The organism is Thermosynechococcus sp. PKX95, from assembly GCF_031583295.1.
Taxonomy (GTDB): Bacteria; Cyanobacteriota; Cyanobacteriia; order Thermosynechococcales; family Thermosynechococcaceae; genus Thermosynechococcus.
Window position 1 is genome coordinate 1706648 of sequence record NZ_CP134171.1, and the last position, 50853, is coordinate 1757500.

50 protein-coding genes, 2 rRNA genes, 1 pseudogene and 1 riboswitch (2 of these 54 only partly in view) are annotated in these 50853 nt (G+C 53.2%); of the genes and pseudogenes, 27 read left to right on the forward strand and 26 right to left on the reverse strand.

Annotated elements, in window-relative coordinates:
• A protein-coding gene (locus RHH81_RS08345) for a polyribonucleotide nucleotidyltransferase (protein ID WP_206199785.1) crosses the window boundary here: on the reverse strand, positions 1–1047 show its start. It extends 1101 nt beyond the left edge of the window; the window shows 1047 of its 2148 coding nt (coding positions 1–1047); its start codon is at positions 1045–1047; its stop codon lies beyond the left edge, outside the window.
• Positions 1048–1117: 70 nt separating this feature from the next.
• Positions 1118–2143, reverse strand: coding sequence for a hypothetical protein (locus RHH81_RS08350; RefSeq protein WP_310742901.1), 1026 nt, complete (start codon positions 2141–2143; stop codon positions 1118–1120).
• Between the two features lie 200 nt (positions 2144–2343).
• Here RHH81_RS08350 and RHH81_RS08355 point away from each other — a divergent pair, with 200 nt between their 5' ends.
• Complete coding sequence (locus RHH81_RS08355) at positions 2344–2733, forward strand: hypothetical protein (RefSeq protein WP_310438220.1); 390 nt, start codon at positions 2344–2346, stop codon at positions 2731–2733.
• A 33-nt stretch (positions 2734–2766) separates the two neighbouring features.
• Entirely contained in the window at positions 2767–3663 is an 897-nt protein-coding gene (gene menA / locus RHH81_RS08360; RefSeq protein WP_206199788.1) for a 2-carboxy-1,4-naphthoquinone phytyltransferase, read from the forward strand.
• Here menA and RHH81_RS08365 read toward each other — a convergent pair.
• The 5 genes from RHH81_RS08365 to metE form a co-directional block, all read right to left on the reverse strand.
• A complete protein-coding gene (locus RHH81_RS08365; RefSeq protein ID WP_206199789.1) occupies positions 3651–3917 on the reverse strand; it encodes a DUF5340 domain-containing protein in 267 nt (88 codons plus the stop codon). The two genes, menA and RHH81_RS08365, sit on opposite strands and share 13 nt — an antisense overlap.
• Positions 3918–3961: 44 nt before the next feature.
• The gene (locus RHH81_RS08370) at positions 3962–4468 is read right to left on the reverse strand and encodes a GNAT family N-acetyltransferase (RefSeq protein WP_225901709.1); all 507 of its coding nucleotides are present in this window, start codon (positions 4466–4468) and stop codon (positions 3962–3964) included.
• A gap of 171 nt (positions 4469–4639) precedes the next feature.
• Complete coding sequence (locus tag RHH81_RS08375; RefSeq protein ID WP_206199791.1) at positions 4640–5296, reverse strand: NAD(P)H-dependent oxidoreductase; 657 nt, start codon at positions 5294–5296, stop codon at positions 4640–4642.
• A 128-nt stretch (positions 5297–5424) separates the two neighbouring features.
• The gene (locus tag RHH81_RS08380) at positions 5425–5577 is read right to left on the reverse strand and encodes a His/Gly/Thr/Pro-type tRNA ligase C-terminal domain-containing protein (RefSeq protein ID WP_255521535.1); all 153 of its coding nucleotides are present in this window, start codon (positions 5575–5577) and stop codon (positions 5425–5427) included.
• A 252-nt stretch (positions 5578–5829) separates the two neighbouring features.
• Positions 5830–8082, reverse strand: a complete 2253-nt coding sequence (gene metE / locus RHH81_RS08385) for a 5-methyltetrahydropteroyltriglutamate--homocysteine S-methyltransferase (RefSeq protein WP_310742902.1) — start codon at positions 8080–8082, stop codon at positions 5830–5832.
• A gap of 291 nt (positions 8083–8373) precedes the next feature.
• Positions 8374–8519: riboswitch (cobalamin riboswitch) on the reverse strand.
• 151 nt (positions 8520–8670) lie between these two features.
• Here metE and RHH81_RS08390 point away from each other — a divergent pair.
• On the forward strand, positions 8671–9120 hold the full coding sequence (locus tag RHH81_RS08390; protein WP_310742903.1) for a SufE family protein: 450 nt from the start codon (positions 8671–8673) through the stop codon (positions 9118–9120).
• A gap of 118 nt (positions 9121–9238) precedes the next feature.
• Here RHH81_RS08390 and RHH81_RS08395 read toward each other — a convergent pair whose 3' ends face one another.
• Both RHH81_RS08395 and thrS read right to left on the reverse strand, forming a co-directional pair.
• Positions 9239–10021, reverse strand: a complete 783-nt coding sequence (locus tag RHH81_RS08395) for a glycosyltransferase (RefSeq protein WP_206199794.1) — start codon at positions 10019–10021, stop codon at positions 9239–9241.
• Between the two features lie 17 nt (positions 10022–10038).
• Positions 10039–11856, reverse strand: a complete 1818-nt coding sequence (gene thrS, locus RHH81_RS08400) for a threonine--tRNA ligase (RefSeq protein WP_310742904.1) — start codon at positions 11854–11856, stop codon at positions 10039–10041.
• 248 nt (positions 11857–12104) lie between these two features.
• Here thrS and RHH81_RS08405 point away from each other — a divergent pair.
• Positions 12105–12644, forward strand: a pseudogene (locus tag RHH81_RS08405) (response regulator); the annotation flags it as partial.
• A 166-nt stretch (positions 12645–12810) separates the two neighbouring features.
• Here RHH81_RS08405 and recR read toward each other — a convergent pair.
• Entirely contained in the window at positions 12811–13419 is a 609-nt protein-coding gene (gene recR, locus RHH81_RS08410) for a recombination mediator RecR (RefSeq protein ID WP_206199797.1), read from the reverse strand.
• 7 nt (positions 13420–13426) lie between these two features.
• A complete protein-coding gene (locus tag RHH81_RS08415) occupies positions 13427–15052 on the reverse strand; it encodes a peptide chain release factor 3 (protein ID WP_310742905.1) in 1626 nt (541 codons plus the stop codon).
• A gap of 44 nt (positions 15053–15096) precedes the next feature.
• On the opposite strand from RHH81_RS08415, the gene galE reads away from it, so the two are divergent.
• Positions 15097–16149 carry a UDP-glucose 4-epimerase GalE gene (gene galE, locus RHH81_RS08420; protein ID WP_310742906.1) on the forward strand — a complete coding sequence of 351 codons (1053 nt, stop codon included), beginning with the start codon at positions 15097–15099 and terminating at the stop codon, positions 16147–16149.
• An 84-nt stretch (positions 16150–16233) separates the two neighbouring features.
• Here galE and RHH81_RS08425 read toward each other — a convergent pair whose 3' ends face one another.
• Positions 16234–16377 (reverse strand): transposase, encoded by a 144-nt coding sequence (locus RHH81_RS08425; protein WP_310742907.1) that lies wholly within the window; start codon positions 16375–16377, stop codon positions 16234–16236.
• A gap of 201 nt (positions 16378–16578) precedes the next feature.
• Complete coding sequence (locus tag RHH81_RS08430; RefSeq protein WP_310742908.1) at positions 16579–16740, reverse strand: IS630 transposase-related protein; 162 nt, start codon at positions 16738–16740, stop codon at positions 16579–16581.
• A gap of 77 nt (positions 16741–16817) precedes the next feature.
• Here RHH81_RS08430 and RHH81_RS08435 point away from each other — a divergent pair, with 77 nt between their 5' ends.
• Positions 16818–18095, forward strand: a complete 1278-nt coding sequence (locus RHH81_RS08435) for a hypothetical protein (protein ID WP_310744281.1) — start codon at positions 16818–16820, stop codon at positions 18093–18095.
• Here RHH81_RS08435 and RHH81_RS08440 read toward each other — a convergent pair.
• The gene (locus tag RHH81_RS08440) at positions 18084–18425 is read right to left on the reverse strand and encodes a hypothetical protein (RefSeq protein ID WP_310744282.1); all 342 of its coding nucleotides are present in this window, start codon (positions 18423–18425) and stop codon (positions 18084–18086) included. The genes RHH81_RS08435 and RHH81_RS08440 overlap by 12 nt on opposite strands.
• A gap of 290 nt (positions 18426–18715) precedes the next feature.
• Positions 18716–18925 (reverse strand): chlorophyll a/b-binding protein, encoded by a 210-nt coding sequence (locus tag RHH81_RS08445; RefSeq protein WP_206199803.1) that lies wholly within the window; start codon positions 18923–18925, stop codon positions 18716–18718.
• A gap of 187 nt (positions 18926–19112) precedes the next feature.
• Between RHH81_RS08445 and RHH81_RS08450 the strand changes: the two genes are divergently transcribed.
• The 3 genes from RHH81_RS08450 to RHH81_RS08460 are packed head-to-tail and all read left to right on the forward strand — an operon-like array spanning position 19113 to position 23543.
• Entirely contained in the window at positions 19113–20093 is a 981-nt protein-coding gene (locus RHH81_RS08450; RefSeq protein WP_206199804.1) for a bestrophin family protein, read from the forward strand.
• 23 nt (positions 20094–20116) lie between these two features.
• Positions 20117–22423: a heavy metal translocating P-type ATPase gene (locus RHH81_RS08455; protein WP_206199805.1), complete on the forward strand. Its 2307-nt coding sequence runs from the start codon at positions 20117–20119 to the stop codon at positions 22421–22423.
• Positions 22398–23543, forward strand: a complete 1146-nt coding sequence (locus RHH81_RS08460) for a tyrosine-type recombinase/integrase (protein WP_206199806.1) — start codon at positions 22398–22400, stop codon at positions 23541–23543. Before RHH81_RS08455 ends, RHH81_RS08460 begins: the two co-directional genes overlap by 26 nt.
• On the opposite strand, the gene RHH81_RS08465 is transcribed toward RHH81_RS08460, so the two are convergent.
• The 3 genes from RHH81_RS08465 to RHH81_RS08475 all read right to left on the reverse strand — a co-directional run bounded on the left by RHH81_RS08465 (position 23521) and on the right by RHH81_RS08475 (position 25658).
• Entirely contained in the window at positions 23521–23724 is a 204-nt protein-coding gene (locus RHH81_RS08465) for a hypothetical protein (RefSeq protein ID WP_011058047.1), read from the reverse strand. The two genes, RHH81_RS08460 and RHH81_RS08465, sit on opposite strands and share 23 nt — an antisense overlap.
• A gap of 65 nt (positions 23725–23789) precedes the next feature.
• The gene (locus RHH81_RS08470; protein ID WP_302678062.1) at positions 23790–24053 is read right to left on the reverse strand and encodes a DUF3146 family protein; all 264 of its coding nucleotides are present in this window, start codon (positions 24051–24053) and stop codon (positions 23790–23792) included.
• Between the two features lie 12 nt (positions 24054–24065).
• On the reverse strand, positions 24066–25658 hold the full coding sequence (locus RHH81_RS08475) for an Hsp70 family protein (protein ID WP_310742911.1): 1593 nt from the start codon (positions 25656–25658) through the stop codon (positions 24066–24068).
• A gap of 120 nt (positions 25659–25778) precedes the next feature.
• On the opposite strand from RHH81_RS08475, the gene hemH reads away from it, so the two are divergent.
• The 3 genes from hemH (at position 25779) to RHH81_RS08490 (ending at position 27493) form a co-directional block, all read left to right on the forward strand.
• The gene (gene hemH / locus RHH81_RS08480) at positions 25779–26945 is read left to right on the forward strand and encodes a ferrochelatase (protein WP_206199809.1); all 1167 of its coding nucleotides are present in this window, start codon (positions 25779–25781) and stop codon (positions 26943–26945) included.
• 80 nt (positions 26946–27025) lie between these two features.
• On the forward strand, positions 27026–27316 hold the full coding sequence (locus RHH81_RS08485; protein WP_206199810.1) for a hypothetical protein: 291 nt from the start codon (positions 27026–27028) through the stop codon (positions 27314–27316).
• A gap of 6 nt (positions 27317–27322) precedes the next feature.
• A complete protein-coding gene (locus RHH81_RS08490; protein WP_206199811.1) occupies positions 27323–27493 on the forward strand; it encodes a hypothetical protein in 171 nt (56 codons plus the stop codon).
• A gap of 3 nt (positions 27494–27496) precedes the next feature.
• Here the strand turns inward: RHH81_RS08490 and argC are convergent, their stop codons facing one another.
• The gene (gene argC / locus RHH81_RS08495) at positions 27497–28549 is read right to left on the reverse strand and encodes an N-acetyl-gamma-glutamyl-phosphate reductase (protein WP_206199812.1); all 1053 of its coding nucleotides are present in this window, start codon (positions 28547–28549) and stop codon (positions 27497–27499) included.
• A gap of 203 nt (positions 28550–28752) precedes the next feature.
• Here argC and RHH81_RS08500 point away from each other — a divergent pair, with 203 nt between their 5' ends.
• Positions 28753–29082: an Hpt domain-containing protein gene (locus RHH81_RS08500; protein ID WP_225901540.1), complete on the forward strand. Its 330-nt coding sequence runs from the start codon at positions 28753–28755 to the stop codon at positions 29080–29082.
• Positions 29083–29087: 5 nt separating this feature from the next.
• Positions 29088–29786 (forward strand): DUF1995 family protein, encoded by a 699-nt coding sequence (locus RHH81_RS08505; RefSeq protein WP_206199814.1) that lies wholly within the window; start codon positions 29088–29090, stop codon positions 29784–29786.
• 7 nt (positions 29787–29793) lie between these two features.
• Here RHH81_RS08505 and RHH81_RS08510 read toward each other — a convergent pair whose 3' ends face one another.
• From RHH81_RS08510 to lpxA, 3 genes are read right to left on the reverse strand one after another with little or no spacing between them, the layout of a single operon-like run.
• Positions 29794–31230 carry a serine/threonine-protein kinase gene (locus tag RHH81_RS08510; RefSeq protein WP_206199815.1) on the reverse strand — a complete coding sequence of 479 codons (1437 nt, stop codon included), beginning with the start codon at positions 31228–31230 and terminating at the stop codon, positions 29794–29796.
• A 7-nt stretch (positions 31231–31237) separates the two neighbouring features.
• The gene (locus tag RHH81_RS08515) at positions 31238–31771 is read right to left on the reverse strand and encodes a hypothetical protein (protein WP_206199816.1); all 534 of its coding nucleotides are present in this window, start codon (positions 31769–31771) and stop codon (positions 31238–31240) included.
• A gap of 54 nt (positions 31772–31825) precedes the next feature.
• Positions 31826–32629 (reverse strand): acyl-ACP--UDP-N-acetylglucosamine O-acyltransferase, encoded by an 804-nt coding sequence (gene lpxA, locus RHH81_RS08520; protein ID WP_206199817.1) that lies wholly within the window; start codon positions 32627–32629, stop codon positions 31826–31828.
• Between the two features lie 64 nt (positions 32630–32693).
• On the opposite strand from lpxA, the gene RHH81_RS08525 reads away from it, so the two are divergent.
• The 13 genes from RHH81_RS08525 to RHH81_RS08585 all read left to right on the forward strand — a co-directional run bounded on the left by RHH81_RS08525 (position 32694) and on the right by RHH81_RS08585 (position 46959).
• Positions 32694–34220 (forward strand): UbiD family decarboxylase, encoded by a 1527-nt coding sequence (locus RHH81_RS08525; RefSeq protein WP_206199818.1) that lies wholly within the window; start codon positions 32694–32696, stop codon positions 34218–34220.
• Positions 34221–34245: 25 nt separating this feature from the next.
• A complete protein-coding gene (locus RHH81_RS08530; protein ID WP_206199819.1) occupies positions 34246–34659 on the forward strand; it encodes an HI0074 family nucleotidyltransferase substrate-binding subunit in 414 nt (137 codons plus the stop codon).
• A complete protein-coding gene (locus tag RHH81_RS08535) occupies positions 34656–34976 on the forward strand; it encodes a nucleotidyltransferase family protein (RefSeq protein WP_206199820.1) in 321 nt (106 codons plus the stop codon). Before RHH81_RS08530 ends, RHH81_RS08535 begins: the two co-directional genes overlap by 4 nt.
• A gap of 64 nt (positions 34977–35040) precedes the next feature.
• Positions 35041–35868: a DNA repair protein RecO gene (recO, locus tag RHH81_RS08540; RefSeq protein ID WP_206199821.1), complete on the forward strand. Its 828-nt coding sequence runs from the start codon at positions 35041–35043 to the stop codon at positions 35866–35868.
• Positions 35865–37166, forward strand: a complete 1302-nt coding sequence (locus RHH81_RS08545; protein WP_206199822.1) for an MFS transporter — start codon at positions 35865–35867, stop codon at positions 37164–37166. The genes recO and RHH81_RS08545 overlap by 4 nt, the downstream gene beginning before the upstream one ends.
• Before the next feature lie 91 nt (positions 37167–37257).
• Complete coding sequence (locus RHH81_RS08550) at positions 37258–38661, forward strand: PP2C family protein-serine/threonine phosphatase (protein ID WP_206199823.1); 1404 nt, start codon at positions 37258–37260, stop codon at positions 38659–38661.
• Between the two features lie 98 nt (positions 38662–38759).
• Entirely contained in the window at positions 38760–39092 is a 333-nt protein-coding gene (locus tag RHH81_RS08555; protein WP_206199824.1) for a hypothetical protein, read from the forward strand.
• Positions 39093–39168: 76 nt separating this feature from the next.
• Positions 39169–41793, forward strand: a complete 2625-nt coding sequence (mutS, locus tag RHH81_RS08560; protein WP_206199825.1) for a DNA mismatch repair protein MutS — start codon at positions 39169–39171, stop codon at positions 41791–41793.
• 49 nt (positions 41794–41842) lie between these two features.
• Entirely contained in the window at positions 41843–43069 is a 1227-nt protein-coding gene (locus RHH81_RS08565) for an MFS transporter (protein WP_310742912.1), read from the forward strand.
• A gap of 68 nt (positions 43070–43137) precedes the next feature.
• Positions 43138–44847, forward strand: a complete 1710-nt coding sequence (locus RHH81_RS08570; protein WP_206199827.1) for an AarF/ABC1/UbiB kinase family protein — start codon at positions 43138–43140, stop codon at positions 44845–44847.
• A 24-nt stretch (positions 44848–44871) separates the two neighbouring features.
• Positions 44872–45594 (forward strand): Stp1/IreP family PP2C-type Ser/Thr phosphatase, encoded by a 723-nt coding sequence (locus tag RHH81_RS08575; RefSeq protein ID WP_206199828.1) that lies wholly within the window; start codon positions 44872–44874, stop codon positions 45592–45594.
• 17 nt (positions 45595–45611) lie between these two features.
• Positions 45612–45791: a hypothetical protein gene (locus RHH81_RS08580; protein ID WP_206199829.1), complete on the forward strand. Its 180-nt coding sequence runs from the start codon at positions 45612–45614 to the stop codon at positions 45789–45791.
• A gap of 34 nt (positions 45792–45825) precedes the next feature.
• A complete protein-coding gene (locus RHH81_RS08585; protein WP_206199830.1) occupies positions 45826–46959 on the forward strand; it encodes a cob(I)yrinic acid a,c-diamide adenosyltransferase in 1134 nt (377 codons plus the stop codon).
• Here the strand turns inward: RHH81_RS08585 and RHH81_RS08590 are convergent.
• The 4 genes from RHH81_RS08590 to RHH81_RS08605 all read right to left on the reverse strand — a co-directional run.
• Entirely contained in the window at positions 46956–47279 is a 324-nt protein-coding gene (locus RHH81_RS08590) for a helix-turn-helix transcriptional regulator (RefSeq protein WP_302678076.1), read from the reverse strand. The genes RHH81_RS08585 and RHH81_RS08590 overlap by 4 nt on opposite strands.
• Positions 47279–48613 (reverse strand): S41 family peptidase, encoded by a 1335-nt coding sequence (locus RHH81_RS08595; protein ID WP_225901541.1) that lies wholly within the window; start codon positions 48611–48613, stop codon positions 47279–47281. Before RHH81_RS08595 ends, RHH81_RS08590 begins: the two co-directional genes overlap by 1 nt.
• 157 nt (positions 48614–48770) lie before the next feature.
• A 5S ribosomal RNA gene (gene rrf, locus RHH81_RS08600) occupies positions 48771–48887 on the reverse strand.
• 129 nt (positions 48888–49016) lie between these two features.
• Positions 49017–50853, reverse strand: a 23S ribosomal RNA gene (locus tag RHH81_RS08605); it runs 1778 nt beyond the window's last position.

Below are 50853 nucleotides of genomic sequence, written 5' to 3' on the forward strand. Positions count from 1 at the left end.
ACTACCATGAACCCGCTCTGGCAGAACCCCCACCTCACACCAAATGGGACGCACTTCATCGAGACGGCGGCCATCCACTCGCACCCCTTCTTCAATAATTTGCTGCCGCATGAGTTTTTTCGTCACGGCCTTAAAGAGGGTAGGCAGGGCTTTCGGGTTTTCCGCTGCCGCCACTGCGACCGGGTGATCCGCTGGCAGGGCAGCAATTTCTTGGGCGATCGCCCCTTGCACCTCATCGAGGGCAGCATCGCGAACATTTTTGTCCTTTTCAAAGCGTTTGAGAATGGCTTTGACCGGTTCAACAGCGCGATCGTAGATGAAGTTTTCCAAGGTGGGGTCGATCGCCGGCGGTTCCGCGTGGACAATGTCAATGCCCAATTCCTTGAGGAGATCCCGCTGCGCTTGAATCAGGTCTTGGATCACCTCATAGCCAAAGTCAATAGCTTCAATCATGTCGGCTTCGGGCAGCTCATTGGCACCGGCCTCCACCATCACCACGCCATCGGGAGAGCCGGCCACGACCAGATCTAAGCCACCGCGCTCAATTTCTTTGTAGGTGGGGTTGATAATAAACTCATCCCCCACAAGGCCCACCCGCACTGCTGCCATTGGACCATTAAAGGGAATTTGCGCCAAAAGAACAGCGATCGAGGCTCCCGTTACCGCCAATACATCGGGGGGAACATTTTCATCCAAGGAAACCGTCGTGGCTACTACTTGCAGATCATCGCGCAACCATTGGGGAAAGAGGGGGCGCAGCGGCCGGTCAATCAGGCGACCAATGAGAATCGCTTTTTCGGGGGGGCGACCCTCACGCCGTAAAAAACCGCCGGGAATCCGCCCAGCGGCATAGAGGCGCTCTTCGTAATCCACCACAAGGGGTAAAAAATCAATGCCTTCGCGAGCGGCGGCACGATTCGCCGTCACGAGTACAGCCGTTTCTCCCGAACTAATGAGAATGGAACCGGCAGCTTGGGGGGCAAATTTTTGCAATACCACCTTAATATCCCGCCCATCTAGGGGGATAATCTTTTCTAGACCCTTCATTGGCGTTCTATTTTTTCCTTCTTCCTATTTCTTTCTCTCTACTAGGATAGCCGCTTCTGCCACTCATCCGCTAAAGTTCAAGGATCAGCCGTGTGCCCCCAAGGACGGCAAGACTGGGGGTCGCTGTCCAGCTTTGGGTTAATAAAATTTGTATCAGTTCTGCCGATCGCCGGCTGCTGGGGCTATCCTGTAACCCCAAATAGAAACTGGCAGAGTGGTGGCTATCTTGACCGAGCACTTTCAACAGATCATCAGCGTAGTGAATGGCTTTTTCCATCTGGGTTTGCAAGTTAGTCCACAGATCGACATTGCGAAGATTGCTCAGGGTTTCGGCCACCACATCTTGACGGTGTTGAATTAGGATGGTTCGCGGCTGTAGCTCTGGCGGTAAATCCGCAAAGAAAATGGCCGGGCCATAGCCAATGAGATGCACCGTCTCCATCCATTTCGTTTGCGGCAGCAGCAATTGCCGCACAATGTGACAGGCAAGGGCAGTAATAATTAACCCTTGGCTATGGGCGACAAGGTACAATTCGGCTCCCGCTTGTAACCCCTTGACGATTTCATAGGCCAACCGCAGGGTGGGACGCGGCGCACCGGCTGGAAAGGCACCGTAGAGATACTGGGCAAAATCCCCCCAGCCTAATTTTTGTAGGAACGAGAGGTCAAGGAGTTTCGTTAAGTCAGCGGTGCTGTTAATATCGAGGGGGCGCTGTTGCAGTTGGCTCGGTTGGGCGATCGCCAGAATATCCGCATCATCGGTCAGATCTTGAGTCATCAGTTGGCCAAGAAGTTTAGCATACTCATAGCGGCGATCCTTGCTGGGGTCTGGGGCTGGGGTCTGGGGCCAAAAACGATAGAGTTCTGCCTTACCGAGGAAACTTTCCAAAAGATCTGCTTGGAAGCCATGGGTCTGATTGTGAATGCCGCGAACTTCTAAAGGGTGAGCCGCTGTGAGTTCGGCAAGGCGGTTCAAATCCCGCCGTTGCTTGGCAGCATCGCTCCCTATCCCATTCACATGGAGTAAACGCCGCCGTAGGGGGACGCTCAGGGGGTTGTCGGGCAAAATAATCGTACCGTCTAGGGGAGAGGTCATAGGGGATTTGGAAAGTCTAATGAGAGAATTTGGTGAAACGCAATAAAAGGCGGCTAAATTGTGATCATCGTCACAGTCATTCTATCGGGGGATGGGTCATACTAAATAGTGACTCAGTACTATCCGAGTCATCAACAGGGAACACACAACGAGCCGACAGACTGTAAGTAAGTTTGTCGGTTTTTTTTTGAATTTCAGTCATGCCCCACAAAAAGATCACGCTTCGTTTAGATGCTGAACTCTATGGCCAACTCCAACGCTGGCAAGTCCAGCAGGGATGCGGTTCCCTTAGTGAGGCAATTCGTAAAATTTTGCAACAATCTCTTCAGCCGACGGAGATGGCCTGTCCCACAGTTTTGCAGCGACTGAGTGCCCTAGAACAGCAAGTGGCCGCCCTTGAACGCCGACTGTGCCCGCCTCAACCCACTATCGAAACGCTGACGATCGCGGAGCTAGAGCGGCTGACTCGCCCACAACTGGTGGCCTTAGCGCGGGACTTGGGCATCTATAGCTATAAGCTGAATAATCCAGCGTTGCGGCAGGCCATTTGGGCAGCGAAACAAGCGATCTATGGACAGGAGCGGCAATGATATGCTGACGAAGGTGACTCAAGTATAGGTGAGATGGCTAGTCCGTCAGAATCGATAGATCGCTCCCGTTTGTGGTGGGCGGCGATTAAACTTCCCATGTACAGTGTGGCAGTGATGCCCATTTGGTTGGGCACAGCGGTGGCGATCGCCGAAACGGGAAGGGTGCACTGGTGGCCTTTTGGGTTGTTTCTGACAGCGGCAGTGCTGATTTTGGTTTGGCTGAATCTCAGTAATGATGTGTTTGATGCCGAAACGGGGATCGATCGCCACAAGTACCATTCAGTCGTCAATCTCACGGGCAAAAAGCAACTCATCTTCTGGCTGAGCAACCTCTGCTTACTCTTGGGGCTACTGGGGATTGCGGCCATTAGTTGGTTGCAACAGGATGCAACGGTTTTAGGGTTGGTATTGCTCTGCTGTGCCCTAGGCTATAGCTACCAAGGCCCGCCCTTTCGTTTGGGCTATTTGGGCTTGGGGGAGCCGATTTGTTTTATCTGCTTTGGACCTTTGGCGATCGCTGCTGCCTACTATAGCCAAGTGCAAACCTTTAGCCCTAGTATTTGGCCAGTGGCTATCCTCAATGGTCTGACGACAACACTGATTCTTTTTTGCTCCCACTTTCACCAAGTGGCCGATGATCTAGCCGCTGGCAAACGTTCGCCGGTCGTGCGCTTAGGGACAGCTCGCAGTGCTCAACTGGTCTATGGTGCCTGTGGTCTTTTTTATGGGGTGTTGCTGGCCAGTGTCGCATGGGGAATCCTGCCATGGCCAACACTGCTGGCTTTGAGTTCACTGCCTTGGGCGATTTATTTGTGCCAGCGGATGGCGCAATTTCACAGTGTCCCTGAGCAGATCAAGAACTCGAAATTTATTGCGGTGCAACTGCATTTTTGGAGTAGCTTGCTCTTGGGATTGGGTTACTTGCTCTGAGCTGGGGGGCGATCGCGATTCAGCGACCATTGGTACTCCACACTGCCGCCTCTCAATTGCCATTCCTCTTCAAACTGCTTTTGCAGCCGCAGGGCTTTGCGCAGATGAATGACCGCACTATGGAGTTGCTGGTAACCACTGGAGTGGGGAGGGAGGGCGGGCAACGAGACCTGTTCCAAAATTTGCAGCGCTAACTCGTAATGGATGTGGGCAGGAACAGGAATCTCATCTGAGGGGGCAGAAGAAAGAGTCACCGGGGCAGACACCTCCAAGGAACAACTATCTAGATTTCCGCTTTCTAGCGGCGGCGGGGACGGCGATAGGTCAACCGCTCGGAGCGATCGCGCTCGTAGGCAATCAGCCGGCCATAGATTTCGTGCTTGGTTAAGTTTAACGAAAAAAAGACATGCCGCCGCGGATTGCCAAAGCCCTTACGGGTAAAGAACTTCACTGCGGGCGTGTTGGCCGGATCGGTATCCACCAGCATAAATCGCGCCCCCTCCTCAATCATGCGTTCAATGAGCTTATCTACGAGCTTGTCGGCAATCCCCCGCCGTTGATACTGCGGATGTACCCCCAGCCAGTTAATGTAGCCATAGACCCAAGGGGCTTTGCTAATAATTGTGCCTAAGATAAACCCTGCCACTTGCGAGTCAGCTTCGGCCACCAGACAGTATTCGGGATCGGTGTTGTAGAAACCAATAACCTCCCACTCATCCCAGATGCGATACAGCGAGGGATACAGATCACTGGTGAAGAGTTCCTCACCAAGGTGAAATACAGGGGCAATGTCGTCAATGCCCATCTCGCGAATAATAATGTTGGTGGGTTCAGAGCGCTCTTCTTCTTTGGCGGGAACGATTTCTAAATCAACTAAATTGTGGTCAATGGGATCATCGGTGTGCAAAGACATACAAACGTTTGTACCGAGCTATTTCTAGCTTAGCCTATGTCCAGCGGGGTCAATTCGTGAACCTTAGCGCACTTCCACAACTGCCTCTAGGGGATAGCGTACCTTGGGCAAAGTCGCATAGTTGTCATCGGCCGCTCGATAGCCCGCTGCACATAGAACGACGGCATGATAACCTTGGGCAGGTAGACCGAGAAGGCGATCATATTCTTGGGGCAAGAAACCCTCCATCGGGCAGGTGTCAATGCCCAGCAGCGCCGCCGTCAGCATAAACTGACCCAAAGCAATATAGACTTGGCGGGTTGACCATTCATCAACATTGAGGGGGTAGGGGGGTGACTGCAAAAAGCCCTTGACCAAGTCCCCATACTTTTGCAGATTTTCCACTGCGGTTTGGTGGACTTCCGCTTGCCGTGCAAGGTAGCGATCAACGTCCGTAGCATTGAGATTGGTTTTAATGGCAAATACCACTAAGTGGGAGGCATCCACCACCTGCCGTTGATTCCAAGTGTGGGGGAGCAGGGCTTGGCGTAGCGCAGGCGTCTCAATGACGTAAAACTTCCACGGTTGCAGGCCAAAGGAAGAAGGAGCCAGTACCAGACTTTGTAGAAGTGTTTGCCATAGATCCGCAGGAATTTTGCGATTGGGGTCAAATTTCTTCGTGGCGTAGCGCCATTGTAGTTGTTGCAAAACCGTTGTTGGTGAAATCGGTGTTTCAGTCATTCTGTTCCCTAGAGAATTGATTAGAGCGATTACCCGAAGGGTACGCTACGCGATCGCGAGAACCACTCGCCGCTCATTTTGACAAACTATTAAAGGTGAGGTCAACTGCCCTGTAGATCAATTGCCCACTATTGCCACTGAATATCGGCATCGATCGCAGTCATGGCAGAGGTGAGTTTTTCAACCAGTTCCTTAACAGGGAAAGCGCCGACATCTCCCGCTGCACGGGTGCGGATACTCACGGTCTCGCTTTCGACTTCCTTGGCACCCACAATGCCCATCACAGGAATTCTCTGGGTTTCAGCATTGCGGATTTGTTGACCTAGCGATCGCCCGTACGATCCACACTCACGCGGATATCCTATCAGCCGAGGATCAGGTGCCCCTACCAATCATGGAGCAGGTCTTTAGGCGAGGCAGCCTTCTTACAAGCATTGCGCCCCTAATCGCAGGAATGGAAACGCAGTTTTGAGTGGTGGAAAAATCCTGCGATTTTAAGGGGGCAACGGTGCGCTGGCAGCAACAACAGATCCTCAGCTGGTAAGACGAGCCCCTCGCAATTGCTGGGCGGCGGCCACCATGTTTTTCAGTGAGGGAATCACTTCCTCCCAGCGACGGGTTTTCAGACCGCAGTCTGGGTTAACCCAAATCTGGTCACTGGGTAGATGGGCGATCGCAGTCTCCAGCTGCTGAACCATCTGCTCAACAGTGGGAACTGCCGGACTATGAACATCATAAACACCATTGCCCACCTGCTGTTGATAGCCGGCATCAGTAATTTCAAACAGCGTTTCATTGTTACTGCGGCTATTTTCAATGGACAACACATCTGCATCTAGGCGCTCGATATGTTGAATAATGTCGCCAAACTCCGAATAGCACATGTGGGTATGAATTTGAGTTTCTGGCTTAGCCACACCAGCCGCCAACCGAAACGCATCGACGGCCCAAGCCAAGTACTCCTGCCAACGTTCCGGCTTGAGGGGTAATCCTTCCCGTAAAGCGGGTTCATCAATCTGGATAATCTTTGCCCCAGCAGCTTCTAAATCGGCCACTTCATCCCGTAGAGCCAAGGCAATCTGCATCGCCTGTTCGCTACGCGGAATATCGGTGCGGGTAAAAGACCAGTTAATCATTGTTACCGGCCCCGTCAGCATACCCTTGACGATTTTTTGTGTCAACGATTGCGCCACTTTAAACTCTCGCACCGTCATTGGCTCGGTTCGCGCTACATCCCCATAAATAATGGGTGGACGCACACAGCGACTGCCATAGCTTTGCACCCAGCCGTGTTCAGTAAAGGCAAAACCAGTGAGCTTCTGGCCAAAGAATTCCACCATGTCGGTGCGTTCAAACTCACCATGCACCAATACATCTAGGCCAATTTCTTCCTGCAATCGAATGCATTTGGCAATTTCAGCATCAATTGCTGCTTGGTACTCAGCAAGGGTGATTTCTCCGCGCTTGAGCTTCACCCGCAATTGCCGCACTTCTGGGGTTTGCGGAAAAGAACCAATGGTAGTTGTCGGAAAGAGCGGTAAGGTGGGCTGCAGTTGGCGGCGTTGTTCATAGGGCATAGCCCGTTCCAGATCGTTGACGGTTAAATTGCGCAACCGCTGTTGTACCACTGGATTCACAGGGCTAAATTCCTTAAAGGCCTGCCACTGGGCTTCAATCTCTGCCAATTGGGGGTGCTGGGCAAGGGCTTTGGGACTCTCCTGCAGCGTCTGTGCCAATAGCACCACCTCATCCAACTTTTGTTCGGCAAAACTCAACACCCGCCGCAATGGCTCTGGTAACTTCACTTCTCGTGCTGCATCGTAGGGGACGAATTGTAAAGAGGCTGAGGGGTGCAACCGGATATTAGTTGTGATACCCTGAATCGCTGCCAAGGTTGACACGACAGGTTCTGGGCAAATTTTCCAAATGTTTCGGGCATCCACAATACCCACTCCCAGCTGTTTATCCCTTGGGAAACCATACTGCTGCAATAATGCCAAGTTCTGCCCACGGGTAAAATCTAGACTAATGCCGGCTACGGGCAACGTCACCACCCAAGGATAGGCAGCGCCGAGATCATCAAAGTAGGTCACTAGGTAAATCGGCAAGCCAACTTGACAGAGCGCATCAAATGTTGATTCATACAATTCCCTGAAGTTGTTGGTGTCCCCAAAAACCAAGGCAGGTTCGTGGATTTGTACCTCAACCACCCCTAGGTTCTTCAATTCAGCCAACAGGATAAGATAGCGCTCCACTAGGCAAGACAACGCTTCCTCTAGATTCATCTGCAGCCGACTCAGCCGTAGCAGGGTTAAAGGCCCTAGCACCATGGGAACGGCGCGATCGCCCAAGACCCTTTGGGCGCGACCAATGATGCCCAGAAAATCACTAAAGTCCGCTGCCTGAAGAGGCTGACTCATTTCGGGAACCAAGTAGTGATAGTTGGTGTCAAACCATTTGGTCATCTCAAGAGCTGGAATCCTCTCTTTGCCACGAGCCATTGCAAAGTATTGCTCCAGCCCTGTAAAGGCTTGATACCGCTGTGGGATGAGGCCGAGGCGGACACTCCAGTCAAGGACGGGATCGTAAAAACTGGTATCGCCAACGCCAATGCGATCAATGCCAGCCTGCAGTTGCGTTTGCCAATTTGCCAATTCAATCTCTTGAACTGTTTGTAGCAAATTTTCTTGATTGTATTTGCCATTCCAAAAGGCTTCCAATGCCTTTTTCAGCTCACGATTTTTACCAATGCGGGGGTAGCCTAGCGTTGCAGTTTGAATGGTCATTGTTGCAGTACCCTGAGTTTTGACAGTTCTCTCAATAGACAAAGAAAGATAGCTGTTTTCAGCCCAACAAGCAGTACACTTCCAGCATCATCAGCAGAACCTAACGTGGGTCACTGCAAGAGCAACCCCTTGTCTAAGTGCTTGTAGGTGCTTGAAAATCTCCAAAATCACTTGTGCTACAGCAACGGCAGCAACGTTGCCAGAAAAGGGCGGTAGGGGGGTTCTTTACCTAGGCAAATTAATGAAAATTGAAGCATGAAGAACATCATCTGTACCTCGCAGATGTTGGCATAACGACATTCACAACTCGGCGGGCATTCTGACTGAGAGAGTAGTGCCTCTCATCACAGCTGCGGGACAGCGGCAGATTTGCACTGCACTTTCCCCCTTGCGTCTGATGGCTGATCCCCACCAGAACCGAGTGAGTACATTCAAGGCTAACACAAGTTATGAGTTAAGGGTAAGAGCACGGCGGTCTATTGGTATGAAAAGCTGCCCCTAGGTTGACTGCTGCCGTTATTGTGCAACTGCTGAGGCTAAAATGAGAAATAGTTATCATTTTTCTCAGCAGCGTTCTTCTAGGTAAATATGCCCTCCGCCTGCCAGCCTTTACCGGCTTCCCTCGATCGCATTGTTCAGCGGTTCCAACAGATCTCAGATCCAAAGCGGCGCTATGAATACTTGCTGAGCTTTGCAAAGCGCCTGCCGCCATTTCCTGAGGAGCAGAAGGTTGCCGCCAACCGCGTACCCGGCTGTGTCTCCCAAGTGTACATGATGGCCTCTTTAGAGCAGGGCAAGGTGATTTTTCAGGGGGATTCTGACGCTCAAGTGACGAAGGGATTAGTGGGGCTATTGGTTGAAGGGTTGAGTGGGTTGACACCTGCAGAAATCCTCCAGTTAAAACCTGACTTTATTCAGCAAACCGGACTGAATGTCAGCTTAACCCCCTCGCGAGCCAATGGCTTTTACAACATTTTTCGAACGATGCAACAGCAAGCCCTAGCCTATCACTTGGCTGAGACTTCGTGTCACACTTAAAAATCTCAGCTGATGGGACTACAGCAGCAAAAGCTGGGCTGGGTGCTAGAGAACACCCTTACGAAGGAGGATAATCCCTTAGTTGTAGGATGACGCAACAATCCCCGCAACGGGGACATTAAGCTTCGTTTGCGGATTTAGCACTCGTGCTTGTACCCCATATTAGAGAAGGTATATACTTAGGAATAACAACTCGAATAAATAAAGCACAAATAAGAATTAATATTTGTAAAAGCAAATTTTCTCCGGTTTCTACCTGTAAACGGAAGAAATCACATAAAACTGATAATTTATCAGTTGATGAAATACCGCCAAGCATAAATTCTCCAGCAATAAAATCGCATCTGTGAAACTTACAGCCATTTTGAATAGCAGTTTTGATAAAGAAGTAGTCTGCGCCAACTGGAAATCTATAGGAATAGTATCCTAGTTGCCTATGAAGATCGGTTTTAATTAAAGTGCCAACAGCATGGGAAGATATGTAGGCTCCGGCTGAAAACAAATACGGTCTCCCCCTATTAGGGCGCTTTAATCGTTTACCTACCCACACATGTGCTGATAGTATATCTGCTTTCGTAGAGCAAGCAGCTTTTCTAAACAACTCTATTGTATTCTGTTCTAGTACATCTCCAGCACCTAAAACAAGATAATAATCTCCACTTGCAATTTTAAGTGATTTATTGATCGCATGATATAAACTAAAATCTGGTTCTGAGATAATTTTTATATTTAAGCCCTTTGTAGACTGAATAATACTAATGGTACTATCAGTTGAAGCACCATCTCCAATAATCCATTCAAAGTTTTTATCCGTTTGATCTTGAAGGCTTTTAATGGTTCGAGTAATCGTATCTTCGACATTGAGAGTTGCCGTAATGATTGATATAAAAGGATAGCTCATAATGAGTTAACCTCTAGCTACTGCCACTGAATCTCGGCATCTATTGCATTCACTGCCGATGTCAGTTTCTCGATGAGTTGTTCAACAGACAAGGCGCCGACATCTCCCGCTGCACGGGTGCGGATACTCACGGTCTCGCTTTCGACTTCCTTGGCACCCACAATGCCCATCACAGGAATTTTCTGGGTTTCAGCATTGCGGATTTGTTTACCTAGGCGATCGCCCGTGCGATCCACACTCACGCGGATGCCCTGCTCTCGCAGTTGAGCGGCCACACGTTCGGCATAGGGGCGTTGCTCATCCCCCACGGGCAACAGGCGCACTTGCTCGGGTGCCAGCCAGAAGGGGAAATCCCCTGCGTACTCCTCAATGAGAATGCCAATGAGCCGCTCCAGCGAGCCAAAGGGGGCACGGTGAATCATCACCGGTCGGCGGCGGGTATTGTCCTCAGCAACGTATTCCAAATCAAAGCGCTCAGGCAAATTGTAGTCCACCTGAACCGTTCCCAACTGCCACTCGCGACCGAGGGCATCCTCAAAGATAAAGTCGAGCTTGGGGCCATAGAAGGCGGCCTCCCCAATCCCCAAGAAATGCTCCATGCCCAACTGTTCTACCGCTCGCTGAATTGCTGACTCCGCCTTTGACCAAGCCTCATCGGAGCCAATGTACTTGTCGGATTTGGGATCGCGGAAGCTCAGCCGTGCCTTGAATTTATTTAAACGCAGACAGCGAAAGACCGAGAGAATGAGATCAACCACATTCAAAAACTCGGCATCCAACTGCTCCGGCGTGACAAAAAGGTGGGAGTCATCAACGGTAAAGCCCCGCACCCGCGTCAAGCCCCCCAATTCCCCGGACTGCTCATAGCGATAAACCGTACCAAACTCCGCCAACCGTAGGGGCAAGTCACGGTAGGAGCGCAACTCACTTTTATAGATTTGAATGTGGAAGGGGCAGTTCATTGGCTTGAGGACAAAGCCCTGCTCGTTGGCTGCCGCCTCAGCATCTTCGGCCATCAGGGGAAACATATCCTCTTTGTACTTTTGCCAGTGGCCAGAGGTCTTAAATAGATCCACACGGGCAATGTGCGGACTCACCACCGGTAGATATCCCCGCTTCATTTGCTCTTTTTTGAGAAACTCCTCGAGGGTTGAGCGCAGAATCGTTCCCTTAGGAGTCCACAGGGGTAGCCCTGGTCCTACAGGATCAGCGAAAATAAAGAGACCCAGCTCTTTGCCCAGTTTTCGGTGGTCACGGCGCAGGGCTTCTTCTTTGCGGCGTTTATATTCCGCCAGTTGTTCTGGGGTTTCCCAGGCGGTACCGTAGATGCGCTGCAGTTGGGCTTTGGTTTCATCGCCGCGCCAGTAGGCACCGGCAACACTTTCAAGGGCGATCGCCTTGGGGTTAATCTCGCCCGTATTTTCAACGTGGGGTCCCGCACAGAGATCCCACCACTCATCCCCCAAGTGGTAAATCGTAATTGGCTCCTCGAGGTCTTGGAGAATTTCCAGCTTGTAGGGTTCCCCTAGCTCGCGGATGCGGCGCTCGGCCTCCTCACGGGTCACTTCCTCGCGGATCACCGGCAACTTGCGCTTAATGATCTTGACCATCTCCTTTTCAATGAGCTTCAGGTCTTTTTCGCTGAAGGGTTCGGGGTGGTCAAAATCGTAATAAAATCCACTCTCAGTCCAAGGGCCAATTGTGACCTGCGCCTTGGGAAACAGCTTCTGGACTGCCATTGCCAAAATATGGGACGTGGTGTGGCGAATACGCTTGATCCGCTCCGATTCACTGGTTTTGGGAAGGTGGATAGGGGCAGCAGCAAACTCTGGCATAGGGGCTGATCTATCTAACAAATCTTTCATCCGGCTGAGACTTCTATTGTGACATTCTCCTGCCCTCAAGGGTGGGTCTTTGACCCCAAATTTTTGGGTTCAGGGACGCTTTGCCGCAGTGTAAGGCGAGTGGCCAACTCCAAAAGATAGGGCTATGCTAAGGTTGAAATCACGTAGTGGTCATGCCACTGCCGCCCTCTATTCACAATCTCTTGCTATAGGAATCTTGTATAGAATGGAGTGTTTCCGTGACTAGCCGCAAAGTCCTTGTCATTGATGACAGTAAAGTAATCCGGATGCGCGTCCGCGAGATGTTGCCAGAGGGCGACTACGAAATCCTTGAGGCCAAGGATGGCCGTGAAGGTCTGCAACTCATTGAGCAGTCTGAGCCGACGTTGATCATGCTGGATTTTCTGCTGCCGAAGGTGAGCGGCTGGGAAGTCTATCAAGAATTGGAGAAAAATGATCTCCTTGGCGCTATCCCCCTCGTAATTATGTCAGGGCGCAAGGAAGAGGTCACCGAAAAGCTCCAAGAACCCTTTGAGTGGTTTGAGTTCATTGAGAAGCCCTTTGAAAAAGAACAACTCGAAGCAGCAATTCAAGAGGCCTTTCGCAAAGCCCGTAAGCCCAGACCCGTCAAAGCAGCAGCTCCTGCGGAAGTAGCGGCTCCCGTCGCTGTGGATCTCACCCCCGTCTATGACAAACTGGCCGCCCTTGAAGGTGCCATTCAAGCTTTGCAGGCACAATCTGTCAAGGCAAATGACTTTGCTCAACTCCAAGCAACGGTTGCGCAACTGCAACAGCAACCAGCGGCAACAGGCAGTGGTGGGGATGACAATCGCCTCGCCGCTTTGGAAGCGGAAAACCAGCGGTTACACCACGAGGTCGAGCAACTGAAGCGAGCCATTCACCAAATTGTGACGGCATTGCGGCGATTGCAGGGGGGGCACTAAGCTACTGCCACTCAATTTCCCGGCGACCGGCAAGGGCACGGGCAAGGGTCATTTCATCGGCATAGTCGAGATCACCGCCCACCGGTAGGCCAAAGGCAATGCGAGTGACCTTCACAAAAGGCCGCAGCAGCTGCCCCACATAGAGAGTGGTCGTTTCCCCTTCAATACTGGGGTTGATGGCCAAGATCACCTCTTGCACCTGCGGTTGGCTGGCGCGCTGAATCAGAGGTTGAATGTGCAGGTGTTCGGGGGTGATGCCCTCTAGGGGCGAAATGAGTCCGCCCAAGACATGGTACTTGCCGTGGTACTCGCGGGTTTTTTCAATGGCAATGACATCGCGGGAATCAGCCACCACACAAAGGAGATGATTGTCTCGCTGGGGGGAGGCACAGATGTCACACACGGGTTCGGCAGAGAGGTGAAAACACACGGAACAAAGCCCCACCTGCTGTTTCGCTTCAAGGAGAGCTTGCGCCAAGGCTTGAATATCAGCCTCGGGACGTTTGATCAGGTGAAGGGCAAGACGTTGGGCGGTCTTGGGGCCAATGCCCGGCAGGCGTTGCAACTGCTCAATGAGACGAGCAAGGGGACGGGTATAGACACTACTCATGGGGCAGCTAGGCAGACACAGCAGCGGCAAGGGGGGCGATCGCGCTCAGGCGCAGTTTGGGATGATCTGCCATTGTCTGTTGCAGATTCCACTCATTCTTAAAGAGCAGCACCGGCCGTCCCCAACTGTCTTTGACGGTGACAGCATTAAAGATGCGGCCAATGGCTGCAAGGGCTTCCCAACCATCCAGTACCCAGCGCGCAACGGTATAGGGGAGAGGGTCAAGACGAGTTTCCACACCGTATTCGTTTAATAGGCGAAACTGCACCACTTCAAATTGCAATTGGCCAACTGCCGCCAGAATCGGTTCTCGTTTCGATTCATCGGTAGAGTACATGATTTGCACGGCACCCTCTTCCCGTAGCTCATTCACCCCTTTTTGGAAGGATTTGAACTTGGAGGGGTTGGGGTTGCGCAGATAAGCAAAGAGTTCTGGGGAAAAACAGGGAATGCCTTCATATTCCAATTTGGGGCCGACATAGAGGGTGTCGCCAATGGCAAACATGCCTGGATTATTCAGGCCAATCACATCGCCCGCATAGGCCGTTTCAAGGGATTCGCGACCTTGGGCAAAGAGTTTTTGGGGACGAGAAAGGCGGATGGTTTTGCCGGTGCGAGCATGGTTGACGGTCATGTCCTTTTCAAATTTGCCGCTACAGACCCGCACAAAGGCGACGCGATCGCGATGTTTCGGATCCATATTGGCCTGCAGCTTAAACACAAAGCCAGTGAAATGCTCCTGCGTCGGATCAATCGCCCCGCGATCGCTCTTGTAGGCCATGGGTGGCAACGCATAGGTCAAAAAGTGCTCCAGAAACAGGCGCACGCCAAAGTTGGTCATGGCACTGCCAAAGAAGACGGGAGTCATTTTTCCCTGATGCACCAAATTGAGGTCGAGTTCAGCACCAACCCCATCTAGCAGTTCCAGTTCGTCCTTGAGTTGGTGATATTCCAAGCGATAGGGCTCAATGTAGGCGTCAATGGCCGGATCGCCAAGGGCAAGGATGGTTTCCGCCGCAGCACGACTACCGTGGGTCGTGCGCTCAAAAAAGTGAAAGTTGCGGCGCACGCGATCATAGACGCCGCGAAAGCGATCGCCCATTCCTAGCGGCCAGTTCACAGGATAGGGAATCAGCCCCAACTCCTGTTCAATTTCATCAATCAGTTCAAGGGGTTCCCGCCCCGGCCGATCCAGCTTGTTGATGAATGTAAAAATCGGCAGACCCCGCAGTTGGCACACCTCAAAGAGCTTACGGGTTTGGGGTTCTAGACCCTTGGCCGCATCCACCAGCATCACGGCATTATCAGCCGCCGCAAGGGTGCGATAGGTATCTTCACTAAAGTCTTGGTGGCCGGGGGTATCCAAGAGGTTAATCTGATAGCCTTGGTACTCAAACTGCAAGACCGTCGAGGTAATCGAAATCCCCCGTTGTTGCTCCATTTCCATCCAGTCAGAGGTGGCCTGCCGCTGTGCCCGTCGTGCTTTGACGGCTCCCGCCTCGTGAATAGCCCCACCGTAGAGCAGTAACTTTTCCGTCAGCGTCGTTTTCCCGGCATCCGGGTGAGAGATAATGGCGAAATTACGACGTCGTTTCACCTCTTGGGTGATTTCATGGTGCAAGTCACTGGTCATGGCAGAATTTGTAGCAGCTTTCCTAGTGTAACAGATGGACTTTAATGACAATTAATAATGGTAATAATTCGCCGCTGATTCTGGTCACCGGGGGCGCGGGCTATATTGGCAGCCATACCGTTTTGGCACTGCAGCAAGCCAGCTTCCAAGTACTGATTTTAGATAGCCTTGAGCGAGGGCACCGCGATTTGGTCGAGTCTGTTCTTAAAACAGAACTCATTGTGGGTCATATTGGCGATCGCTCCCTCTTAGATTGGATTTTTCAAACCTATCCCGTGACGGCAGTAATGCACTTTGCTGCCTATATTGAAGTGGGCGAGTCTGTCCGCTCCCCCGATCGCTTTTATCAAAATAATGTTTATGGTGCCCTGACCCTCTTACAGGCCATGGTCGCCGCCGAGGTGCCTTACTTTGTTTTTTCCTCCACAGCCGCCGTCTATGGCTTGCCCTCAGAGGTGCCGATTCGCGAAACCTGTCCCTGTGCTCCCATTAACCCCTACGGGCGCTCCAAGTGGATGGTGGAGCAAATTGCTGCCGATATGGGCAGGGCCTACGGCCTCAAGTCGGTAATTTTCCGCTATTTCAATGCCGCAGGCGCCGATCCCGACTCCCGCTTAGGGGAAGATCACCATCCAGAAACCCACTTGATTCCCCTAGTGTTGCAGGCGGCGATGGGGCGACGCCCCCACATCTGCATTTATGGCACAGATTACCCTACTCCCGATGGCACCTGCATTCGCGACTACATCCATGTCGTGGATCTAGCCCAAGCCCATGTGCTGGGATTAAAGTACCTCCTGAGTGGCGGCGACTCGCAAATTTTTAACTTGGGGAATGGCCAAGGCTTTTCGGTGCGGCAAATTATTGAAGCCGCTCAGAGGGTCACAGGTTGTTCGATTCCAGTCGTTGAGGGCGATCGCCGAGCAGGAGACGCCGCAATCCTCGTTGCCAATAGCGATCGCGCCCGTCAGATTTTAGGTTGGCAGCCGCAGTACCCTGACATCGAGCAAATCATTGATCACGCTTGGCGATGGCACCAATACCGCCACGGATCAGGCACGATTGTGGCAATATATAGCTATTCCAATAAAGAATGAGACATTATCCAGCACAATACTTGCGAATCACCTCATCCATAGAACGGTTTGACCCTGCATACCTGCGCGCTCGCTTCAGCCCACTCACTTCAGCCCACTAAAGTCATGCTCAACCACATTCAAATCAGGAGAGGATTTCGGTAAAAATAACACCGCGTGACCCGCCGCTTTTACCACTGCCTGCATCCCCCCTTGGGGATGAATCGGTTGAATTGGTGCATTGTCCATAATCAACAGCAATGGTCTCTCTAACGCCGGCAAACAGTACTCACTCAGTCAGCTCACAAACCCTCACCCATTCAAATACCCGCAAAACAGCATTGGGGCGATAAAGTCTTTCTGGTGTCTATACCGTCTTGCCACTAAACGCTCTACTTTTCTGACACTTCCCAACTCTCCATCAATCCGTTAGCCTCGCGCTGACCACCCCTACTCACAGGCCACCTGAGAGTCAAACGCTGTCTCGTCAATGGGATGGGCAGCAACATCCGCTGCCAAGGCTGCCCAATCTAGCTTCCAAGGACGACGGGGGACAACTGTGGCGGCTAAGTCGTCTCGCTTCAGCCAGCGATGGATAGTGGCGCAGCTCACTGATTGCCAGACCAAGCAATTCCGACACAGCCTGAAATATAGGGGATGATTGCGGCAACATAGACAAGAGACCTTCTGTGAAAACCACTATGGGTTGTAGCATTCTCCTTTCCTTTGTGGGTCATCAAGATCCGTACTCTGAGAAAACCAACCAAGAAGGCTCCATTGTTTCACTGGCAAAGTTTTTAGCCCAACAGCAGCCGATCAAACGGGTTCTATTGCTCTACACAGAAGACTTTCAACAACGGGCGATCGACACCAAGGACTGGCTTCACAGTGAGCTGCAAATTGGCGAGGCGGCAATTCACCTAAAAGTGGTCAGCAGGGAACTCTCCGCAGACCCAATTAACCCTGTCATCGCCGTCCAAGAGGCCAAGCGCGCACTACACCTAGCCAAGGATTATCAAGGCTCCAACGACTGGCTAGAACTGAATGGTTCCTCTGGTACCCCCGCCATGAAAGCGGCTTGGGGCATTTTACAGGCGATCGAGACGCGACACCGACTCCGGCTATGGCAAGCCCGCAATCCCCAAGAAATTCGACCGGGTCAAGAGCGAGTATTTGCGGTGGACTTAAATGTCTTTCGCCAAGCGTTAGATCGTCAAGGGATTCAACAGCAGTTGGATAGTTATGACTACCAAGGGGCTGAAATTTCCCTCAAGCATAGCTCTATTGAGGCTCCTCTGGCCTTAGCACTGATTCGCTATGGTAAATATCGCCTTGCCCGCAACTACCACCAAGCCTTTGATGCCATCAACCCCTACAAAACTGAGATTGAAAAGCTCTGGTTTCAGGAAATCGCCCAACTGCGGCAGAACAATCGCCATGCCCTCTTTCGGGACACTTACTTTCAAGTTGTTGGCCTATTTACGGTGGGGCGCTATGCAGAAGCCCTAATCTTGGCCATGAGTTTGTACGAAAACTTATTGCAATACTTTGTACAAGAGACGGTGGGTCTTGACATTACAACTGATGGGGCAACGCGAGAACGCAGCTTGAACTTGCTGCAACACCACGATCACGGTCGACTTTGGCAATACCTCAGAAGCTACCAGCGCAAAAATGGCGATCGCCTGTTCCTTGATGTCGTGACGCGGGAGCTTTTGCTAGCAGTTTTAGAGTATGACTCCCAAACAACGGATCTTGCTCCTCACTTCCAGCGGATCGAGGCCTACTATCAGCAACGCAATAACGTTGTCCATCAACTGGCAGGACTGGCCGAGGTTGAAGATATGCAGGAAAAGGTGCTGAATGCCCTGAAACAGATATTAAGCAAAGTGTTGCCCCAAAAGCAATTGTCTCGCGATCCTTTCAAGGCCTTAAACTGCGTGATTGTCACTCACCTATCCCGCTGAAGCGACTCCATTAGCCTGATAAGGATTTTGTGCCACGATTGTGATGACCTCAAATCCCCCGCGATCGCCCCTCAGGTGATTTTCAAAGCCACGCGGATTGGGTAATTGATTATTAGGATCGTAAACAAAACAAATCAATTTTCTAAAACTCATTTCACTATGGCGGTACGCTTCAAGGTCTATTGCTAATTCTTTAAATAACCGATTCCGCCCTCCCTGTGCTGAGACTACCTTGACCTCAATTGCAACCTTCTCATCAACAAGCATAAAGTCAATCAATCGACCATGGGAGTAGGGCTGAGGAATAGGGTACTCCCGTCTAATATCCAAGTTGGGAAACGTACTTCTCAAGAGCCTTTCAAGGACAACTTGCACATCTTTCTCTTTGAAATTACTGGGAAGCTGTGAATGCGCTCTACTGTAGAAATTGCGACATAGATCAAGAATTTGCTCTAGGGATTCTCGCTGGGAGTGATCTAAACTGACCTCTGTTTCATCTAAAGACTACAAGCAAAAAGCCCACCCCGAGAGGCAGGCTGACCCATTCCATGAGTTATTTGTTCTTTCTAACGGCGCAAGGGCTGCTGAAGAACGGATATGCCTAAGAGCGCAGCGACGACCTAGAGGCTATTCAAAAAGCCAATCAGACCGTGACCCGTAATCACTTCCAAGGCCAGCAGGGAGATAAAGCCAATCATGGCCAAGCGACCATTGAACAGTTCTGCATAGGGAGTAAACCCGGCTTGCGGTTCACTCATCACGTACATTTTGGGTTCAATGGCAAAGTTGTTCATTTTGCCTTGATCATCAATGATGCTGCCGCTTCTCATTTTTGTCCTCCGTTTGTTACAAAGTGTTTCATGTTCTTAATATAACTTAACACTTCTTGCGGGGAATGGCAAGGGGTAACGGATTTTCTTAAGATTTGCAGTCTCTTCGGTTGTTCTTTGCGGTAAAAACACGGTTTCAGCACGCCAGTGTGCTAAAGATTGGGGTGGGAATCGCCCACTGGTATTCATGAGCCGCTTCTCTTTCCTCGGTTTTCACCCCTTCAGACGCCAATTACCCCGAGATCGGTCGGGCGTGGCGAAGTTTTTGTTGCAACCGCCGCAATGGTTACGTCTGGCGCTGCGTTTGCGTGGCTCGGTCATTCCGGCCATTCTTTCGGAAGTGCTCTTTTGCGGTGGCTTTGGCGTCTTGGTGACGGTGATCGACCTTTATGTGATCAATGTCCACTGGCCAGTGCTAGGCAGTCTCATTCCCTCGATTGTGCTGGGGTTGCTCCTCGTCTTTCGCACCAACACTGCCTATGAGCGCTTTTGGGAAGGTCGCCGCCAGTGGGGCAACATTGTGAATAATTCCCGCAGCCTAACCCGCTTGATGTGGACTGCCATTGACGAAAATAGTCCGGAGGATCACCAAGCCAAAATTGATGCCGTTCATTTAGTGGGGGTGTTTGCGATCGCCACCAAGCAACACCTGCGAGGAGAATCCTTTGCCGAATTAGAACCCCTGCTCAAGCCCCATCAATACAAAGAGCTACAAACGGTGCAAAATGTCCCCTTGCGCATTGCCCTGTGGATTGAGGACTATCTGCACCACCAACACCGCTGTGGCTCCCTGTCCCTATATCAACTCACTTACATGGATGAACTGCTGGTGCAACTGGTGGATGCCATGGGTGCCTGTGAGCGAATTTTGAAAACACCGATGCCCCTTGCCTATGCCATTCATCTCAAGCAGCTATTATTTCTCTATTGCTTGCTGCTACCCTTTCAACTGGTGGATAACCTCGTATGGTGGACAGGCCTAATGGTGGGACTCATTGCCTTTACCCTCTTTGGCGTTGAAGAAATTGGCATCGAAATCGAAAATCCCTTTGGCCGTGACCTCAATGATCTGCCCTTGGATGCAATTTGCCTAACCATGCAGCAGAATATCAATGACCTCATTAGTGCGCCGAACCATGGCCATCGCTCCGCCCAGCCCTTTTCTTAACCGATCCTTAGGGGTAATTGATCATGACTGCAACTGTGCTTTCCCCGCCGCCAGCAAGGGTTCATTACGAAGTGGTGCATCACTTACCGGGGCGAGTGCGGTTGCGGATTCCCCGCCTGCAATATGACGATCGCTATGGGCGGCAACTGCAAGCTCTCTTTGTTCAAGAAGACAGTGTGCAACAAATTCGCCTCAACTTGCCCGCTGCTAGCCTGATTGTTCAGTACAGTCCCGACGCTGACAATCCCCTTCACCGCTTTGGCCAATTGATTCAGGCCGCAGCAGATGAGCGTTTACCCTTACCGGGGATGCTGCCCATTGATAAGTTGGTGTACTCCCCTTGGAACACCGCTTACTTTATCGAGAAAATGGCGCTACCCACCTTGGCGCTGGCGATCGTGGCGCTACTACCAGTACAAACCCCCTTCTACCCTGCCATTGTCGCCACTGTGATTGTGATTGTGGCACTGCCCACCTTCCAAGAAGCCCTAGAGAGCCTCGAACACCGCCATCTCAACGTCACCCAACTGGAATCCCTCTGGACGATTCTGCATACGCTGCAAGGGGAATACATGGCGCCGGTGTTAGCTGCCTTTATGGGTCAAGTGGGGGGGTCACTGCGGGATATGACCGCTCAAGTGGGGGAAAACCAAGTCTTTGACCCCCTCGATCAACAGCGCACCTATTGGGTAGAGCGGGGCGGCACTCGCCAAAATGTCTCTGTGCGCGAGCTACAGGTGGGCGATCGCGTGATTGTGGCCGCCGGATCCGCGGTGCCCGTGGATGGTACCGTGCTCTGGGGATCCGCCGTGATTCAGCGGCAGTTTCTCACGGGAGAGTCGGATCTATTGCCCTGTGAACCTGAACAAACGGTGCTGGCCTCTTCCCTTGTGGTGCGGGGACAAATTTGCATTGTTGCTGAAGCCGTTGGTGAAGAGACGCAGGTGGGCAAGGCGCTGCAACTGGCTCGCCAAGCGCCGCAACTGGATACTCGCATTGAAAACTACGCTGAGGAAATCTCGAACCAAGCCATTTTGCCCGCAATGGGCGTGGCTGCTATTGTTTATGGGGTCACCTTGGATGCCCATCGGGCGATCGCCCCTCTGCAATTGGACTTTGGCTCAGGGATTGGCATTACCATTCCCACTGCAATTTTGGCAGCCCTCACCCATGCGCCCCATGTCGGGGTGTATTTTCGCAATGGCCGCGCCCTCGAACTCCTCTCACGAGTCGATGTCATTGTTTTTGACAAAACCGGCACACTGACGGAAGTGAAGGGAACCATTGTGGGGGTCAATCTCCTCAAGCCCGGCCTGAGTGAACAAACGCTGCTCTATTGGCTGGCAACTGTGGAACAGTCAATCAATCACCCCTTTGCCCTTGCCATCCTTGAGTATGCGGCTGAACGCGGGATTGAGGGGGGAACCTATAGCAACTGGGTCTATGAACCGGGTAAGGGAGTTGCGGCAACCGTCGAGGGGCAAGAGATTTTGGTGGGCACACCCCAATGGATGGGCGATCGCCAAGTGCCCATTGATCTTGATGAACTGCGCACCCATGAAGGCGTGCTTTGGAACCGCTCCCTTGTCTGTGTTGCCTGTAATGGTGAACTGGTGGCACTGGTGTTCTATAGCAACCCCGTGCGTTCTGAAGCCGCTAGTGTGATTGCCGCTCTGCAACAGCGGGGTATTGAGTGCTATATGGTGACGGGAGATCACCACGAAGTCGCCAATGCGGTGGGCTATGCCACTGGCTTTCGTCTCGGTCAAATCTATACCAATAAAATGCCAGAGGACAAAGTTGAACTTCTAGAGAAGTTTAAAAATGGTGGCGAAAAAGTCGTGGCCTATGTGGGCGAAGGCTTCAATGATACAGCAGCAATGGCCTACGCTGATATTTCCATTACCCTTTCTGAAGGCAGTGATGCGGCGCGGCAAACCGCAGATCTTCTCTTGATGAATAATCGCCTTGAGGGACTGGTGCAGGCGATCGCCCTCAGCCAAGAAGTGATGAACATTATCAATCAAAATATCGCCCTTGTGGTCATTCCCAATGTCAGTGTGGTTTTAGCGGGGGTCTTTTTGAGCTTGCACCCCGTGATTGCCGTCTTGATTAGCAATGGCGCCACCCTCTTGGCCGAACTGAATAGCCTGCGCATCCTCACGGACTATCGCCCCGTCAAAGTTGAGCACAAGTCCAGTCGTAGCCGCTCCCAAGCGGGGGTTCTCGATATTCCTTGGAAAAAACGTCCTCGCCGCAGTTTTGGTCATTTCGGCAGCGAGTTGAGTTCTGAGTCCCTCAGCAATGGCCACGTCCCCTCAGAAACTTGACCAACAACTTCAGCAGGTCAATCAACGCCTCAAACTAGCGCAGTTGGGTCTGCAAATTGAACAACGCGGCCAACGTCTCAGCCTGAGGGGTACCCTGCCGCCACGACCGGGCAGCCATCGGCTCCGCCCCCACCAACAGCGTTTAAGTCTAGGGTTACCCGCCACCCCCAGCGGTCTTAAGGCAGCGGAAAAGGAAGCCAAAATCATTGCCGCCAAATTACTGGAAAACACCTTTCGCTGGCAGGACTATGAACGGGTCAAGGGGTTAGGGCGCCTTGGGGAGTTATCCCTAGGAGAGCAAATTGCCGCCTTTGAAACGGCCTTCCTGGCTCAAGATCGCAGCTGCACTACGTGGGAGATGGCCTATGCGCCCTATCTGCGTCAGTTGCTCAAAGCCGCCGCTGCCCATCCCGACCATTCATTACCAGAACTGATCTATGGCCTGTTGCAGCAAATCCCCGCTGATAAGCGACAACGGCAGGTGGCCTGTACCGCCTTTCAAGGGTTTTGTCGGTTCCTAGGGGTGGAGTTACCGATTCCCCTAGCTCAGTTTTGGGGCACCTATTCCCGGCGATCGCTCCAACCACGGGAGTTACCCAGTGATGAGGAGATTCTAGCCGCCTACCAACAGATTCCCAATCCCCAGTGGCGCTATGTCTATGGCTTAATGGCGGCCTATGGCCTGCGCAATCATGAAGTCTTCTTCTGCGATTTAAGTGGGCTCGTCACAGGTGACCCGGCAGGGATGATCGAGGTGCAGGAAACCACCAAAACAGGTTGCCATCAGGTGTGGCCCTTTCCTCCTCAGTGGGTTGAGGTGTTTGGCTTGCGATCGCCCCAGTTGCCGAGGATCAATACGGATTTGACCCAAACAACCCTCCAACGCATTGGCCAGCGGGTAAATCAACAGTTCCGTCGCTACGGCTTGCCCTTTCGTCCCTATGACTTGCGCCATGCGTGGGCGGTGCGCACAATTCACTATGGCTTACCCGATACCGTTGCCGCACGGATGATGGGACACAGTGTGGCGATTCATACCCAAACCTACCACCGCTGGCTGACCCTACGGGATCAACGGCAGGCAGTGGCTCGTGTCCTTACTCAATTCGAATGCTCTTGAAGTCACTGGGGGGGGGTGGCGGCGGGCTGGGGGGCTGATAGTCGCCGTACTGCTTGAGCCAATCGCTGACTGGCTTTTGATCAAGGCTCAACCCCAACAATCCAGAGACAAAGCCGCCCATAAAGGCAACGGGTTTTTGGCTCAACTCTTTGACAAGGGGCGCTAATTCGCTCAAGAACATAGGCTATCTGGCAATATCAGCACAGGTTTCCTCACTGATTGTAGCTTAGGCACAGCGGAACGCACCTAAAACTTGGCACGGACAACAAATTCATAATCACCCCCCGGCTCTAATTGGTAGTCTTGGGCTTCGAGAAACCGCCCCAAGGGTTCTTTGATCAGAGCACGCCCAAAGGCTGGGGAGATTTGCAGCTTTTTCGCCCTGAATTGCCAGCAAAATTCCCACTGGTACTCGCTGGCGCAGACGTGGCCACGAATGTGACCCTCTTGCCAACTTTGGGCAATGATGCGGACATAGGCAGTAGTTTGGGGTAGGGAATGGGAAGCCACAATGCAATTCGGTCAACGCAATTGGGTGACGATTTGATTATTGATGAGACGCTCTTGGGTGAGCAAGTCATCAACGGTAACCCGCAGTTGGCGATCGCCATCCACTTGAAAGAGGACCCGAATGCGATCGCTCCCCGGATAGCCAGGGGGATCCAGCTTGGCGAGGGTTTTGCCTTGGGGGGTGTCATTGAGGGGCTGCACCGTGCGTTCACCGGCACTACGGGTAATCAGGCGATCGCCATCAAAAAAGATCTCCACACCCCCTTGCTCGTCCCCCAATTCACCAATCACCAGTTCAATACTGGGCTGTCCCTCCGTCGAGGCCCCTAAAATCAATTCCACGGGTTCGCCCATGGGGTAGGGTTGTCCCCGCTGGATAATGGGGTGCCAGCCATGACGGTTGAGCTTAGCATCCCAGAAGCGAATGCCGTAGCTGTGGTAGAGAAAATCCTTGACATCCAGCCCTTGGGTCACTGCTAGAGCACCCATGGCCACCGCTGTAAAAGGCTGTTGGGCGTTGATCTTTGTGGCCTCAAAATACTCAGCAACCCATTTTTGCACTGCGGGAATTTGCGTTGTCCCCCCCACTAGGAGCACCGCATCAATCGTGTCGGGGGTGATCCCTTGGCGGCGTGCCTGTTGGAGCACTTGGGTGAGAGCATCATCCAGACGTTGGAAAAATTGCTGTTGGTGAAGCATCTCCTCCAGTTCAGCGCGCTCGAGGCGCAGTTCAAGGGTGGTAAAGGTTTCGCTGTCAAAGTACACCTCTTGGGCATAGGGCTGCTGCGAGAGTTGAATTTTTAAGCGCTCGGCAAGGCGCAGGAGTAGGCTATTGGCGGTCATGCCGCGTTTTACCCATTCATCGACAATCCAGTGGTCAATATCCGTGCCCCCTAAATTCAAGCCCGCTTTGGCAATCACCCGCGCTGTGCGAGGCCGTTGGTTGTCGCTTGAGGCCCACTGGCGATCGCCCCACTTGAGAATAAATCCCAAGGGACGGCTTTGGCGTTGATCGCTCTTGAGTTCGACAAGGGAGAGATCGAGGGTGCCCCCGCCAAAATCAATCACCAAGATCAGCGGGCGATCGGCCACGCCATAACCTAAGGCCGCAGCCGTGGGTTCATCCAAGAGGCGAATTTGCTCAATGGCAAACCCCTCACACACCTGCAACAGCCAACTGCGATAGGTTTCAAAGCTATCCACCGGCACGGTGAAGATCAACCCCTGTTCGACATCGCCGCCGCTAGTGTGTTTCAGGTCCTTCAACAGGGCTTGCAAAAACCACGTGCCAATGGTTTCAAAGCTCAAAGAACAGCCATCCAGCTCGGGTAAATAGCCCTGTACGGTGGCGCCAATCCCCCGCTTAAACCGCGAGAAAAAGCGACGATCGCCCACCCCATCCAAGCCGCGATCGCGCACCTGCTGCCCTACCACGACCAGAGGAACACTGGCATCCTCCACATAGGCCAAGCTAGGAATGAGCGCCGGTACCTCACCAAACCCCACCGAGAGTCCAGAGAGCGTTACCGCTTCGGCTGCTTGGGTGGCATAATTCCACCGCGCCACCAACGTATTACTGGTTCCAAAATCAATTGCGTAGGTCACCGTTTGCACACATCAACCGCATTCTCTCATCCCTACCTTAGCGAGATTTTCTCCCCCTGAGATCCTGAGAGTATGTCACAATAAGAAAGCGATCGCGAAAAGATTTAGGTGATTTTGGGCATGGCGAGCCAAACAGGTGTACTACTTCTCAATTTGGGGGGGCCCGATCGCCCCGAGGATGTGCGCCCCTTTTTGTACAACCTGTTCTCTGATCCCGAAATCATTCGCCTGCCCTTCCGTTGGCTACAAAATCCCCTTGCTTGGTTTATCTCCACCAGTCGTGCCCGGCGTTCTCAGGCCAACTATGCCCAAATTGGTGGCGGCTCCCCCCTACGGCGCATGACTGAACAGCAAGCCCGTGCCCTGAAAGACGCCCTAGAACGCATTGGCATTGAGGCCAATTTGTACATTGGTATGCGCTACTGGCACCCCTTTACCGAGGAGGCGATCGCCCAAATCAAAGCGGATCAAATTCGCGATCTAGTGATTTTACCCCTTTACCCACAGTTTTCCATTAGCACCAGTGGCTCTAGTTTTCGCCTCCTAGAGAGCTTGTGGAACCAAGACCCTGAATTGCAAAAGATTCGCTATACGCTGATCCCCTCTTGGTACAACCACCCCGGCTATGTGGCGGCTATGGCGGACTTGATTCGCCAAGAACTCGACCAATGCCCCAACCCCGACGAAGCCGTGATTTTCTTTAGTGCCCACGGCGTTCCCAAAAGCTATGTCACCGAAGCAGGGGATCCCTACCAAGAGGAAATCGAAGCCTGCGTGAAGCTCATCATGGCTGCCCTGAATCGCCCCAATGCCCATGTGTTGGCCTACCAAAGTCGGGTGGGGCCAGTGGAGTGGCTGCAACCCTACACCGAAGATGTGATTCCTGAGTTGGCCGCTCAAGGGGTGAAAACCCTTGTTGTTGTTCCCATTAGCTTCATTTCAGAGCACATTGAAACCCTCCAAGAAATTGACATCGAGTACCGCGAGATTGCCGAAGAAGCGGGCATTGAAGTCTTTCGGCGCGTGCCTGCTCTTAATGATCACAGTGGCTTTATTAGTGCCCTTGCCCAACTGGTGAAGGATGCCCTTGCAGCACCACCGCGTACCTTTGCTGAGGTGAATAAGTCCCGCAAGCGGGTGAAGCTCTACCCTCAAGAGCGCTGGGAATGGGGGATGACCTCCGCTGCCGAACGTTGGAATGGTCGCTTGGCAATGTTGGGATTTTTAGCCTTGATCATTGAGTTAATCAGTGGCCAAGGGCCATTGCACATGCTTGGACTGCTTTGAGACTTTGCTCAACTCCTGCCATAGAACCCTAGAAATTGTCGCTAGAATAAGGATAACCTTATTGGCAAAGGGCTACCCCTGTGTCTGAATCGCCCACACCGAAATTTGACAAAGAAAAATTCCTCTTCCCCACCAGCCGCTACCATGGTGCATTTACGCCGCAAAACTTGGCCTTTAATGCCAATTTGCAGGAATTTGCTCAACGGGTGAGCTATATTTGTGGTCTGGAAACGGGCGGTAAGATCAGCTCTGAGGAGGCCTACAATCAAATTAAGGTGCTTTGGAAGCAACTGAAGAAATCCCGAGACTTGCTCTTTGCCAATGTTCCTCCTGATGAGGAGGCGGATGGTTCAGATAGTGATGAGTCCTAAATCCTGATGGCTGGCTTGACACCGACAACGTTACTCTTAAGCTTGAGTACCGCTCCCTTTCTGGCGGCTTTGTGCCTAGGGCAGGGATTATGGCAGATGGGATTGTCTTTGAGTGCAAGCAGCACTGAGCTATTACGGGGCGATCGCCTGCCCTTGGTCGAACAGGATGAAACTTGAGTCCTAGGGATAAAAGGCAACCTGCGGTAAGCCCAGCGTTTCTGGCCAGCCCATCATTAGATTCAAGCATTGCACCGCTTGGGAAGCCTGTCCCTTCATTAGGTTATCAATGGCGGACATAACAATAATGCGTCCAGTACGCTCATCCACCTCAATGCCAATAAAACAGGCATTGGTGCCCCATGCCCATTTCGTCTGGGGATAGAGGCCGGGGGGCAGGATATTCACCCAAGGGGAATGGCGATAAAAAGCTTGGTAGATGGTGATTAAATCTTCACGCACTAGACCCGGATCCCGCAGTGTGGCATAGACAGTGGCCAAAATCCCCCGCGGCATGGGGACAAGGTGCGGCGTGAACTGCACAAGGACGCTTTGGCCGGCCAATTCGCTACAAATGGCTTCAATTTCTGGCGTGTGGCGATGTCGAGCAACACTGTAGGGAGCAAGGGAGTTGTCAGCTTCCGCAAGCAGGAGATTGATTTTGCCCTGACGACCGCCGCCGGAGGTACCGGACTTGGCATCAATAATTGCCGTATTCGGTTCAATCAGACCCTGCTTGATCAAGGGTGCTAGAGCCAGCAAGCTAGCGGTGGGATAACACCCCGGACAACCAATAAGGGCACTTTGGCGAATGCGATCGCGATAGAGTTCTGGCAAGCCGTAGACCGCCTGTCGGGTCGTAGCCTCATCTTCCCTTGGTTCACCGTACCACTGGGTGTAGGTTTTCAAATCCTGAAAGCGATAGTCTGCCGACAAATCCAGCACTTTGCAGCCCTGCTCAAGGAGTTGCGGGGCGAGCTTACAGGCAATGCCATTGGGCAGCGAGAGAAACACCACTTGGGCGCGATCGCGAATCACCTCCACGGATACGGGTTCCACCGTGAGATTCACCCGACCCTGCAAATGGGGATATAGCTCCGTGTAGGGGCGACCCGCACTCCCCTCACCGCCAAGGTATGCAATCTCCACTTGGGGATGGTCAAGGAGTAAACGCACCAGTTGGACGCCCCCATAGCCAGAGGCCCCCACAATCCCCACCGTCACGCGATCGCCCATCGTTCCTCAATCCTGCCGCTGTTGTTGGCCTCACCACTGCGATAGTGCCATCGAATCCCCTGTTTCGCCAAGGGGGCAGACCACGGTGATAAAGTTAAGAATTATTACAAATCTCCCCTTGCGTTTCCTCACCTAACCCTTGAACCGCCTTGGCTGGTACAGGCTAAAATAACGACGAGTAACCTGTGGGGAATTGTGAATCGATGACATCGCCAATTGATTGGGACTACTTGGCTGCCCTTTCGGGGGGCGATCGCGAGTTTGAAATGGAATTGCTGCAAACCTTTGTTGAGGATGCCCAGCAGCGTCTCCAAGCATTGGCGGAAGCGGTCAATCAGGGAAACGTTGATCAAATCAAGCGGGATGCCCATCATCTCAAGGGCGCCAGTGGTAATGTCGGCATTACTGCCATGCAAACCATCGCTGCCCAACTGGAACAATCCACGACCCCGCAAACGCTCGCCCAAGCCAAAACCCTAGTGGAAGAGCTACAACGCCTGTTTGCCACCGTTGCCAGTGAGGTCTCCGCTTAAGACCCATGTCGATCCTGCCCCCCGATAGTCTGGAGACTGCCCTCAGCCAAGCTCAACAGGCCACCCAAGCGGCGCTTCAAGAGGGTAAAAATCGCCTGCAAATCGAGATCCTGTTGCCCGATCTCAATGCGATGGCCTTTGCCGCTGGCTACCTCCCTTTGTTTGAGGAACTAGGTCGTGATCTCAAGGTCTTTTTTGCCGATGCTGGATCTGCCGCCCTTGCCCGTCGCGAATGGGGTGAAACTGCCTATAGTGTGCGGGGCGTGAATGAACTACTGACACCCATTACAGCGAGCGATCGCGCCATTGTCATCGTTGCCCCAACCCCTGTAGAAGCCAATGCCATTGAGCAGATGTGTGAAACGGCGGGCGATCGCCCCTTTATCCTTTTGAACCCAAGGCTTCAGGATGTGGCCGTCGTTGGTATTGGCTACGCCGGTCGGCGGCTGCGGGAGCGATTTCTCAACACCCTTGAACCCTGCTACTACCTTCGTCCCCTCGCAGAAACCATCATTCTCTGGCGCTGTTATCCGCAACCGTGGCAAATTTGGCAATACGGCGAAACCGCCCCCACCTGCCTAGCAGAATTTGAGCAACGCCCCAGTAGTGAAGACATTGAGCATGCCCTGACGCCCCAAGGCAAACCCCGTGGTCAGGGAGTCTTTAGTCGCTTGAGTGCCTTTTTGCGAGCACTCCAGAACTAACCAATCTCTAAGGGGTGGCCGGTTCAGTGTTACTGGTTGGGGGGGGTGACACCTCGGGCATTGCCTCTGTCGGTGGCGGTGAGGGCGTAGGTGTTGGTGGAGATGGTTCAACGGCGGTGGGAGGGGCGACGGGAGGCTCTGCGTTCTTTGGGGGCTTTGGGGACTTTGGGGGTTTTGGAGAGAGGGATGGCGGAGGAGTCGGCGTTGGCTCTGGGGATGTTTCCTCAGGACTCGGGCTAGGGGTAGGCGTTTCCGTTGGCTCTGGGGTGGGCGTCGGTTCCGTAGGGGTGGGTTCCGGCTCTGGCGTCGGTGTCGGGGTGGGGGTGGGCGTCACCTCTACAGGTGGCACAATGGTCGGCAGGGTGGGTGGAAATTCCTGTTCCTGAGGACGCGGGGGGCGAGGGGTGACTGTGTCCACGGGTTGGTTGCGCAAAAATAGCCCTAGGCCAATGCCTGCTAAGCTGCCAAAGATTGCCGTTCCCAACAGCCATAGCCACGGCGAAAAATTGCGTTGTTTGGGGGGAGCAACGACGGCTGTCCCCTCCGGTTGAGTATTTGCCAAGATAGTGGATCGGTACTGCGGCATCACCGCTACCGTTGCTGTGGTTTGACGCGCCACGGGCTGTCCCATGAGCAGTTGCAGCCACGCCTGCACCGTTTGGGGACGTTCGCGGACATCCAAAGCCATTCCTGCTTCAATGGCATCAATGGTGCGCTGACTAAGATTGGGCTGAAACTGGCGTAAATCCTCGAGAGGCACGCGATCGCGCAAGACCGAGGCCACAGGAGGGCGTCCTGCCAAAAGGGCATAGAGCGTTGCTGCTAGGGCATAGACATCCGTTGCCGGCGTCCATTGGTGGCGGGGTAAATACTGCTCCACCGGCGCATAACCTGCTGAGAGCAATCCCGTATTTGTTTCCGTCACCCCAGCAGTGTATTCACGGGCAATGCCAAAGTCAATCAGCACCACTTGATCTGTGCCGTCCCGCAGCATGATGTTATCGGGCTTGACATCGCGGTGCAGCAGCCCATGCTCATGCACTAATTCAAGGGCGCTAGCTACTTGGCGAATATAGTGGAGAGCCGTTTTTTCCGGTAGGGGGCCTTCTTCTTGGATCACTTGGGCAAGGGTGCGTCCGGGGATATAGTCCATGACAATGAAGGGACGCCCCCCCTCAATAAAGCAATCACTGACGCGCACAATGTGGGGATGATTAAACTGGGCAAGGCGTTGCGCTTCTTGGATAAACCGCTCCCCCAGATCATGAATCCGCTTCGGGGGTTCCTGCTGCAAGTTCAATGTTTTGAGCACCACTGGCTGATGGAGCAGGGTGTGGGTGGCGCGATAGGTGACACCAAAGCCCCCCTGACTCAAAAGGGCATCGAGGCGATATTTTCCCCCTTGGAGGGTTGTGCCCACACTCAGCAAACTCAGGGAGGACATAGGCACCTTAGGGACGCAATGGAGCAGATGGAGGAGTGGTTGGCAGTGGGGCTAAGCGTTGACTGAGAATAACCAAGCGATAGCCTAAATATGCAGGTAAGGTTGCCATCATCATCAAGAGTATCACGGACAACAAAGATTCCCATTCAAACCGAGACCCATAGTAGCTGCGGTAGGGATCGTAGTTGGCACTGGGCTTGATTTTTTCCCGCAGGGCCATGGGCCGCTTAAAGCGCAATCGGCGATCGTCGAGCTTCTCAAATAAAATCCAGCCCCCTTGGGCTTCCTCTTGGCAGACTTTGCGCAGGACATCGGGATCATGAAATTGGTTGCGGCGCGATCGCAGGATTTTGAATTCCCAACCTCCCAGCTTGGGGGATACTTGACGCTGTTCTTCTTTGGAGGGGTAGGTGGTCAACTGTTCCTCTTCTTCATCGCGTTGTTGGCTGAGTTGCTCCTGCCAGCCCCACCACTGATAGTAAAGCAGTGCTGAGACACCGAGGCTACCGCTCATCAGGGATAATAACAGCACTTCAGCCATGGGGAATAGGAGCAAGCGTCTGTTGGGCGATCGTACTCGAAAAGTTGACCCTCCTCAGGACAAATCACCCCCTTCTCCCCGGCGGACAAAGTGGCAAATCCCTCGTTCTGAGGCACTAATAAAATCGCAAAACTCTTGAATGAGGGGATGGATAAACTGTTCCCGCAGGTGTTGAACGGCTTGGGAGGTGGTCAATTGGGAGCGGTAGAGAATATCCAAGGCCTTTTTGAGGAGCTGTCGGTCTTGAGCCGAAAAGCCCGCTCGCCGCAAACCCACCACATTCAAGCCCATGATCGTATTGGTACTCAGGCTGCGGGTCATACAAAAGGGGGGCACATCTTTTTGAATGGCAGTGCCGCCGGAGAGCATGGCCAAGCGCCCAATGCGCGTAAATTGATGCACAAGGCAGTTACCGCTGATAAAGGCGCGATCGCCCACATGGGCATACCCGGCAATCAAAGTATTATTGGCGATCGTCACATGGTTTCCCACATAAACATTGTGACCCAAATGACTGTGGGCCATCAACAGACAATCATGCCCGACATGGGTGACGGTTTCTGGTTGGGTTCCCCGATGAATGGTCACGCCCTCGCGCAACGTACAGCGATCGCCAATGTGGACATAGCTAATCCCCCCTTGATAAGCCACATCTTGGGGGAGATCGCCAATCACCGCCCCACTATGCACTTTGCAGTTCTCGCCAAGACGGGTATATCCTAACAGAGTGACATGGGGAGCCAACTGCGTACCGCGTCCAATCTCCACCGTGGCCGCCACATAGCAAAAAGGACCAATTTCTACCTCTTCCCCAATGTGGGCACCCGCCTCAATCACCGCCGTGGGATGAACCGCCATGACATTCCTGCACGATTGGCTAAAGATTCTTAACATAAAAGAGATTAAGCGATTTTGATCCCCGATGACGAACGACCTGCGGCAATATCTCCAGCTTTTAGAACAGCGGCAACAACTGCGACGCATCACCGTACCCGTTGATCCCGATCTGGAGATGGCGGAAATCTGTAACCGCCTGTTGGCTGCCGGCGGGCCAGCGTTACTGTTTGAAAACGTCATTGGTTCCCCCTATCCCGTCGCCATTAATCTCTTGGGAACCCTAGAGCGGGTGTGCTGGGCCATGAAAATGGAACACCCCCTAGACCTGGAAACCCTAGGGGAAAAGTTGGCTAAGCTACAACAGCCGAAGCCGCCCAAAACCCTGAGTCAAGCCCTTGATTTCGGCAAAATTCTCTTTGATGTTGTCCGTGCCAAGCCGAGTCGCGATTTGTTACCCCCGTGTCAGCAGGTGGTGATCAAAGCCCCCGATTTGGATCTACGGCAACTGCCCCTGATTCGCCCCTACCCCAAGGATGCAGGCAAAATTATTACCCTTGGTCTCGTCATTACCAAAGACTGTGAGACGGGCATTCCCAATGTCGGGGTTTACCGCTTGCAACTGCAATCCCCAACCACCATGACCGTGCATTGGCTTTCAGTGCGGGGAGGGGCACGCCATCTCCGCAAAGCTGCCGCCCGTGGCAAAAACTTAGAAGTGGCTGTGGCCTTGGGGGTGCATCCTCTAATCATCATGGCGGCGGCAACGCCAATTCCCGTGGATTTGTCGGAGTGGCTCTTTGCCGGGCTTTATGGCGGTGGGGGCATTCATTTGGCCAAGTGCAAAACCGTTGATTTGGAGGTGCCTGCCCACGCAGAATTTGTCCTTGAGGGCACCATTACCCCCGGTGAAGTTTTGCCCGATGGCCCCTGTGGCGATCACATGGGCTACTACGGTGGTGTAGAAGATTCGCCCGTCATTCATTTCCACTGCCTGACCCATCGCCGCAATCCCATCTATCTCACCACCTTTAGTGGCCGCCCGCCCAAGGAAGAGGCGATGATTGCCCTTGCCCTCAACCGCATTTACACACCCATTCTGCGGCAGCAGGTACCGGAGATTGTGGACTTCTTTTTGCCCATGGAAGCCCTCAGTTATAAGGCGGCGATTATTTCCATTGACAAAGCCTATCCTGGCCAAGCACGCCGCGCTGCCCTCGCCTTTTGGAGTGCCCTACCCCAATTTACCTACACCAAGTTTGTGATTGTTGTGGACAAAGAGATCAATATTCGTGATCCGCGTCAGGTGGTGTGGGCGATCAGCTCCAAGGTGGATCCCAGCCGCGATGTCTTTATTTTGGGAGATACCCCCTTTGACTCCCTTGACTTTGCCAGCGAAAAAATCGGCCTTGGGGGACGCATGGGCATTGATGCCACCACGAAAATTCCTCCAGAAACAGACCATCCTTGGGGCGATCCCCTCACATCGGATCCTGAGGTGGCACGGCGAGTCACAGAACGCTGGCAGGAATATGGCCTTGGCGATATTGACCTAACAGCCGTAGATGCGACGCGGTTCGGCTATGAGCTAGACCCCGCCTTTCGTTGGCGATAATCGAAGAAACAACGGTTCATAAAACATGACGAATAGAGATGCGATGCGTTGGCAACAGCGGTTGCAGAACTTTGGTCGTGTCCTAATCCGCCTAGAAACCGCCTGTGCTCAGGAGGAGTATTCGGAACTAGAGCGAGCCGGTCTGGTACAAATGTTTGAGTTCACCCTTGAGCTAGCGTGGAAAACATTGAAAGACCTTCTTTTTTATGAGGGGCTGGATGTGAAAACTCCCAGAGAAGCTATTCGCAAGGCCTTTGAGACAGGCTATCTCACCGAGGAAGACACGGAGATACTGCTAGATGCCTTGGCAAGGCGAAATCTCTTGAGCCATACCTACGAAGAGCAAACGACAAAAGAGGCGGAACGACTGATCAAACACAGGTTTACTCCTGTTTTTCGGAAACTGTACAACTGCTTACAGGAAAAATATCAACAATGACGGACGGACTCACCCCAGAAAAACGCAAAGCCATCATTGACACTCTAACGGCCAATCCCAAGGTAGAACGAATCGTCCTCTTTGGCTCACGGGCGATCGGTACCTTCAGAACAACTTCGGATATTGATATTGCCCTCTTTGGCGAGAACCTCACCCTTAGTGATCAAGCTGCCCTTGCCGAGGCGATCGCTGAACTGCCCATTGCCCAACGGGTGGATCTCCTCATCTATCACAGTATTGAGAATTCAACCCTGCGGGAAGAGATTAACCAGCATGGGGTGGAATGGTTTGCCCGCAACAAGTTGATCACTGTTTAGGGGACAGGCCGCGATAGGCTAAAAGATAGGCGAACAATCTGCCGCTATTGTCTGGATACTTGGGATGGGTCGCACCTACCGCACAATTGGCATTAACCTCAAGGCCATGCCCCTGGGGGAAAGCGATCGCCTGCTCAGTGTCTTTAGTCGCGATCGCGGGCTGTTGAAGTTAGTCGCCCCCCATAGCCGTGGCTGCCGCTCGAAACTGGGCGGACGGGTGGATTTGTTTGTCGTCAATGACCTTTTTATTAGTCCTGGCCGCAATTTAGATCGCATTCTGCAAGCAGAAACAGTCGCCACCTACCAAGGCCTCAACAGCCACTTGACCACTCTGACCGCTGCCCAGTATCTCGGTGAGGTGGTGCTCTACCAAGTCCATCCGCAGCAGCCTCAACCGGATCTCTTTGATTGGCTCTGTACCACCTTAGACCAGCTTCAGGGGGTTTCGAGTCGCGCTGCCCTAGCGCTATTGGTGCGCGGCCTGTGGGGCATCTTGCGCTTGGGGGGCATTGCCCCAGAATGGTACCAGTGCCATGAAAGTGGCTGCAAAATTGCTGTGCCTGCAGCGGATACCGACTGGCGGGTGGGCTTTAGTTTTGCCAGCGGTGGCGTTTTTATCCTTACAGAAGAAGGGAACGACAGGGGATCTTCGGGGGGCGATCGCCAACTGACAGCCAGTGAAGTGCGCCTCGGGCAATGGCTTGCACTGCCCACCACCCCATCCTTGGCACGGGATGAATTCCTTGCCCAAGCCGAGACCTATCCCCTCAGTGTTTGGCTGTCCCTTGAACGCATATTGCGCCAGTACCTGCAATTTCACCTTGAGCAAACGCTGCAGGTGCCTCCCCTCCTTGATCATTGTTTTTCACCTGTTGCGGTGTCCCAGCCATGACCATTGAGCAGCAAGACATTCGCATAGATCTCCCCCTACCACCGGTGCCTCCCCTCTGGCAAAACCGCAATTTTATTGCTCTTTGGTTGGCGCAGGTCTGCTCACAGTTGGCTGACAAAATTTACCTTGTATTTGTAATTGCCCTCACTACAGAGTTTTTCCAAGCGGCAGACCAGAGTATTAGTGGCTGGGTGTCAGCAATTATGGTGGCCTTTACGATTCCGGCCATTCTCCTCGGATCGGTGGCGGGGGTGCTGGTGGATCGCTGGTCGAAAAAACAGGTACTTATCGTGACCAATCTCTACCGTGCCCTCCTTGTCTTAGGGATTCCGATCACGATTCTCCTTGGCGCCGGGCAATGGTTTGGGTTTATGGCGCTGTTGCTGATCACGTTTACGATTTCCTGTTTAACCCAATTTTTTGCCCCCGCAGAACAGGCAGCCATTCCGCTGCTGGTGGATAAGTCCCATCTGCTGTCGGCCAACTCCCTCTATACCCTGACGATGATGGCTGCTCTCGTGGTGGGGTTCGCTGCGGGTGAGCCGCTTTTGAATCTTGCGAGCCACTGGCACTCCCAGTGGGGTGGGGCTGTCTTTGTCAGTGCCTGCTATGGCGGGGCAGCACTCCTACTCATGCTGCTGCGGCCACCGGATCAGTGTCATCTGCCACCAAGCCGCTATCGTCAAGTGTGGCAAGAACTCCGCCAAGGCCTTCAGCTTTTGCAGGAATATACAGCCCTGCGTTTTGCCCTGCTGCAACTCATCCTGCTGTTTGCCATTGTCGCGGCGATGTCGGTTTTGGTGGTGCGCCTTGCGGAGGTCTTACCCAGCCTCGATACGGATCAATTTGGGTTTCTTTTGGCGGCTGCGGCCGGCGGACTCGGGCTAGGGGCACTGCTTTTGAATACAGTGGGCAAGCACTTTGCCTACGGCTGGTCGAGTTTATTGGGCTGTTGGGGCATGGGGGGCATGTTTGTTGGTCTGTCCTTGAGTCTAGATTCTTTGGCTTGGAGCATGGGCTACATCATTGGTTTGGGCTTCTTTGCCGCCTTTGTGGCGATTCCAATGCAAACCTTAATTCAACTGATGACCCCAGCCGAACAGCGAGGGGCGATTTTTGGCCTGCAAAATAACCTCGTGAATATTGCCCTCAGTGTGCCCTTGGCGGTGGTTGGTTTAGCGGAGACGTGGTGGGGGCTGCAACCCGTACTCATTGGCTTGGGGGGGGCGATCGCCCTTGGTGGGACGCTGATGACCCTCAACCATCGCAACGGCATGGTGACTGGCGGCCTGCTCTAAAAGTTCCATAAAAAATCTTAAATCCTTTCATCTTGACGTTTTTTGCGCTACGCTGTAGAGTCAATTGACGCTTTTGCTGGCGTAACTTGCCATGTCACCTGCCTTCCCCTCATCCTCTACGACCTCCTCTAGCCCTGTGATCGCCCTCAAGGAAATGGTGTCGCGGTTACAGCGGGAAAATAGTAAAATTCAGGAGCTATTGGCCTCCCTGAGCTTTGCGCTGCGGAGTTTCAACAACCTGAATCAATTTTTTGAACTGATCCCACTGATTACCTGCCGCGTGACGGAGGCGGAGGCCGCGGCCCTGGTTTTATTTCGCGCCGATGGTCAGGCTCGTCTTGAACAACTCCATTGTCACGCCAGCGATCAGTGCCCCAATATTCGCGCCGCCCTAGAAACGGCCACCCGCACCCTTGCCAATAGCGTTGGTATGGCTGCAATTGATGCGGGGAGCGATCGCGAGATCAGCCGTCCTCGGCTTGAGCAACTTTTGGATCAGCAACTGCGAGAACGTCTCCCCCAAGGCATTCAGTTCTACGGCACGGCGATTCTCGTCAAGGATTCGGGACTCACGGAGCGGGGGCGGCTCTACGTTTTTAGTCAGCAACCCGAATACGAGTGGAATGAAACACGGCAGCAACTGTTGCAGGTGATCGCGGATCAAACAGCCGTGGCCATTGCCAATGATGAACTGGCCTTAAAGTTGCGCGATCGCCAGCGTTTGGATCGGGAACTGGAAATTGGGGCAGAAATTCAACGGCGACTCTTGCCCCACCGCTGCCCCAAAATCCACGGCCTCGAGCTAGCCGCCGAGTGCCGCACCGCCAGTTGGGTGGGGGGAGACTACTATGACTTTATCCCCATTACCTATGGCCTCGGTGATCAAAAGGAGATCGAGCAAGGCCGTTGGGGCATTGCCATTGGGGATGTGATGGGTAAGGGGGTACCGGCCGGATTGATCATGACCATGACCCGCGGCATGCTGCGGGCAGAAGCCCTCAATGGTCACCGTCCCAGTCGAATTTTGCAGCACCTCAATCGGGCGATGCAGCCGGATTTAGAAAGCTCCCATCGCTTTGTTACCCTCTTTTACTCTGAGTACAATCCCCAAACCCGGCTCTTGGCCTACAGTAATGCGGCTCACCTTCCCCCCCTGCTGTGGCGGGCTGAAACGGGGACTATCCATCGGCTAGACACCTACGGCATGCTTATTGGTTTGGATACTCGCAGCCAATATCAAGAGGCAGAAGTGCGACTGCAACCCGGCGACACGGTGGTTTACTACACGGATGGCATCACAGAAGCCGATAATCCGAAAGGTAAACGCTTTGAGGAAGAGCGCCTCGCAGCAGTCTTCAAAGAGGGCTGTGCCAAGGGTTTGGGCGCTCAGGCCTTATTAGACTACATCTTCGATGCCGTTGATGCCTTTACCAATGCCAATGGCCGGCGCAGCGATGATATGACGTTGGTGATTCTGCGAGTCATTGACCAATAGGGGATAGAGCCGCCGCTTGTCCAGCAGTCACCCCAAGCATCTTGACAATAAGATCAATACAAACGGTTAAGATAGCCACAGAGGCGTGTGAGGTGGGGATGCGCTACTTTGTCGAGGTCAGCTTCCGCTGTGATGATGAGGCCATTTGGGATACCCTCACCCGTTATTTGGGTCTTGTCGAAGCGAAAATGCTGAATCAAGCAATGACGCTCCACCATTTTTTTGAAATCCATCCCCTTGTTACTGGTGTGGAAACCTTTGTCCAATCCAGCGAAAGCCAACCCTATCTCTTGATGACTACGTATCCGGAACGCATCAGCAAGGCCAATGTGCAACGTAGCCGCTTTCAAGAGGCAATGTCCATCCTTGGGGAACATAGTCCGGGACTGGCAGAGTGGCTCTTCATGGAGACTACGGGAGATGAGTATTAGGTGCGCTACGCCACGATAGGGAAAACTATAATATAAAGTCCCTTTGGAGCACACCACAGGAAGTTGTGACGTTGCTATGTCCGACGATCGCCCGCTGCCCCATTCTGAGACTGAGTCCCCTGCCCTGCGCTTAGGACGCAACCCTGGTCTACAGGTGCGCCACGATGAGGTGGAGCGATCGCTGTTGACGCCGATGCTGCAGCACTATGCTGAACTCAAAGATGCCTATCCCCAAGCGCTGCTGCTCTACCGCGTAGGCGATTTCTACGAAACCTTTTTTCAAGACGCCTGCACCGTTGCCCGCGAGCTGGAACTGGTGCTCACCGGTAAAGAGGGGGGCAAAGAAGTTGGCCGGGTGGCCATGGCTGGCATTCCCCACCATGCCCTTGAACGCTATTGCCGCACCCTTATTGAAAAGGGCTACGCCATTGCCATCTGCGATCAAGTGGAAGACCCCGCCCAAGCTCAAGGACTGGTGAAGCGGGAAGTGACCCGAGTGTTTACGCCAGGAACGGTGTTGGACACAGAACTGCTCCAACCGCGCCGCAATAATTTTTTAGCTGCTGTTCTGCTTTCTGGGAGCCATTGGGGATTGGCCTATGCCGATGTTTCGACGGGGGAGTTTTGTACCACCCAAAGCAGCGATCGCGCCGAGTTAATTGCTGAACTCAACCGCTTACAACCTGCAGAGATTCTCCTGCCTAGTCAGGCTCCAGACATTAATCGCGTTTTGCGCCCGGGTGAAGCTCAGGATCAATTGCCCCCTGAATTGCCGCCCCAGTGGTGCTACACTCTGCGATCGCCCCAAGATTTTCAGGCAGCGGAAGCACGCCAACGCCTGTGTCAACGTTTTCAGGTCAAATCCCTTGAAGGCTTTGGCTGTGAGCATCTGCCCCTTGCTATGCGGGCGGCCGGTGGCCTCTTGGCCTACTTGGATGAAACCCATCGCCAACAACCGGTGCCCCTGCAAAACCTCAGTACCTACTCCCTCGCCCAGTATCTCTTTCTCGACCCGCAAACCCGCCGCAATCTAGAACTGACGCAAACTGTCCGCGATGGCAGCTTCCAAGGCTCGCTCCTGTGGGCGATCGATCGCACCACAACCGCCATGGGGGGGCGTCTATTACGCCGCTGGCTCCTGCAACCACTGCTGGATATTGAACAAATTAATGCTCGCCAAGAGGCTATTGCTGAATTAATGGCCAATAGTAGCCTGCGCCAGAGCTTGCATCGCCATCTTCAGGAAATCTATGACCTTGAACGCTTAGCCGGTCGCGCCGGCTCAGGGACAGCCAATGCACGGGATCTAGCAGCTCTACGGGACTCCTTCCGCACGTTGGTGTCCTTAGCAGCGGTGGTCGCCGACACTGAATCTCCCTATCTCCAAGCCCTAGCTCAACTTCCTCCCGTAATTGAGCAATTGGCAGAGACCCTCAGCGCAGCCCTTGTGGATCAGCCCCCCATTAGTCTCACCGAAGGGGGTCTCCTGCGATCGGGTGCCTACCCCGAACTAGATCAGCAACGCCAGCAAATTGAGCAAGATCAGCAGTGGATTCTTAATTTAGAAGCCCAAGAACGGCAACGCACAGGCATTACCACGCTCAAAGTGGGCTATACCAAAGTCTTTGGCTACTATCTGAGTGTCTCCCGCGCCAAGCTGAACCAAGTCCCCGATGACTATATCCGCAAACAAACCCTAACAAATGAGGAACGCTTTATCACGGCGGAACTCAAGGAACGGGAAGCACGGCTATTGGCGGCTCAAAGCCATCTTTTTGAACTGGAGTACCAGTATTTTGTGCAGTTGCGGGAGCAGGTGGCCGCTCAGGCCTCAACGATTCGTGAGATTGCGGCAGCGGTGGCAGCGGTAGATGCCCTTTTGGGGTTAGCAGAGGTGGCGTTGTATCAGGGCTATTGCCGACCGCAAATGACCCGCGATCGCCAGCTTCAGATTCACGGCGGGCGCCATCCGGTGGTCGAGCAGATGTTACCAGCGGGGTTTTTCGTTCCCAACGATACGGAACTCGGTACAAGCGCTGATTTGATGGTGCTGACAGGCCCCAATGCCAGTGGCAAAAGTTGTTATCTACGGCAGGTGGGTTTGATTCAACTGCTGGCGCAAATGGGCAGTTATGTGCCCGCCACCAGTGCTACTTTGGGAGTGTGCGATCGCATTTTTACGCGGGTGGGTGCCGTTGACGATCTCGCCACGGGTCAATCTACCTTTATGGTGGAGATGAATGAAACGGCCAATATCCTCAACCATGCGGGCGATCGCTCCCTGGTTCTCCTCGATGAAATTGGGCGCGGTACGGCCACCTTTGATGGGCTGGCGATCGCTTGGTCAGTGGCAGAATACCTAGCCACCACACTCAAATCCCGCACCATTTTTGCCACCCACTACCACGAACTGAATCAACTGGCAACGCTACTGCCCAATGTGGCCAACTTTCAAGTCGTGGTCAAAGAACTCCCCGACGAGATTATTTTTCTCCACCAAGTCAAGCCCGGCGGTGCCGATCGCTCCTACGGCATTGAAGCGGGACGCCTTGCCGGATTGCCCCCTATCGTGATTCAACGTGCCCGTGAAGTGATGCGCCAAATTGAGAAGCACAGCAAAATTGCCGTGGGACTACGCAAAAGCCAAATGAATGGCACACCAACTACCCCCGAAATTGATCAGGGCGAGCTACCCTTTTAATTCCTTGGCTAGAATAGAAAATGTAACGTTTTGTTAACAAGGGGGATCCGTGGTTCTCCTGCTGAAGTTACCCCCACCCTTGCGGCAAACCCTGTTGAGGCTCATCGTAGCCGGCCTTTTGTTTTGGTCGAGCATTGCGGCAATGTTGCCCACGTTACCCCTCTACATTGCTGAGAAGGGGGGCACGCCCCATCAGGTGGGGTTTGTCATGGGTGCCTTTGCCGTAGGGCTGATTGCTTCCCGCTCGTGGTTAGGGCCTCTGGCCGATCGCCGGGGACGCAAAATTACACTGCTGATTGGCCTCGCGGTGGCCGCGATCGCTCCCCTGTTTTATATCGTCAGCCACAACCTACCCCTCCTTGTTGTGGTGCGCCTTCTCCATGGCGTGAGCATCGCTGGCTTTACCACCGGCTACATGGCACTGGTGACGGATATTGCCCCACCTGAGCATCGCGGTGAAATCATTGGCTACACCAGCCTTGTCCATCCCATTGGGGTTGCCCTCGGACCGAGTCTCGGCAGTTGGCTGCAAATGAACTATAGTCATAGCTTGGTCTTCATGGTTGCCAGTAGCTTAGCTGCCCTTGGGTTCATGGCTGCCGCAGGCGTGCGGGCGGTGAATATCCCACAGGACTCTGGAGGGTCTCGCCCAGAGAAAGCCCTCTTTTGGCGGCTCTTGCTTTCAGAACGGCTGCGGATTCCCAGCTTGGTGATGCTGAGTGTAGGGCTGACCTTTGGCACCATTGCCACCTTTATTCCCCTGTTTATTGCGGCTGAGCGGCTCAACATTTCCGCAGGGCTGTTTTACTCCGTGGCGGCGATCGCCAGCTTTATCGGTCGTGTGGCCACGGGTTCTGCCTCCGATCGCTGGGGAAGGGGCATTTTCATCTCCGCCAGCCTTGCCTGCTATGTGGTCTCAATGGTGCTCCTCGCCCAAGCCCAAACCCCCTTGGATATCCTCTGGGCGGCGATTCTTGAAGGTCTTGCCGGCGGTGTCCTGATTCCCATGGTCGCTGCCCTGATGGCCGATCGCTCCACCACCGATGAGCGGGGACGGGTTCTCAGCCTCAGTTTAGGGGGCTTTGATCTGGGGATGGCCTTGGCAGGACCGTTATTGGGGGGGCTGATTGATCCTTTGGGTTATCGCCTCATCTTTCGCATGGCGGCGGTCTTTAGCCTCTTGGGGCTAACCTTCTTTTTAACCGCTAGTAGCAAAAGCCTGCCCGATTCCCTGCGTTTTGCCCTCGGCATGGGGCGCGATCGCTATGCCCTGTAGCCTATTATTCTTTGGTATCGTTAGGGATTCGTTACAATTTGTTGAGATCACCCACTAGGGAAAAGCGTGTGTCCACACCAGTTTCGGCCAGTTTGACGCCCACCGGCAAATCCTACCGTTGGAATCGCGAGCGTTACTCAAAAACGCGGCGCTTCTTTGATATTTGGTTTTTTGTCTGGCGATTTCTCTTTGGCCGTTGGCTCCTCACCAAATCTTGGAGCTACTGGGGCGGTATGACCGATGCTAAGCGTGCGGCGCGACGCCGTGCCCAGGCGATCTGGATTCGTGAAACCTTCCTTGACCTTGGCCCCACCTTCATTAAACTGGGGCAACTCTTTTCCACCCGTGCCGATCTCTTCCCCAGCGAATACGTCGAAGAACTGAGCAAGCTCCAAGATCGCGTCCCCGCCTTTAGTTACGAGCTAGTCGAAAAAATCATCTACGAAGACTTTGGCCGCCATATCCCTGAACTGTTTCGCAGTTTTGATCCCATCCCCATGGCCGCCGCCAGTCTGGGTCAAGTCCACAAAGCGCAACTGCTCTCAGGCGAAGAAGTGGTGGTCAAAGTCCAACGCCCCGGCCTGCGGCAGTTGTTTGACATTGATCTAGCGATTCTCAAAGGCATTGCCCAATACTTTCAAAACCACCCCAAATGGGGGCAAGGGCGCGACTGGATGGGCATCTACGATGAGTGTTGTCGCATTCTCTACGAAGAAATTGACTACCTCAATGAGGGACGCAATGCCGACACCTTCCGCCGCAACTTTCGCGATCGCGACTGGGCCTGTGTTCCTCGCGTCTATTGGCGCTACACCTCACGGCGTGTGCTCACCCTTGAGTACCTACCGGGGATTAAAATTAGCCACTACGAAGCCCTCGAAGCGGCGGGTCTAGACCGCAAACGCCTTGCTGAACTCGGTGCCAAGGCCTACCTCTATCAAGTTCTCAATGACGGCTTTTTCCACGCTGACCCCCATCCGGGCAACATTGCCGTCAGCCCCAACGGCCAACTGATTTTCTACGACTTTGGCATGATGGGGCGCATTCAACCTGTGACTCGCGATAAATTGCTGAAAACATTTTTAAGCATTGCCCAACGGGATGCCGAACAGGTGGTACAGTGCCTTGTAGAGCTAGGAGCGTTGGTTCCCACAGGCGATCTAGGGCCGGTACGTCGCTCGATTCAGTATCTCCTCGACAATTTCATGAACCAGTCCTTTGAAGCCCAATCGGTGGCTCAAATTAGCGATGACCTCTACGAAATTGCCTATGACCAACCCTTCCGTTTTCCCGCCACATTTACCTTTGTGATGCGGGCGTTTTCCACCCTAGAGGGGGTAGGCAAGGGACTCGACAAAGACTTTAACTTCATGCAAGTTGCCCAACCATTTGCGACCGAACTTATGACCAACGGAAACTTCCCGGATCCCAGTAATGGCAGTCTTTTCTCTGAACTGAGTCGGCAAGCGGCTCAAGTGGGCAGCAGTGCCATTGGCTTGCCCCGTCGCCTTGAAGAGGTGCTCGATAAACTGGAAAATGGTGATCTGCGCTTGCGCGTCCGTTCCAGTGAGAGCGATCGCATTCTGCGGCGCCTGAGTAACATTAACTTAGGGCTAAATTATGTCGTCCTTATTGGCAGTTTTTCCTTAGTGGCGACAATTTTATTCGTGAACCAGTATCTCCTCTTGGCGGGTGTGGCAGCCGCATTAGCGGTATGGTTTGGTATCCTCTATTGGCGACTAATGCTTAAACTCGATAAGTATGAAAAAATGTTTTAACAAGCAGCCCAACATAGGGGGGTCATGGACGTTGCCGGCTTAACTGATTGTGGTCTGATTCGCAAAAGCAATCAGGATGCTTTTTATATTGACGAAAAGCATCAGCGTTTTTTTATTGTGGCCGATGGCATGGGTGGGCACGCTGGGGGCGAGGAAGCCAGTCGTTTAGCTGTCGAACATATTCAGGCATTCTTGGAAACCCACCTTGAAGACCTTCAGCATGACCCTGTGACCCTACTCCGCCAAGCCTTTCTCGCTGCCAATCACGCCATTGTTGAGCAGCAACGCCAAAATACTGCCCGTGCTGATATGGGGACAACGGCTGTGGTGGTTCTCGTTGATGAAAAGGGCGATCGCGCTTGGTGTGCCCATGTGGGCGACTCCCGCATCTACCGCTGGCGCAAAGACCAACTCCAGCAAATTACCAGCGATCACACTTGGATTGCCCAAGCCGTACAACTGGGTAGCTTGACCATTGAGCAGGCGCGGCAGCATCCGTGGCGCCATGTCCTCTCCCAGTGCCTAGGCCGCGAAGACCTCACCCAAATTGATATTCAACCCATTGATCTAGAGCCGGGCGATCGCCTGCTGCTGTGCAGTGACGGCTTAACTGAAGAACTCACCGACGAGGTGATCAGTATCTACCTCAGTGAACCCAATGTCGAAAAAGCAGCAACCGCCCTTGTCAATGCAGCTAAAACCCACGGTGGCCGTGACAATGTCACCGTCGTTGTCATTGGTGTTTAACCCATCAAGCAAAACCTATGCAAACGGAATTTATCCGTCTGACCCTACCCCGACATACCCTCTCCCCGCCTTTCCATGAGGCCATCGAACAGACCCTGCAAGCCCATGGTCAGCCCCTGCGTTGGGCGATTACCGCCACCACTACCACAGATCTAACGGTTGAAGCAGTTGTTCTCAAAACCCCACCCCGCCCTTGATACAATCCCTCTAGATTCTTTGATTCACACCCCTATGACCCGTGCAGGTATTGGCATTCAAACCGCTCAGATTCGCCCCGGACGGGTGAGCGGTCAGCTCCACGTCTATGACGGTGCCGGTAAGGGCAAATCCCAAGCTGCCCTCGGGGTTGTTCTGCGCTCCATTGGTCTGGGTATTGCCTCTGCCTGGCCCACTCGGGTACTCTTGTTGCGCTTTCTCAAAGGACCCGGCCGTGCCTATGCCGAAGATGCCGCCATTGAAGCGCTGCAGCGCGGGTTTCCCCATTTAATCGATCAAGTGCGGACGGGGCGCGCAGAATACTTTACCGCCGAAGAAATTACCAAATTTGATCGCCAAGAAGCCCAGCGGGGTTGGGATATTGCCAAGGGAGCGATCGCCTCTGGTCTCTATTCCGTCATTGTTTTAGATGAACTCAACCCCGTCCTAGATTTAGGCCTTTTGCCCGTTGATGAAGTTGTCAACACCCTCCGCCGCAAGCCCGAACACCTAGAAATTATTGCCACTGGCCGGGGGGCTCCTGCCCAACTCCTGCAAATTGCTGACCTCCACTCCGAGATGCGTCCCCTTGTGCATCCTACGGCTCAAGAACAGGGCATTGAAGGCATTGAAATCTATACGGGTGACGGCAAAGGCAAGTCCACCAGTGCCCTCGGTAAAGCCCTTCAGGCGATCGGCAAAGGAATTAGCCGCGATCAATCCCACCGTGTGCTCATTCTCCAGTGGCTCAAGGGGGGGCAAGGCTACACCGAAGATGCCGCGATCGCTGCCCTCAAAGAGAGCTATCCCCATTTAGTGGATCATCACCGCTGTGGTCGGGATGCCATTGTCTGGCGCGGTCAGCAGCAGGAAATTGACTACATCGAAGCCGAACGCGGCTGGGAAATTGCTCGAGCCGCCATTGCCTCTGGCCTTTACAAGACCATTATTCTCGATGAACTCAACCCCACCGTTGACCTCGAGCTTCTCCCCGTCGAACCGATTGTCCAAACACTCCTGCGCAAGCCGCGCACCACGGAAATCATTATTACCGGTCGCTGCAAATATCCCCCCGCCTACTTTGAACTCGCCAGCGTCCACTCGGAGATGATCTGCCACAAGCACTATGCTGAAAAAGGCGTTGATCTCAAGCGCGGCATTGATTTTTAAGAACAGATGCGAGCCAGCACCGTTTCCCCCACCGTAAACTGCTGCAAATAGGCCATTAGGACTTCAAATTGGGGACGATTGAGGCGGTAATAGACCCACCGCCCTTCTTGACGCGACAGCACGAGATTGGCTTGCCGGAGTGCCCGCAGATGAAACGAGAGTTTTGAGGGGGTCAGGTGCAGGCGATCGCACAGATCACAGACACATAGCTCCTCCCGATGCAGAATCTCAATCACCTTCAACCGCAACGGCTCCCCAAGGGCATGAAAGGCCAATTGAATCTCAGCGGGGTATTCCTGATCAATCTCTGAAACAACCATCACTGCACCGGACAAGGGACACCAAGGGGCTGGCGAAACTGCTCCTGCTCCCCTGTTTGCGCCGTATTCACAGGCTTAGGCGCTTGACTGCGATAAATGACTTGGCGCAATTGAGCCACCCCTGCTTGGTACAAGCGATCGGCTGCTGTCGTCCACAAACGGGGATTGGTACTCACCTCTTGCGGCAGCGTCACCATTACATTCGGCGTAATCCCTGTGCGGTTAATATCTGTGCCATTGGGCGTGTAGTAATGGGCAACCGTCACCGACAATCCTGAACCATCACTCAATTGATGAATGGATTGTACCAAGGCCTTACCGTAGGTTGGCGTGCCCACCACAATCGCACGACCGTTATCCTGCAATGCCCCTGTGAGAATTTCACTACTGCTAGCAGAGCGGTGATCCACCAAAACCACGAGGGGCAAATTCGTCAATGCCGATTGATTCGCCCGTGCCTGCTCACTGTGGCCACTGCGATCGACCGTACGCACAATCAAACCTTGATTCAACCACATGCGGGCAATATCAATGCCTGCCTGCAATAGTCCTCCTGGATTCCCGCGCAAATCCAAAACAAACCCCTCCACCTTCTCCGCCTCTAGCTTGCGAATCGCCGCGCGCAACTGATCCGCTGCATGGGCAGTAAATTCACTCAGATAGATATAGCCAATGCGGGCACCACCTTCTTCCTTCACCAGCGATCGCACCGCAGGGAGTTCAATCAATGCCCGTGTCAGCGTCAGGCGAAAGGTACCGCGATTAGGGCGAAACAACTGAAGTTCAATGGGAGTCCCCACCCGCCCCCGAATCCGCCGCGATGCCTCCTCAATCGACATCCGCCGAGTAGAGTGACCATCAATGGCCAGCAGGCGATCGCCCGCCCGAATTCCCGCCTTAGTTGCAGGTGAATTTTCCAGCGGCTCCAAAATGGTCAACTGTTGTGTCTTTTCATCCACCGTCAAGCGAATACCAATCCCCGAAACTTCCCCCGACGTTTGCGTGCGCAAAGCCGTAAACTCCTCTGGAGTCATGAAGCGCGTATAGGGGTCATTCAACTGCTGCAACATTCCCCGAATAGCTGCATAGGCCTGCTCCCGCGACGTATAGCGCTGCGCCAAAAGTTGCCGCCGTACCGCCAGCCAATCCACCTGATTAAACGACTCATCCACATATTCCTGCTGCACAATTTGCCATACCTCATCCACCAACATCTTGGGGCTATCCTGCATTCGTCCATAGCTTGGTAACGCCGCCGCCAGCACCGCTGCCACCACCGAGGAACCCACCAGCACCCAGTGCTGAAGACCCATCAAACGCATGAATTGAGGCATGACCCTAAAAACCTTTTGAGGAGAGCGATATTTGATGCAATATAGACCGAACTACCCATCGATGTCACTCCTCTATCCAAAACCGATCATCCCTTAAACATTTCTTAAAAATCAAGACCCCACCTAGACAACCTAGATGGGGTGGTTTGAATATTTTGCCTAGCACCGAGCTATTTTTGCAGGAGGCGACCCTCCGACTATCTTCACCGCTGCGGCGTTTCACCTCTGAGTTCGGGATGGATCAGCGTGGTTCCACCGCGCCATAGGCACTAGGCGAAACATGAATTTTTCTTGAATTGAGAACCTAGACTAAAGAGTTGCTAGATAAATTCAGGATCAATAACCTTTCAACTAAATAGCGATTGTCAGTATAGTTAATTGAATCAGACACCTGTTGATTGATGAGGTCAAGCCCTCGGTCTATTAGTACTCCTAGACTTCATCCATTACTGGACTTCCATCGAGAGCCTATTAACGGGTGTTCTACCCGTGACCTTACTGGCTTACGCCATGGGAGCACTCATCTTGAGGTGGGCTTCCCACTTAGATGCTTTCAGCGGTTATCCACTCCGCACATGGCTACCCTGCGTTTACCGTTGGCACGATAACAGGTACACCAGAGGTGCGTTCCTCCCGGTCCTCTCGTACTAAGGAGGACTCCTCTCAATGCTCCTACGCCTGCACCGGATATGGACCGAACTGTCTCACGCATGTTGTTCTCGTATCACTACGAGCATGGACTATATCTTCATCCTGACTCTCGCCATTAACGAATCAGGAGCCGACATTTGATGTCTCTGACAACCTCAGAGCATCTCAGCTTACGCTTGATGGCTAACTCAAGCCTAGGCTTCAGTCTCTACGGGATCAAGAGTTGTCGTGATCTCAAGAACTGTTCTACTTGATCAGAGCGAATCGAACGCTTTTTGGAAGCATTCAGCTCACCAAATTGATCCACCTGCTGAGCAAGTTTTAGGAATTGTTCTGGCGTTAATCGCCTTGATTGAACAACTTCCTGTAGAACAGTAATTGCTAAATCACATTGTGGCTTCTTGAGTTTAAGGTAGCTGCGAAGAGTTAGCAGCACTTCTAAGACAGATGGCGCATCAACAATTGCATACTCGCTTAAGCCATCCTTTCGGTCTCTCACAAACCCTGCTTGGAAAATAGACTTTAACCACTCCAAGAAGGAACGATGCGAAGAAGACTGAAAGAAGGTGATGCTAGCACGAATTTGATAACCAAGGATGTAATCCTTACGTCGCACTAGTTGAAGATTGATGCAACCATCACCATCCAAAAAACCAGCAATGTAACTCAGCGTTAAATCGTCTGTCACGAGACTCTTGCTTACCCTCGGTATTGTCTTAATCAGCCGTTCGTCACTGATCAAGATTCTACCGATTTTAGTCGGTTTGCTGCTCCACATTACTGTGAAGTGACGCAATGATTTACGTTCTGAACCCAGCTCACGTACCGCTTTAATGGGCGAACAGCCCAACCCTTGGGACGTACTACCGCCCCAGGTTGCGATGAGCCGACATCGAGGTGCCAAACCTCCCCGTCGATGTGAACTCTTGGGGGAGATCAGCCTGTTATCCCTAGAGTAACTTTTATCCGTTGAGCGACGGCCCTTCCACGCGGAACCGTCGGATCACTAAGGCCGACTTTCGTCTCTGCTCGACTTGTAGGTCTTGCAGTCAAGCTCCCTTATGCCTTTGCACTCTACGGCTGATTTCCGACCAGCCTGAGGGAACCTTTGCGCGCCTCCGTTACCATTTAGGAGGCGACCGCCCCAGTCAAACTGCCCACCTGAAACTGTTCCTTCGCTGGCTAACAGCAGAAGGTTAGAATTCTAGCCTTGCCAGAGTGGTATCTCACCGGCGACTCCATATCCCCCGCAAGGGATACTTCAACGTCTCCCACCTATCCTGCGCAAGCAAAGCCCGAACCCAATTCCAGGCTACAGTAAAGCTTCATAGGGTCTTTCTGTCCGGGTGCAGGTAGTCCGCATCTTCACAGACACTTCTATTTCGCCGAGCCTCTCTCCGAGACAGCGCCCAGATCGTTACGCCTTTCGTGCGGGTCGGAACTTACCCGACAAGGAATTTCGCTACCTTAGGACCGTTATAGTTACGGCCGCCGTTCACCGGGGCTTCGGTCGCCAGCTTCGCTTGCGCTGACCAGCTTCCTTAACCTTCCGGCACTGGGCAGGCGTCAGCCCCCATACATCGTCTTAC

Excerpts from the sequence above, each read along its gene's own strand:
- RHH81_RS08515 (WP_206199816.1), bottom strand. The coding sequence starts at position 31,771 with ATGGCTGAAGTGCTGTTATTATCCCTGATGAGCGGTAGCCTCGGTGTC.
- RHH81_RS08355 (WP_310438220.1), top strand. The coding sequence starts at position 2,344 with ATGCCCCACAAAAAGATCACGCTTCGTTTAGATGCTGAACTCTATGGC.
- RHH81_RS08415 (WP_310742905.1), bottom strand. The coding sequence starts at position 15,052 with ATGACCAGTGACTTGCACCATGAAATCACCCAAGAGGTGAAACGACGT.
- RHH81_RS08390 (WP_310742903.1), top strand. The coding sequence starts at position 8,671 with ATGCCCTCCGCCTGCCAGCCTTTACCGGCTTCCCTCGATCGCATTGTT.
- lpxA (WP_206199817.1), bottom strand. The coding sequence starts at position 32,629 with ATGGCGGTTCATCCCACGGCGGTGATTGAGGCGGGTGCCCACATTGGG.
- RHH81_RS08505 (WP_206199814.1), top strand. The coding sequence starts at position 29,088 with ATGTCGATCCTGCCCCCCGATAGTCTGGAGACTGCCCTCAGCCAAGCT.
- hemH (WP_206199809.1), top strand. The coding sequence starts at position 25,779 with ATGGCGAGCCAAACAGGTGTACTACTTCTCAATTTGGGGGGGCCCGAT.
- RHH81_RS08530 (WP_206199819.1), top strand. The coding sequence starts at position 34,246 with ATGACGAATAGAGATGCGATGCGTTGGCAACAGCGGTTGCAGAACTTT.
- RHH81_RS08395 (WP_206199794.1), bottom strand. The coding sequence starts at position 10,021 with ATGAGCTATCCTTTTATATCAATCATTACGGCAACTCTCAATGTCGAA.
- RHH81_RS08525 (WP_206199818.1), top strand. The coding sequence starts at position 32,694 with ATGACGAACGACCTGCGGCAATATCTCCAGCTTTTAGAACAGCGGCAA.
- RHH81_RS08580 (WP_206199829.1), top strand. The coding sequence starts at position 45,612 with ATGCAAACGGAATTTATCCGTCTGACCCTACCCCGACATACCCTCTCC.
- thrS (WP_310742904.1), bottom strand. The coding sequence starts at position 11,856 with ATGCCAGAGTTTGCTGCTGCCCCTATCCACCTTCCCAAAACCAGTGAA.
- RHH81_RS08550 (WP_206199823.1), top strand. The coding sequence starts at position 37,258 with ATGTCACCTGCCTTCCCCTCATCCTCTACGACCTCCTCTAGCCCTGTG.
- RHH81_RS08375 (WP_206199791.1), bottom strand. The coding sequence starts at position 5,296 with ATGACTGAAACACCGATTTCACCAACAACGGTTTTGCAACAACTACAA.
- RHH81_RS08460 (WP_206199806.1), top strand. The coding sequence starts at position 22,398 with ATGGCCACGTCCCCTCAGAAACTTGACCAACAACTTCAGCAGGTCAAT.
- RHH81_RS08445 (WP_206199803.1), bottom strand. The coding sequence starts at position 18,925 with ATGAGAAGCGGCAGCATCATTGATGATCAAGGCAAAATGAACAACTTT.
- RHH81_RS08450 (WP_206199804.1), top strand. The coding sequence starts at position 19,113 with ATGAGCCGCTTCTCTTTCCTCGGTTTTCACCCCTTCAGACGCCAATTA.
- RHH81_RS08455 (WP_206199805.1), top strand. The coding sequence starts at position 20,117 with ATGACTGCAACTGTGCTTTCCCCGCCGCCAGCAAGGGTTCATTACGAA.
- RHH81_RS08350 (WP_310742901.1), bottom strand. The coding sequence starts at position 2,143 with ATGACCTCTCCCCTAGACGGTACGATTATTTTGCCCGACAACCCCCTG.
- menA (WP_206199788.1), top strand. The coding sequence starts at position 2,767 with ATGGCTAGTCCGTCAGAATCGATAGATCGCTCCCGTTTGTGGTGGGCG.
- recR (WP_206199797.1), bottom strand. The coding sequence starts at position 13,419 with ATGAGTAGTGTCTATACCCGTCCCCTTGCTCGTCTCATTGAGCAGTTG.
- RHH81_RS08490 (WP_206199811.1), top strand. The coding sequence starts at position 27,323 with ATGGCTGGCTTGACACCGACAACGTTACTCTTAAGCTTGAGTACCGCT.
- RHH81_RS08555 (WP_206199824.1), top strand. The coding sequence starts at position 38,760 with ATGCGCTACTTTGTCGAGGTCAGCTTCCGCTGTGATGATGAGGCCATT.
- galE (WP_310742906.1), top strand. The coding sequence starts at position 15,097 with ATGACAATTAATAATGGTAATAATTCGCCGCTGATTCTGGTCACCGGG.
- argC (WP_206199812.1), bottom strand. The coding sequence starts at position 28,549 with ATGGGCGATCGCGTGACGGTGGGGATTGTGGGGGCCTCTGGCTATGGG.
- RHH81_RS08545 (WP_206199822.1), top strand. The coding sequence starts at position 35,865 with ATGACCATTGAGCAGCAAGACATTCGCATAGATCTCCCCCTACCACCG.
- RHH81_RS08500 (WP_225901540.1), top strand. The coding sequence starts at position 28,753 with ATGACATCGCCAATTGATTGGGACTACTTGGCTGCCCTTTCGGGGGGC.
- RHH81_RS08370 (WP_225901709.1), bottom strand. The coding sequence starts at position 4,468 with ATGGGCATTGACGACATTGCCCCTGTATTTCACCTTGGTGAGGAACTC.
- RHH81_RS08380 (WP_255521535.1), bottom strand. The coding sequence starts at position 5,577 with ATGGGCATTGTGGGTGCCAAGGAAGTCGAAAGCGAGACCGTGAGTATC.
- mutS (WP_206199825.1), top strand. The coding sequence starts at position 39,169 with ATGTCCGACGATCGCCCGCTGCCCCATTCTGAGACTGAGTCCCCTGCC.
- RHH81_RS08595 (WP_225901541.1), bottom strand. The coding sequence starts at position 48,613 with ATGCCTCAATTCATGCGTTTGATGGGTCTTCAGCACTGGGTGCTGGTG.
- metE (WP_310742902.1), bottom strand. The coding sequence starts at position 8,082 with ATGACCATTCAAACTGCAACGCTAGGCTACCCCCGCATTGGTAAAAAT.
- RHH81_RS08585 (WP_206199830.1), top strand. The coding sequence starts at position 45,826 with ATGACCCGTGCAGGTATTGGCATTCAAACCGCTCAGATTCGCCCCGGA.
- RHH81_RS08425 (WP_310742907.1), bottom strand. The coding sequence starts at position 16,377 with ATGGACAATGCACCAATTCAACCGATTCATCCCCAAGGGGGGATGCAG.
- recO (WP_206199821.1), top strand. The coding sequence starts at position 35,041 with ATGGGTCGCACCTACCGCACAATTGGCATTAACCTCAAGGCCATGCCC.
- RHH81_RS08590 (WP_302678076.1), bottom strand. The coding sequence starts at position 47,279 with ATGGTTGTTTCAGAGATTGATCAGGAATACCCCGCTGAGATTCAATTG.
- RHH81_RS08510 (WP_206199815.1), bottom strand. The coding sequence starts at position 31,230 with ATGTCCTCCCTGAGTTTGCTGAGTGTGGGCACAACCCTCCAAGGGGGA.
- RHH81_RS08535 (WP_206199820.1), top strand. The coding sequence starts at position 34,656 with ATGACGGACGGACTCACCCCAGAAAAACGCAAAGCCATCATTGACACT.
- RHH81_RS08465 (WP_011058047.1), bottom strand. The coding sequence starts at position 23,724 with ATGTTCTTGAGCGAATTAGCGCCCCTTGTCAAAGAGTTGAGCCAAAAA.
- RHH81_RS08575 (WP_206199828.1), top strand. The coding sequence starts at position 44,872 with ATGGACGTTGCCGGCTTAACTGATTGTGGTCTGATTCGCAAAAGCAAT.